General features: G+C 73.4%; 53 protein-coding genes and 1 riboswitch (2 of these 54 cut by a window edge). Of the genes, 32 read left to right on the forward strand and 21 right to left on the reverse strand.

The genetic code is table 11. The features are described 5' to 3' along the window. From E5082_RS21065 to E5082_RS21085, 5 genes are all read left to right on the forward strand, one after another. Positions 1-616 carry the final stretch of a sensor histidine kinase gene (locus tag E5082_RS21065; RefSeq protein ID WP_135792780.1) on the forward strand. Its footprint begins 1589 nt before the window's first position, so the window shows 616 of its 2205 coding nt (coding positions 1590-2205); its start codon lies off the left edge, out of view; the stop codon is at positions 614-616. Then, positions 606-1043 carry a roadblock/LC7 domain-containing protein gene (locus tag E5082_RS21070; RefSeq protein ID WP_135792781.1) on the forward strand — a complete coding sequence of 146 codons (438 nt, stop codon included), beginning with the start codon at positions 606-608 and terminating at the stop codon, positions 1041-1043. Before E5082_RS21065 ends, E5082_RS21070 begins: the two co-directional genes overlap by 11 nt. Positions 1044-1049: 6 nt before the next feature. Beyond that, positions 1050-1430, forward strand: a complete 381-nt coding sequence (locus tag E5082_RS21075; protein ID WP_229918942.1) for a DUF742 domain-containing protein — start codon at positions 1050-1052, stop codon at positions 1428-1430. Between the two features lie 406 nt (positions 1431-1836). Beyond that, positions 1837-2631 carry a carbon-nitrogen hydrolase family protein gene (locus E5082_RS21080; protein WP_135792782.1) on the forward strand — a complete coding sequence of 265 codons (795 nt, stop codon included), beginning with the start codon at positions 1837-1839 and terminating at the stop codon, positions 2629-2631. 50 nt (positions 2632-2681) lie between these two features. After that, on the forward strand, positions 2682-4379 hold the full coding sequence (locus tag E5082_RS21085; RefSeq protein WP_135792783.1) for a flavin monoamine oxidase family protein: 1698 nt from the start codon (positions 2682-2684) through the stop codon (positions 4377-4379). Positions 4380-4414: 35 nt separating this feature from the next. Here the strand turns inward: E5082_RS21085 and E5082_RS21090 are convergent, their stop codons facing one another. The 3 genes from E5082_RS21090 to E5082_RS21100 all read right to left on the reverse strand — a co-directional run bounded on the left by E5082_RS21090 (position 4415) and on the right by E5082_RS21100 (position 7644). Beyond that, positions 4415-5347, reverse strand: a complete 933-nt coding sequence (locus E5082_RS21090) for an LLM class F420-dependent oxidoreductase (RefSeq protein WP_135792784.1) — start codon at positions 5345-5347, stop codon at positions 4415-4417. 112 nt (positions 5348-5459) lie between these two features. Further along, positions 5460-6146: a DUF5995 family protein gene (locus E5082_RS21095; RefSeq protein ID WP_135792785.1), complete on the reverse strand. Its 687-nt coding sequence runs from the start codon at positions 6144-6146 to the stop codon at positions 5460-5462. A 91-nt stretch (positions 6147-6237) separates the two neighbouring features. Beyond that, the gene (locus E5082_RS21100) at positions 6238-7644 is read right to left on the reverse strand and encodes a uracil-xanthine permease family protein (RefSeq protein ID WP_135792786.1); all 1407 of its coding nucleotides are present in this window, start codon (positions 7642-7644) and stop codon (positions 6238-6240) included. A 221-nt stretch (positions 7645-7865) separates the two neighbouring features. On the opposite strand from E5082_RS21100, the gene E5082_RS21105 reads away from it, so the two are divergent. Continuing rightward, positions 7866-8324, forward strand: coding sequence for an acyl-CoA thioesterase (locus E5082_RS21105; RefSeq protein ID WP_135792787.1), 459 nt, complete (start codon positions 7866-7868; stop codon positions 8322-8324). On the opposite strand, the gene E5082_RS21110 is transcribed toward E5082_RS21105, so the two are convergent. Continuing rightward, on the reverse strand, positions 8284-9498 hold the full coding sequence (locus E5082_RS21110; protein ID WP_135792788.1) for an MFS transporter: 1215 nt from the start codon (positions 9496-9498) through the stop codon (positions 8284-8286). The genes E5082_RS21105 and E5082_RS21110 overlap by 41 nt on opposite strands. 122 nt (positions 9499-9620) lie before the next feature. On the opposite strand from E5082_RS21110, the gene E5082_RS21115 reads away from it, so the two are divergent. After that, on the forward strand, positions 9621-10808 hold the full coding sequence (locus E5082_RS21115) for an ROK family transcriptional regulator (RefSeq protein ID WP_135792789.1): 1188 nt from the start codon (positions 9621-9623) through the stop codon (positions 10806-10808). A gap of 6 nt (positions 10809-10814) precedes the next feature. On the opposite strand, the gene E5082_RS21120 is transcribed toward E5082_RS21115, so the two are convergent. Beyond that, positions 10815-11027 (reverse strand): hypothetical protein, encoded by a 213-nt coding sequence (locus E5082_RS21120; RefSeq protein WP_135792790.1) that lies wholly within the window; start codon positions 11025-11027, stop codon positions 10815-10817. A gap of 126 nt (positions 11028-11153) precedes the next feature. Continuing rightward, complete coding sequence (locus E5082_RS21125) at positions 11154-11894, reverse strand: SDR family oxidoreductase (protein ID WP_135792791.1); 741 nt, start codon at positions 11892-11894, stop codon at positions 11154-11156. Between the two features lie 315 nt (positions 11895-12209). Continuing rightward, positions 12210-12340, forward strand: a riboswitch (FMN riboswitch). A 154-nt stretch (positions 12341-12494) separates the two neighbouring features. Between E5082_RS21125 and E5082_RS21130 the strand changes: the two genes are divergently transcribed. The 9 genes from E5082_RS21130 to E5082_RS21170 all read left to right on the forward strand — a co-directional run bounded on the left by E5082_RS21130 (position 12495) and on the right by E5082_RS21170 (position 20018). Next, positions 12495-13100, forward strand: coding sequence for a riboflavin synthase (locus E5082_RS21130; protein ID WP_135792792.1), 606 nt, complete (start codon positions 12495-12497; stop codon positions 13098-13100). Then, positions 13097-13738 (forward strand): nicotinamide mononucleotide transporter family protein, encoded by a 642-nt coding sequence (locus tag E5082_RS21135; RefSeq protein WP_135792793.1) that lies wholly within the window; start codon positions 13097-13099, stop codon positions 13736-13738. The genes E5082_RS21130 and E5082_RS21135 overlap by 4 nt, the downstream gene beginning before the upstream one ends. Further along, entirely contained in the window at positions 13735-15057 is a 1323-nt protein-coding gene (locus E5082_RS21140; RefSeq protein WP_135792794.1) for a bifunctional 3,4-dihydroxy-2-butanone-4-phosphate synthase/GTP cyclohydrolase II, read from the forward strand. The genes E5082_RS21135 and E5082_RS21140 overlap by 4 nt, the downstream gene beginning before the upstream one ends. Positions 15058-15088: 31 nt before the next feature. Further along, positions 15089-15574, forward strand: coding sequence for a 6,7-dimethyl-8-ribityllumazine synthase (ribH, locus tag E5082_RS21145; protein ID WP_135792795.1), 486 nt, complete (start codon positions 15089-15091; stop codon positions 15572-15574). Between the two features lie 34 nt (positions 15575-15608). Further along, positions 15609-15881, forward strand: a complete 273-nt coding sequence (locus E5082_RS21150) for a phosphoribosyl-ATP diphosphatase (protein WP_020117406.1) — start codon at positions 15609-15611, stop codon at positions 15879-15881. Positions 15882-15941: 60 nt separating this feature from the next. Next, positions 15942-16790 carry an ATP phosphoribosyltransferase gene (gene hisG, locus E5082_RS21155; RefSeq protein WP_135792796.1) on the forward strand — a complete coding sequence of 283 codons (849 nt, stop codon included), beginning with the start codon at positions 15942-15944 and terminating at the stop codon, positions 16788-16790. Positions 16791-16805: 15 nt separating this feature from the next. After that, positions 16806-17276 (forward strand): PH domain-containing protein, encoded by a 471-nt coding sequence (locus E5082_RS21160; RefSeq protein WP_135792797.1) that lies wholly within the window; start codon positions 16806-16808, stop codon positions 17274-17276. A gap of 292 nt (positions 17277-17568) precedes the next feature. After that, positions 17569-18903, forward strand: a complete 1335-nt coding sequence (locus E5082_RS21165; RefSeq protein WP_135792798.1) for a hemolysin family protein — start codon at positions 17569-17571, stop codon at positions 18901-18903. Continuing rightward, complete coding sequence (locus tag E5082_RS21170) at positions 18900-20018, forward strand: hemolysin family protein (RefSeq protein WP_135792799.1); 1119 nt, start codon at positions 18900-18902, stop codon at positions 20016-20018. Before E5082_RS21165 ends, E5082_RS21170 begins: the two co-directional genes overlap by 4 nt. A gap of 184 nt (positions 20019-20202) precedes the next feature. Here E5082_RS21170 and E5082_RS21180 read toward each other — a convergent pair whose 3' ends face one another. Both E5082_RS21180 and E5082_RS21185 read right to left on the reverse strand, forming a co-directional pair. Then, positions 20203-22065, reverse strand: coding sequence for an AAA family ATPase (locus E5082_RS21180; RefSeq protein WP_135792868.1), 1863 nt, complete (start codon positions 22063-22065; stop codon positions 20203-20205). Positions 22066-22521: 456 nt separating this feature from the next. Next, positions 22522-22992 (reverse strand): uridine kinase family protein, encoded by a 471-nt coding sequence (locus tag E5082_RS21185; RefSeq protein WP_373310081.1) that lies wholly within the window; start codon positions 22990-22992, stop codon positions 22522-22524. 392 nt (positions 22993-23384) lie between these two features. Here E5082_RS21185 and E5082_RS21190 point away from each other — a divergent pair, with 392 nt between their 5' ends. The 5 genes from E5082_RS21190 to E5082_RS21210 all read left to right on the forward strand — a co-directional run bounded on the left by E5082_RS21190 (position 23385) and on the right by E5082_RS21210 (position 29733). Next, the gene (locus E5082_RS21190; protein ID WP_135792800.1) at positions 23385-24341 is read left to right on the forward strand and encodes a hypothetical protein; all 957 of its coding nucleotides are present in this window, start codon (positions 23385-23387) and stop codon (positions 24339-24341) included. Between the two features lie 43 nt (positions 24342-24384). After that, on the forward strand, positions 24385-25926 hold the full coding sequence (locus E5082_RS21195) for an amino acid permease (protein ID WP_135792801.1): 1542 nt from the start codon (positions 24385-24387) through the stop codon (positions 25924-25926). 263 nt (positions 25927-26189) lie between these two features. After that, on the forward strand, positions 26190-27560 hold the full coding sequence (locus E5082_RS21200) for a peptidase C39 family protein (RefSeq protein WP_135792802.1): 1371 nt from the start codon (positions 26190-26192) through the stop codon (positions 27558-27560). A gap of 94 nt (positions 27561-27654) precedes the next feature. Next, a complete protein-coding gene (locus E5082_RS21205; RefSeq protein ID WP_373310080.1) occupies positions 27655-28308 on the forward strand; it encodes a TetR/AcrR family transcriptional regulator in 654 nt (217 codons plus the stop codon). A 252-nt stretch (positions 28309-28560) separates the two neighbouring features. After that, a complete protein-coding gene (locus E5082_RS21210) occupies positions 28561-29733 on the forward strand; it encodes an acyl-CoA dehydrogenase (protein ID WP_135792804.1) in 1173 nt (390 codons plus the stop codon). Here E5082_RS21210 and E5082_RS21215 read toward each other — a convergent pair. Together E5082_RS21215 and E5082_RS21220 are read right to left on the reverse strand one after the other, a co-directional pair. After that, a complete protein-coding gene (locus tag E5082_RS21215) occupies positions 29696-29935 on the reverse strand; it encodes a hypothetical protein (RefSeq protein WP_135792805.1) in 240 nt (79 codons plus the stop codon). The two genes, E5082_RS21210 and E5082_RS21215, sit on opposite strands and share 38 nt — an antisense overlap. A 77-nt stretch (positions 29936-30012) precedes the next feature. Beyond that, positions 30013-30456 (reverse strand): hypothetical protein, encoded by a 444-nt coding sequence (locus E5082_RS21220; RefSeq protein WP_135792806.1) that lies wholly within the window; start codon positions 30454-30456, stop codon positions 30013-30015. 245 nt (positions 30457-30701) lie between these two features. Here E5082_RS21220 and E5082_RS21225 point away from each other — a divergent pair, with 245 nt between their 5' ends. From E5082_RS21225 to fxsA, 4 genes are all read left to right on the forward strand, one after another. Next, entirely contained in the window at positions 30702-31145 is a 444-nt protein-coding gene (locus E5082_RS21225; protein ID WP_135792807.1) for an Lrp/AsnC family transcriptional regulator, read from the forward strand. 60 nt (positions 31146-31205) lie between these two features. Then, positions 31206-32810: an amidohydrolase gene (locus tag E5082_RS21230; protein ID WP_135792808.1), complete on the forward strand. Its 1605-nt coding sequence runs from the start codon at positions 31206-31208 to the stop codon at positions 32808-32810. A gap of 556 nt (positions 32811-33366) precedes the next feature. Further along, positions 33367-34155 carry a polyprenol monophosphomannose synthase gene (locus tag E5082_RS21235; RefSeq protein WP_229918941.1) on the forward strand — a complete coding sequence of 263 codons (789 nt, stop codon included), beginning with the start codon at positions 33367-33369 and terminating at the stop codon, positions 34153-34155. Between the two features lie 86 nt (positions 34156-34241). Further along, complete coding sequence (gene fxsA / locus E5082_RS21240; protein ID WP_135792809.1) at positions 34242-34808, forward strand: FxsA family membrane protein; 567 nt, start codon at positions 34242-34244, stop codon at positions 34806-34808. A gap of 101 nt (positions 34809-34909) precedes the next feature. Here fxsA and E5082_RS21245 read toward each other — a convergent pair whose 3' ends face one another. The 4 genes from E5082_RS21245 to yczE all read right to left on the reverse strand — a co-directional run bounded on the left by E5082_RS21245 (position 34910) and on the right by yczE (position 38379). Further along, on the reverse strand, positions 34910-35284 hold the full coding sequence (locus E5082_RS21245; protein ID WP_003977404.1) for an RNA polymerase-binding protein RbpA: 375 nt from the start codon (positions 35282-35284) through the stop codon (positions 34910-34912). Between the two features lie 267 nt (positions 35285-35551). Next, complete coding sequence (locus E5082_RS21250; protein ID WP_135792810.1) at positions 35552-36898, reverse strand: MFS transporter; 1347 nt, start codon at positions 36896-36898, stop codon at positions 35552-35554. A gap of 63 nt (positions 36899-36961) precedes the next feature. Further along, positions 36962-37729, reverse strand: a complete 768-nt coding sequence (locus E5082_RS21255; protein ID WP_135792811.1) for a glycerophosphodiester phosphodiesterase family protein — start codon at positions 37727-37729, stop codon at positions 36962-36964. Further along, complete coding sequence (gene yczE, locus E5082_RS21260; RefSeq protein WP_135792812.1) at positions 37726-38379, reverse strand: membrane protein YczE; 654 nt, start codon at positions 38377-38379, stop codon at positions 37726-37728. Before yczE ends, E5082_RS21255 begins: the two co-directional genes overlap by 4 nt. 103 nt (positions 38380-38482) lie before the next feature. On the opposite strand from yczE, the gene E5082_RS21265 reads away from it, so the two are divergent. Then, positions 38483-39988 carry an SCO1417 family PLP biosynthesis transcription factor gene (locus E5082_RS21265; protein WP_135792813.1) on the forward strand — a complete coding sequence of 502 codons (1506 nt, stop codon included), beginning with the start codon at positions 38483-38485 and terminating at the stop codon, positions 39986-39988. Positions 39989-40058: 70 nt separating this feature from the next. On the opposite strand, the gene E5082_RS21270 is transcribed toward E5082_RS21265, so the two are convergent. After that, entirely contained in the window at positions 40059-41666 is a 1608-nt protein-coding gene (locus tag E5082_RS21270; RefSeq protein ID WP_135792814.1) for an ATP-binding cassette domain-containing protein, read from the reverse strand. A gap of 89 nt (positions 41667-41755) precedes the next feature. Next, positions 41756-41950: a hypothetical protein gene (locus E5082_RS21275; protein WP_030810431.1), complete on the reverse strand. Its 195-nt coding sequence runs from the start codon at positions 41948-41950 to the stop codon at positions 41756-41758. Between the two features lie 220 nt (positions 41951-42170). Here E5082_RS21275 and E5082_RS21280 point away from each other — a divergent pair, with 220 nt between their 5' ends. Together E5082_RS21280 and E5082_RS21290 are read left to right on the forward strand one after the other, a co-directional pair. Continuing rightward, positions 42171-42563: an ankyrin repeat domain-containing protein gene (locus tag E5082_RS21280; RefSeq protein ID WP_135792815.1), complete on the forward strand. Its 393-nt coding sequence runs from the start codon at positions 42171-42173 to the stop codon at positions 42561-42563. 306 nt (positions 42564-42869) lie between these two features. Next, complete coding sequence (locus tag E5082_RS21290; protein WP_135792816.1) at positions 42870-44288, forward strand: HEAT repeat domain-containing protein; 1419 nt, start codon at positions 42870-42872, stop codon at positions 44286-44288. Between the two features lie 38 nt (positions 44289-44326). On the opposite strand, the gene E5082_RS21295 is transcribed toward E5082_RS21290, so the two are convergent. Genes E5082_RS21295 through E5082_RS21315 form a run of 5 tightly spaced genes read right to left on the reverse strand, consistent with a single transcriptional unit; the run spans position 44327 to position 48740 of the window. Continuing rightward, positions 44327-45193, reverse strand: coding sequence for a 5-oxoprolinase subunit C family protein (locus E5082_RS21295; RefSeq protein WP_135792817.1), 867 nt, complete (start codon positions 45191-45193; stop codon positions 44327-44329). Beyond that, positions 45190-45807: a 5-oxoprolinase subunit B family protein gene (locus E5082_RS21300; RefSeq protein ID WP_135792818.1), complete on the reverse strand. Its 618-nt coding sequence runs from the start codon at positions 45805-45807 to the stop codon at positions 45190-45192. The genes E5082_RS21295 and E5082_RS21300 overlap by 4 nt, the downstream gene beginning before the upstream one ends. Next, entirely contained in the window at positions 45804-46571 is a 768-nt protein-coding gene (locus tag E5082_RS21305) for a LamB/YcsF family protein (protein WP_135792819.1), read from the reverse strand. The genes E5082_RS21300 and E5082_RS21305 overlap by 4 nt, the downstream gene beginning before the upstream one ends. A gap of 28 nt (positions 46572-46599) precedes the next feature. Beyond that, positions 46600-47439 carry a putative hydro-lyase gene (locus E5082_RS21310; RefSeq protein ID WP_135792820.1) on the reverse strand — a complete coding sequence of 280 codons (840 nt, stop codon included), beginning with the start codon at positions 47437-47439 and terminating at the stop codon, positions 46600-46602. Beyond that, a complete protein-coding gene (locus tag E5082_RS21315) occupies positions 47436-48740 on the reverse strand; it encodes an MFS transporter (protein WP_135792821.1) in 1305 nt (434 codons plus the stop codon). The genes E5082_RS21310 and E5082_RS21315 overlap by 4 nt, the downstream gene beginning before the upstream one ends. A gap of 166 nt (positions 48741-48906) precedes the next feature. Here E5082_RS21315 and E5082_RS21320 point away from each other — a divergent pair, with 166 nt between their 5' ends. The 4 genes from E5082_RS21320 to E5082_RS21335 all read left to right on the forward strand — a co-directional run. After that, positions 48907-49599: a GntR family transcriptional regulator gene (locus E5082_RS21320; protein WP_135792822.1), complete on the forward strand. Its 693-nt coding sequence runs from the start codon at positions 48907-48909 to the stop codon at positions 49597-49599. Positions 49600-49695: 96 nt separating this feature from the next. After that, the gene (locus tag E5082_RS21325; protein WP_135792823.1) at positions 49696-51225 is read left to right on the forward strand and encodes a hypothetical protein; all 1530 of its coding nucleotides are present in this window, start codon (positions 49696-49698) and stop codon (positions 51223-51225) included. A gap of 124 nt (positions 51226-51349) precedes the next feature. Further along, positions 51350-52222 carry a hypothetical protein gene (locus tag E5082_RS21330; protein ID WP_135792824.1) on the forward strand — a complete coding sequence of 291 codons (873 nt, stop codon included), beginning with the start codon at positions 51350-51352 and terminating at the stop codon, positions 52220-52222. Between the two features lie 39 nt (positions 52223-52261). Then, on the forward strand, positions 52262-56498 hold the 5' portion of the coding sequence (locus E5082_RS21335) for a hypothetical protein (RefSeq protein ID WP_135792825.1). The gene runs 413 nt beyond the window's last position; the window shows 4237 of its 4650 coding nt (coding positions 1-4237); its start codon is at positions 52262-52264; its stop codon lies beyond the right edge, outside the window.

Raw genomic sequence — 56498 nt, forward strand, 5'->3', positions numbered from 1 at the left:
GCTGGCCGAACTCCTGGAGAACGCCACCCTGTTCTCGCCCCCGCACACCGAGGTCACCCTGCGCACCGGGCACGAGGACGGCCGGCTCGTCCTGCGCGTCGACGACCGGGGCCTGGGCCTCGACGCCGGACAGCGCGAAGAGGCCGCACGCACCCTGCGCGACCCCGACGCCTTCGACCCCACCCGGCACGACCGGCTCGGCCTGTACGTGGTCGGCCGCCTCGCCGCCCGGCACGGCATCGAGGTCAGCCTCGGGGAATCCCCCTACGGGGGCACGACCGCCACGGTGCTGATCCCGGCCGGGATGCTGGCGGCCGTCGAACCCGCACCGGCCCGCCCGGCCCCGGCACCCCCGAGTCCCCGCAGACCGGTGCGCACGCCGGTCCCGGTGACTCCGGGCACCGCCGCGTTGCCCACCCGCACCCGGCAGGCATCCCTCGCCCCCGAACTCCGCCCCGACCCGCCGCCCGCCGACGACACCCCGCTCGGCGCGGCCGACCCCGAGGAGATGCGAGCCCTGTTCGCCGCCTTCCAGCGGGGCCTGAGCGACGGCCGCAAGGGCATTCCCGCCGATGTCAACGCCGACGAAGGGACGGACACCGACGATGTACGGTGACGATCTGAACCCGGAGAACCCGGCCGTGCCCGAGGGCGCGCCCGGTACCGACCTGGGCTGGCTGCTCGACGACCTCGTCTCGCGCACCGAACACGTCCGCCAGGCCGTGCTCCTGACCGCCGACGGACTGCCGCTCAGCAGCTCCGACGGCATGCGCCGCCGGGACATCGAGCACCTGTCCGCCGTCTGCTCGGGCCTGCAGGGGCTCGCCGACTCGGCGGGGGAGCGGTTCGCGGCCGGCGAGGTCCGGCAGAGCATGGTCATGCTGGAGGACGCCTACCTCTTCATCACCCCCGCCGGACACGGCAGCCGGCTCGCCGTGCTGTGCGAGGCCCGCACCGACGTGGGGCAGCTGGCCCACGAGATGGCTCTCCTCGTCCGCCGCCTCGGCCGTCATCTGGACGCCGCGGCCCGCTCGGCGCCGTGACCGGCGGTGGGCGAGGAGTACTGGTACGAGGAGGACACCGGGGCGATGGTCCGCCCCTACACCGTCACCCGGGGCCGCACCCGGCCCTCGGCGCGGCACGCCATCGACCTGATGTCACGGGTCACGGCACTGGAACCCGGCCCGGACGGTCCCGGTGTCGACCACGCTCGCGCGGCGCTGCTCGGCCATGTGCGGCGCGGCCCGCGCCCGGTCGTCGAGCTGGCGGCCGACGCCGACCTGCCGCTCACCGTGGTCCGCGTCCTCCTCGGTGACCTGGCCGAACAGGGTCTGATCCGCATCGACGCGCCCCGCCGCCTCCAGGTCCACGACGGTGCCGCCGACCCCGAGCTGCTGCGGGAGATCGTGCGGCGGCTGCGCGAGCTGTAGGGGGTGTCGTCTGGATCAGCTCGACGACGCGGGGCCTGGCACGCCCATCTGCCGCGTTGTCGTCCCTCGCCGACTCCCCCACGCTCGGCTGCGCTCGCGCGGGGGCACCCCCATCGCGTCGACTCCCTCCTCCGCCTTGCAGCTGCACGCACCAGACCCCGCTCGGGTCGGTCAGGAGGCGCCGTATCCATCCGCCGACCTGATCCAGACGACACCCCCTGGCCGCTCTCTACGCGCGTGCGCCCGTGGCCCGCGCAATGATTCGCCGTTCCGGGGCTTGTCGACGCAACGAACCGCGCACCGGCGCGCAACGGGTGCTTCTTGTCCGGGTGAGCGCGCCGCCCGTACCGTCTTACTGGCTTCCCGATGCCCCCCGAATCCCCCTTTTTCCCGGTGAGGAACACCCATGCGCACCGCCCTGCTCCAGAGCTCCGGCCGCCCCGGTTCCGTCGCCGAGAACCTCAAGGTCCTCGACGAGGCCGCGGGCCGCGCCGCCGAGGCGGGCGCCGGGCTGCTGGCCGCACCGGAGATGTTCCTGACCGGGTACGCGATCGGCGGCGAGATCCCGCACCTCGCGGAGCCCGCCGACGGCGACTCGGCCGACGCCGTCGCCGACATCGCCACCCGGCACGGCCTGGCCATCGCCTACGGCTACCCCGAGCGCGACGGCGACACGGTGTACAACTCCGCGCAGATCATCTCGGCCGAGGGCGCCCGGCTCGCGGGCTACCGCAAGACCCACCTCTTCGGCTGCTTCGAGCGCGACCACTTCACGCCGGGCGAGCGGCAGGTCGTCCAGACCGAGCTGAACGGTCTCACCGTGGGCCTGCTGATCTGCTACGACGTCGAGTTCCCGGAGAACGTCCGCGCCCACGCGCTGGCCGGCACCGACCTGCTGATCGTGCCGACCGCGCAGATGCACCCGTACCAGTTCGTGCCGGAGTCGATGATCCCGGTGCGCGCCTTCGAGAACCAGATGTACGTGGCCTACGTCAACCGGGTCGGCCAGGAAGGGGAGTTCGAGTTCGTCGGGCTCACCACGCTGGCCGGGCCCGACGGGGTGGCCCGCGTCCGCGCCGGGCGCGCCTCGGCCGAGCTGGTGTTCGCCGACGCCGACCCCGTCTTCCTGGCCGCCTCCCGCGAGGCCAACCCGTACCTGAAGGACCGCCGCCCCGGTCTGTACGGCTCGCTCACCGCCTGAACCTCCCCCACAGTTCGTCGCAGTACTTCCGCGCAAGGAGTCCGTACCCCATGACGTCCACGGTGCCCAACGCCGTCGAGCACGCCGACGAGCAGCAGCCGCCGATCACCATGTTCGGCCCGGACTTCCCCTACGCCTACGACGACTTCCTCGCCCATCCGGCGGGGCTCGGCCAGATACCGGCGACGGAGCACGGCACGGAGGTCGCCGTCATCGGCGGCGGCCTGTCCGGGATCGTCGCCGCGTACGAGCTGATGAAGATGGGCCTCAAGCCCGTCGTCTACGAGGCCGACCAGCTCGGCGGCCGGCTGCGGACCGTCGGGTTCGAGGGCTGCGACGAGTCGCTGACCGCCGAGATGGGCGCGATGCGCTTCCCGCCGTCCTCCACGGCCCTCCAGCACTACATCGACCTCGTCGGCCTGCGAACCCGGCCCTTCCCGAACCCGCTGGCGGAGGGCACGCCGTCCACCGTCGTGGACCTCAAGGGCGAGTCGCACTACGCGGAGACCGTCGAGGACCTGCCGCAGGTCTACCGGGACGTCGCCGCCGCGTGGGGCAAGTGCCTGGAGGAGGGCGCCGACTTCTCCGACATGAACCGCGCCATGCGCGAGCGTGACGTGCCGCGCATCCGCGAGATCTGGGCGAAGCTGGTCGAGAAGCTCGACAACCAGACCTTCTACGGCTTCCTCTGCGACTCCGAGGCGTTCAAGTCCTTCCGGCACCGCGAGATCTTCGGCCAGGTCGGCTTCGGCACCGGTGGCTGGGACACCGACTTCCCCAACTCCATCCTGGAGATCCTGCGCGTCGTCTACACCGAGGCCGACGACCACCACCGGGGCATCGTCGGCGGCTCCCAGCAGCTCCCGCTGCGCCTGTGGGAGCGCGAGCCGGAGAAGATCGTCCACTGGCCCTACGGCACCTCGCTGGCCTCCCTGCACCTGAACGGCGAGCCCCGCCCGGCCGTGACCCGGCTGAACCGCACCTCCGGCAACCGGATCACGGTCACGGACGCCAATGGAGACATCCGGACCTACCAGGCGGCCATCTTCACCGCCCAGTCATGGATGCTGCTCTCCAAGATCGCCTGTGACGACTCGCTCTTCCCGATCGACCACTGGACCGCGATCGAGCGCACCCACTACATGGAGTCCTCCAAGCTCTTCGTGCCGGTCGACCGACCGTTCTGGCTGGACAAGGACGAGGAGACCGGCCGGGACGTCATGTCGATGACGCTCACCGACCGTATGACGCGCGGCACCTATCTGCTGGACGACGGCCCGGACAAGCCCGCCGTCATCTGCCTCTCCTACACCTGGTGCGACGACAGCCTGAAGTGGCTGCCGCTGTCCGCGAACGAGCGGATGGAGGTCATGCTGAAGTCGCTCGGCGAGATCTACCCGAAGGTCGACATCCGGAAGCACATCATCGGCAACCCGGTGACCGTCTCCTGGGAGAACGAGCCCTACTTCATGGGCGCGTTCAAGGCCAACCTGCCCGGCCACTACCGCTACCAGCGCCGCCTGTTCACGCACTTCATGCAGGACCGGCTGCCCGAGGACAAGCGGGGCGTCTTCCTCGCCGGTGACGACATCTCCTGGACGGCCGGCTGGGCCGAGGGCGCGGTCCAGACCGCGCTGAACGCGGTCTGGGGCGTCATGCGGCACTTCGGCGGCGAGACCGACCCGACCAACCCCGGCCCCGGCGACGTGTACGACGAGATCGCGCCCGTCGAGCTGCCCGAGGACTGAGCCGGACGGCTCGGGCGGGCGCGGGTGGCCGGGGTTCAGACCCCGGCCGCCCGCGCCTTCTCGTACAGCTCGGCGGCGGTGTCCTTCAGCTCGGCCGCGTCCCGTGCCTCGCTCTGGACGTCCAGGAGTATCTCCGCGTCCGGGACGATGCCGGTGTGCGCCGCGATGTCCGCCGCGATCTGATCGGTGTCGCCCTCGAACAAGGGGCGGTCCGCGGCGGTGTTCGGCTTCGCGGCCACGCGCGCGTTGACCCTGATGACCGTGCGGACGGGCTCGGTGCGCCCGGTTTCCTCGGCCAGCTCCCGCAGGTCGCGCCACTGGGCGGCGAGCTGCTCGGGACCGTAGGCGCCCGGCAGCCAGCCGTCGGCCCGCTCCACCAGCCGCCGCATCGCCCGCCGGTTGCTCGCGGCCAGCAGGACCGGGATCGGCCGCACCGGCTTCGGGCCGACGATCGCGGAGGCGATGTCGGTGGTCTTGCCGTGATGGACGACCGGATCGGGGCCCCATACGGCCCGGCACACGGCGATCACCTCGTCCAGCGCCGTGCCGCGCTCCTCGAAGGGGAGCACGCCCGAGGCCGCGTACTCGTCCAGGGACCAGCCGGTGCCGAAGCCCGCGACGACCCGCCCGCCGCTCACCGTGTCCAGCGTGGCCAGCGACTTGGCGAGCTGGAACGGCAGGTGCAGCGGGGCCACCAGCACGCTGGAGCCCAGCTCGGCGCGCGAGGTCGCGGTGGCGGCCAGGGTGAGGGTGACCAGCGGGTCGGCCACGCCCCGGTACCCCTCGGGCCAGGGCAGACCCGGTATGCCGTACAGGCCCTGGGTGGCGGGCTCCGGGACCAGGGCCCGCTCGAAGACCCACAGGCTGTCGTAACCGATCTCCTCGGCGGCGCGTGCCACGTCGGGCACGTCCCTGCCTAGGTCGTACTGGCGCATCTGGGGAAGGCCGAGGCCGAGCCTGGTCGTCATACCGGTGCTCCTTCGCGTCGGGACGCCTCTTCAACGCGCGGCCCTCGCCCGGCTGTTCCGTAAGTCACCCGATGGGGTGACTTCAGGCCACCTCGGTACCCCTCGGTCCACCTCAGTCGCCGAGTGGGGTGAGCAGCATCCGCCCCGCGAAGCCGACCGCCGCGTCCAGCCGGGCCGTGAACTCCTCGGCCAGGTCACCGCAGCGGCGCAGCGCCCACAGCACCCGCGCCGCCGACCAGGTGGCGTCGCGGGCCCGCTCCAGGCTCCACGCGCCCAGCAGATGCGTGATCGGGTCGGCGATCTGGAGCAGGTCGGGACCCGGCATCAGGTCCTCGCGGATGCGCTCCTCCAACTCGGCCAGCAGCTCGCCCACCCGGTCGAACTCGTCCTCCAGGTCGGCCGGCGCACACCCCAGCGCCCGGCAGGTGTCGACCACGGCGAGCGCCAGGTCGTGCCCGATGTGCGCGTTGATACCGGCCAGCGCGAACTGCAGCGGCCGTACGCCGGGATGGCGGCGGAGCTGGAACAGCGGGCGCCAGCAGGCGGGCGGTCGACGGTCGTCCTCGACCGCGTCCACGGCCGTGAGGTACCGCTCCGCGAACCGGACGTCCAGCGCGGCCGCCGCGCGCGCGTCCGGGAACTCCCCGGCGTCCAGCCGGCGGTCCACCTCCTCGGTGACGGTGAGGTAGACCCGGTTGAACACGGCGACCCCGTCCCGCTCGGGCAGCGCCGCGTCGAACGCGCGCATCCGGGTCAGGACGGCGTCGACGGGGGTGGTGGAGTATCGCGGCAGCGCCATGGGGGAAGGGTGGCAGCCGCGCACCGGCCGGGGGGCCGACCGGCCCGGTGCTTCGCCGGAACGAGCGAACGCCGGGCCGGTACGGCCGCCACTACGGCTTGCCGGACCCGTCGGCCGGGCCCTCGGCCGGCTTGTCGTACGCCGAGGTGCCCTCGTCCAGCAGCGGCTGCTGGGTCTTCAGATGGGCCGGCGCGAAGGCGCGCAGGGCGTGGTAGCCGGTGATGACGACCAGGGTGCCCAGCGCGATGCCGCTCAGCGAGAAGGTGTCGGTGAACTTCATGGTGACGTTGCCGACGCCGATGATGATGCCCGCGGCCGCCGGGACCAGGTTCAGCGGATTGCGCAGGTCCACCTTGCCGTGCAGCCAGATCTGGGCGCCGAGCAGGCCGATCATGCCGTACAGGATGACGGTGATGCCGCCGAGGACACCGCCGGGGATCGCGGCCACCACCGCGCCGAACTTGGGGCAGACGCCGAACAGCAGGGCGAAGCAGGCGGCGGCCCAGTAGGCGGCTGTGGAGTATACGCGGGTCGCGGCCATCACGCCGATGTTCTCGGAGTAGGTGGTGTTCGGCGGGCCGCCCACCGCGGTGGACAGCACCGAGGCGACGCCGTCCGCCGAGATCGCGGTGCCGAGCTTGTCGTCCAGCGACTCGCCCGTCATCTCGCCGACCGCCTTGACGTGGCCCGCGTTCTCCGCGACCAGCGCGATCACCACGGGCAGCGCGACCAGGATCGCCGACCACTGGAACGTCGGCCCGTGGAAGGAGGGCAGCCCGATCCAGTCCGCCTTGGAGACGCCGGAGAGGTCTAGGCGCCAGTGGTCGGTGACCTTGCCGCTCGCGTCCGCCGAGTGGATCTTGCCGAGGGTCAGGTCGAAGATCCATGAGATCAGATAGCCGAAGACCAGGCCCAGGAAGATGGCGATGCGTGACCAGAAACCCCGCAGGCAGACCACGGCGAGCCCGGTGAACAGCATCACCAGCAGCGCCGTCCACTGGTCCTGCGGCCAGTACGTCGTCGCGGTCACCGGCGCCAGGTTGAAACCGATCAGCATGACCACGGCGCCCGTGACGATCGGCGGCATCGCGGCGTGGATGATCCGCGCCCCGAACCGCTGCACCGCGAGACCCACCAGGAACAGCACCACACCGACCACGAGGATCGCGCCGGTCACGGTCGCGCTGGTGCCGCCGTCCGCGCGGATCACCGCGGCGACGCCCACGAACGACAGCGAGCAGCCCAGGTAGCTGGGGACCCGGCCGCGCGTGGCGAGCAGGAAGATCACCGTCGCCACACCCGACATCATGATCGCCAGGTTGGGGTCCAGGCCCATGAGCACGGGGGCGACGAAGGAGGCGCCGAACATCGCCACGACGTGCTGGGCGCCCAGGCCCACCGTGCGCGGCCAGGTCAGCCGTTCGTCGGGGCGTACCACCGCTCCGGGTGCGGGTGACTTTCCATCACCGTGCATTCGCCAACGCACGCCGAGGTCCATGGTGGGGTTTCGCTTTCTCTGTACTGAAGACGGTCCGCACCATTGTCAGGGGTGCCGAGGCGCGCTTCGTCCCCGCGGTACCTCTCGCGGGCCGGGCACGGGCGTCGGGGGACCCGGTCCTGACCAGGGGAGTTCCCTCCAGGGGGCCCTGAGCGGTCGCTTAGTATGGCGGGGTCCGGGGGCGCGCGGCGCCCCGCCCGCCGTGCCCAGGAGCCCCGCCCGTGACCGCCGAAGCCCCGACCGCCCCCACCGTCCCGTACGGTCAACTCGTCCCCGTCGCCGTGCACTTCGACGACCTGGACGCGCTCGGGCTGCTGCACAACGCCCGCTACCCGCTGCTGGTGGAGCGCGCCTGGACCGAGCTGTGGAACGCCCGCGGGGTCCGCTTCGACGGCGACTGGGCGGCGGCCGGCGACGCCTGCAACGCGGTCCGCGAACTCGTCATCGGTTATGAGGCGCCCGTCACCCGCCCCGGCACCTATGCCGTCCACCTCTGGCTGGAGCGGCTGGGCACCACCGCCCTCACCTACGGCTTCCGGCTCTGCTCGGCCGACGGCGCCACCACCTACGCGCGCGGCACCCGGGTTCTCGTCCGGCTGGACGCGGACACGCTGCGGCCCGCGCCCTGGAGCGAGGGGTTCAGGCAGGCGGGCCGGGAACTGCTGCGGCCTGCCGGCTGACCTCGCCGCCGCCCCCGCGCTCGGCGGTGCGCAGGACCCCCGCGAACCCGGCCAGGGCGCAGGCCAGCACGGTCACCACGACGAACGACACGGTCAGGCTGGTCGCCTGCGCCACCCCGCCGATCAGACTCGGCGCGATCAGCCCCGAGGTGTAGGTGATCGTGGCCACGCCCGCGATGGCCTGGCTCGGGTTGGGCCCCGAGTGCCCGGCCGCCGCGAAGCACAGCGGGACGACCACCGCGATGCCGAGCCCCATCAGCGCGAAGCCGGTCATGGCCAGCGGGGGCCGGTCCGCGAGGACCACCAGCAGGCCGCCCACCCCGGCGAGCAGGCCGCCCGCCCGGACCGTGCGCACCGCGCCGAAGCGGTTCACCACCGCGTCCCCGGCGATCCGGGCGATGGCCATGGTCAGCATGAACCCGGTCGTGGTCGCCGCCGCGAGACCCGGCGAGCCGTCCAGTCGGTCCCGCAGGAACACCGCGGACCAGTCCAGGCTCGCACCCTCCGCGAACACCGCGCAGAAGCCGACCGCACCGATCAGCAGGGCCGACCGGGGCGGCAGCGCGAACCTCGGCGGCGGCTCCTCGTCCTCGGCGGGCTGTACGTCCAGCACCCAGGCGCAGGCCAGCTGGCCCAGCAGAGTGAGCACGGCGGCGGCCAGCAGATGGTGCAGCCGGGCGTCCGAGCCGAGATGCGCGGCCAGCGTGCCCGCCGCCGAGCCGATCAGCGCGCCCGTGCTCCACATGCCGTGCAGCCCCGACATGATCGACTTGCCGAGCAGCCGCTCGATCTCCACGCCCAGCGCGTTCATCACCACGTCCGCCATGCCGGAGGCGGCGCCGTAGGCGAACATCCCCAGGCACAGCGTGAGCAGGTTCGGCGCCAGCGAGGGCAGCACCAGGGAGAGCGTCCACAGCGCGAGCAGCCCCCGCAGGGCCGTACGGCTGCCGAAGCGGTGGCTGACCCGGCCCGCCAGCGGCATCGCACAGGAGGCGCCGAGCGCGGTGAACGCCAGCGCGAAGCCGAGCTGGCCCGCGCTCAGCCCGGCGTGGTCCTGGATCCAGGGCACGCGGGTGGCGAAGGAACCCGTCACCGCGCCGTGCACGGCGAACACGGCCGCCACGGCGTACCGGGCGCGCCTGACCTCCCCGGCCGGCCGGCTCACGTCATCCATCTTCACGTCCCTCCCCAGGGAGTCGCCCGCTGTACCGTCCTCGGCACTCGCGCAAACTATCAGGGACCCTGCCTGATAGATAGAGTGCTTTCCGGCAGTCCGCTTCTGGGAGGATTCCCGTCATGCCCGCATCACCGAGCACCGCACGGGCCATCAACGACCGGCTCGCCCTGCGGCTGTTGCAGCAGGAGGGCCCGCTGACGGCGGGACAGCTCAAGCAGCTCACCGGACTGTCCCGGCCCACCGTGAGCGACCTCGTCGAACGCCTCACCGTCTCCGGTCTGATCCGGGTGGTGGGGGAGTCGGGGGAGCAGCGCCGGGGTCCCAACGCCCGGCTGTACGGCATCGCCGCCGACCGCGCCCATCTGGCCGCCCTCGACGTCCGCACCGGGGGAGTCCTGGTGCTCGTCTCCGACCTGGTCGGGCGGGTGCTCGCGGAGGTGGCCGTGCCCATCGACGCCGGGAGCGGCACCGGATCCGCCGTCGAGCAGGCGGTCGCGGCCGTGGAGGAGGCGGCGCGGAAGGCCGGCCCGGACGCCTGGGCGGGGCTGCACACCGTCGGCATCGGTGCGCCCGGCCTGGTCGACCCCGCCACGGGTGACCTGCGCGACTCCAGCGGGCTGCCCGCGTGGCACCGCAGTCTGGTCGCCGCGCTCCAGCGGCGGTTGCCGAAGGCGCGGGTCACCCTCGAGAACGAGACCAACCTCGCGGCCCTCGCCGAGCAGCGCGAGGGCGCCGCCCGTGACCGGGACACCTTCGTGCTGCTGTGGCTCGGGCACGGGGTCGGCGCCGCCGTCGTCCTCGACGGCCGGCTCCGCCGGGGTGCCTCCGGCGGTACCGGCGAGATCGGCTTCCTGCCCGTGCCCGGCACCGGCTCGCTGCCCTCCGCCACCGACTGCGACGGCGGCTTCCACGCCCTGGCGGGCGCCGCCGCGATCGGCGCCCTGGCCCGCGAACACGGCCTCCCGGCCGAAGTCCCGCTGGACGGTCCGGGCGCGGCCCGGCTGGTCGCCCGGGCGGTGACTGCCGGGAACGAACCCGCCAGCCGCTTCCTCGACGCCCTGGCCGACCGCCTCGCCATCGGCACCGCCGCCGTCACCGCGGTCCTCGACCCCGGCTGCGTGGTGCTCGGGGGCGAGGTCGGCCAGGCCGGCGGCGAGCCCCTCGCGGCACGCGTCGCCGCCCGCCTGAAGCGCCTGTCCCCCCTGCCCACCGAGGTCCGGGCCGGCATCCTGGGCGGCACCGCGGTCCTGCGCGGCGCCCTGCTGACGGCCCGTGACCGGGCGCAGGACGAGCTGTTCGCGCCGTAGAAGGGCTCAGTCGCGGTCCCGCAGGGCGCTCACGCCGTTGATGTCGTTGAAGTGGTGGTAGACGTGGGCCTGGCGCCGGGCGTCGCGCAGCCCCCGAGTCGCCGCGGCCTCGATCCGCCGGGCCTCGGGGCTGCTGGGCGAGCGGCGCCGGTCGCGGCGGACCAGTACGGTGACCGACCAGGCCAGGACCAGCACCACGCCCACCAACGCGACCACCACGCGGACCACCCCCTCCGTCGGCGGGCCCGGATCGCCCGCATACGACAACGTAGCCAGCGGGCCGCAGCCACCGAAGAGCCGGTCACGGCACCCCTGGCCGCGCCACATTTCCGGCGTCCGGCAACCTCAGCCGAACCGGCGCGCCAAGTACTCCTCGAACGTCCCCTTGCCCACCGCCCGTTCCGGTGCCAGGTGGCCGCCCGCGCGGAAGGCGCCGTACGTCCGGCCGAACAGGGGGACCTCCAGCAGGCGGCGGTTCCTGCCCGTGGCGTCGAGGTAGGCACGGGCCAGGGAGGGGACGGAGCGGATTTCGGGGCCGCCCATGTCGGGGACGCGGCCCGACGGGGTCGTCAGGGCCAACTCCGCCAGGCGGGCGGCTGCTTCGGAGACCTCCACCGGCTGGTCGGACAGGGCGGCCGGGAGGAGGGCCAGCGGGGGCGCGGTGAGCGTGCCGAGGAAGGTGGCCATCAGGTCGTGGAACTGGGTCGCGCGCAGTACGGTCCAGCCGAGCCCGGACTCCTCGATCCGGCGCTCCACCGCCAGCTTGGCGCGGTAGTAGGGCAGCGGCACCCGGTCCACGCCGACGATGGAGATGTACACCAGGTGCGCCACCCCGGCCCGCCGCGCGGCCGGGATCAGATGGCCCGCTGCCTTCTCGTCGCCGCCGTTCGGCGAGCTGGCGCAGTGCACCACGGTCTCCACGCCCGCCAGGGCCGCGTCCAGCGCGGGCCCGCCCTTGCGCAGATCGACCGCGTACGGCTCGCTGTGCCGGCTGAGCACCCGTACGTCGTGGCCGTCCGCCCGCAGCTTCTCCGTCACCAGCCGGCCGAGTGTGCCGGTGCCGCCCGTCACCAGGATCGTGGTCATGCCGCTCGCCTTCCCGAAGGTCCCGGGCGGCCCCTTCGGCACGCCCCACGACCAGGACGGCCACGCCCCGGCGGATGTGACATCGGCTGGGGTGACCCGGCGGCGGGCAAGGGCCTTCGTCACCGCCGCCGGGTCCGGTCGCACCATAAAAGGACTAGACCACTCCGGTCAATAGGTCCGGACCAAGCTCAACTCCCTTGTGATGTGAGGGTGTTGTGCTGGGCATTCACCCGCACGGGCTGCCTGTGAGGCAGCCCACACCGGTCCCCTGTATGGCCGACCGGCGGGCGTGGCAGACTTGCGGTGTACCAGAAGCAGCGCACTCCGGGGTCGGTGAAAGTCCGAACCGGCGGTTACAGTCCGCGACCCGGCCGCTTCCAGCGGCCGGTTGACCAGGTGAAATTCCTGGACCGACGGTTAAAGTCCGGATGGGAGGCAGTGCGCGGCGGGCGGGCATCACCATGCACGCCGCCGTATCAGGTCTCGTCCCTCGGGACGGGTCCCTCTCGGCGTCGTGACCCGGTGCATCCCCCTCGTCCATGCCGTCGTCATCGACCGGCCCCCGGAGTCCGTGCCCGAAGAGGCAGGAGGACCGGGGACGTGTTCACCGGAATCGTGGAAGAGCTGGGCGAGGTCACCGCCGTCGAGAACCTCGGCGACGCCTCCCGTTTCCGGCTCCGTGGCCCCGTCGTCACCGAAGGCGCGCGGCACGGCGACTCCATCGCCGTCAACGGCGTCTGTCTCACCGTGGTCGACCACGAGGGTGACGAGTTCACCGCCGACGTGATGGCGGAGACCCTCAAGCGCTCCAGCCTCGGCGCCCTCGCCGTCGGCTCCCGCGTCAACCTCGAACGCCCCACGGCTGTCGGCGCCCGCCTCGGCGGCCACATCGTGCAGGGCCACGTCGACGGCTCCGGTGAGGTGCTCGCCCGTACCCCGTCCGAGCACTGGGAGATCGTGAAGATCTCGCTCCCCGCCAACCTCTCCCGCTATGTCGTGGAGAAGGGCTCCATCACGGTCGACGGCATCAGCCTCACCGTGGTCGAAGCGGGCCCCGACTACTTCACCGTCAGCCTCATCCCCACCACGCTCGCCCTGACCACGCTCGGGCACAAGCAGCCCGGCGACCCGGTCAACCTCGAGGTCGACGTCATCGCCAAGTACGTCGAGCGGCTGCTCGCGGCCGGACAGGAGGCAGGCGCGTGAACTCGCTCAACACCGAGGCGTTCACCCTCTTCGGCCAGCACATCCTCTGGTCGGACATGATCGGCAACCTCTTCGGGCTGGCCGCCCTCGCGCTCGGCTGGCGCCGCTCCCTGTGGACCTGGCCGGTCCAGCTCGTCTCCGGCCTCATCCTCTTCGCCGCCTTCTACGGCCACCTCGCCGGCAGCGCGGGCAAGCAGGTCGTCGTCATGGCCGTCGCCGTCTACGGCTTCTGGCAGTGGAGCCGCAGCCGCGGCAAGGCCGCCGACGGCCACATCGCCCCCCGCTTCGCCACCTGGCGCGAACGCGCCGCCATGATCGCGGCGGCCGCCGCCGGCACCGTCGCCGTCGCGCTGCTCTTCACCGCGTACCCGTCCCTGTCCTGGGACCCCTGGCCGGACGCGTACATCTTCGTCGGCACCATCGTCGCCATGTACGCCCAGGCCAAGGGCATGGTCGAGTTCTGGATCGCCTGGCTGCTCGTCGACGTCGTCGGCGTCCCGCTCAACTTCGCCAACGGCTACGCCTTCTCCGGCTTCGTCTACGTGATCTACGGCGCGCTCGTCCTGTGGGGCATGCGCGACTGGTGGCTGCGCTCCCGCAGGAACGCGCGGCCCGTCCTGGAAGGAACGCCCGCATGACCTCGGCACCCCCGCTGCACCCCGGTGACAGCATCGAAGAGCTCCGCCTCGACCCCGTCGAGCAGGCCATCGCCGACATCGCCGCGGGCCGGCCCGTGGTGGTCGTGGACGACGAGGACCGCGAGAACGAGGGCGACCTCGTCATCGCCGCCGAGAAGGTCACCCCCGAGATCGTCGCCTTCATGATGAGCGAGTGCCGGGGCCTGATCTGCGCCCCCATGGAGGGCGCCGAACTCGACCGGCTGCGGCTGCCGCAGATGGTCGAGGACAACACCGAGTCGATGAAGACCGCCTTCACCGTCTCCGTGGACGCCTCGCCCGCGCACGGCGTGACCACCGGCATCTCCGCCACCGACCGCGCCACCACCCTGAAGCTGCTGGCGAGCGGCACCGCCCAGCCCACCGACCTGGTCCGCCCCGGCCACATCTTCCCGCTGCGCGCCCGCGAGGGCGGCGTCCTGGTCCGCGACGGCCACACCGAGGCCGCCGTGGACCTCGCCCGCCTCGCCGGACTGCGCCCCGCCGGAGCCATCGTGGAGATCGCCGGGGAGGACGGCCGCATGCTGCGGCTGCCCGAGCTGATCCCGTTCGCCCGCAAGCACGGGCTGACGATCATCTCCATCGCGGACCTCGTCACCCACCTCCGCGCCCCCGAGGCCGAGCAGGCCGTGACAGCGCCTCTTGTGGTCGCGCCCACCGTCCGCCGCGAGGCCGAGACGAGCCTGCCCACCCGGCACGGCACCTTCACCGCCTACGGCTACCGGGCCCCCGACGGCGTCGAGCACGTCGCGCTCGTCCACGGCGACATCGGTGACGGCACCGGCGTGCTCGCCCGCGTCCACTCCGAGTGCCTCACCGGCGACGTCTTCGCCTCCCTGCGCTGCGACTGCGGCCCCCAGCTCGACGCCGCCCTCGCCCGCATCCACGCCGAGGGGAGGGGCGTCGTCGTCTACCTGCGCGGCCACGAGGGACGCGGCATCGGCCTGCTGTCCAAGCTGCGCGCCTACGAACTCCAGGAGCGCGGCCGGGACACCCTCGACGCAAACCTCGAACTCGGCCTGCCCGCCGACGCCCGCGACTACGCGGCCGGCGCCCAGATCCTGGCCGACCTCGGCGTGCGCGACGTCCGGCTGATGACCAACAACCCCGACAAGACCGAAGCGCTCACCCGGCACGGCATCCAGGTCACCGGCCGCGAGCCGATGCCGGTCCACGCCGACGAGCACAACGTCCGGTACCTGCGCACCAAGCGCGACCGGATGGGCCATGACCTGCCCTGGCTGGACACCCCCGCCGTGTCCACCTGCGGCAACCAGTAAGCGAACAGAGCGAACAGCGCGAAGGAGCAACGTGAGCGGCAAGGGTGCACCGGAACTGTCCGTACGCAATGTCAGCGACCTCAGGGTCGCCGTCATCGCGGCGCAGTGGCACGACAAGGTGATGGACGGTCTGGTGAACGGCGCCCTGCGCGCCCTGCACGACCTGGGGATCGACGAGCCGACCCTGATCAGGGTCCCGGGCAGCTTCGAACTCCCCGTCGCCGCCAAGGTCCTGGCCGACCGCGGCTACCACGCCGTGGTCGCCCTCGGTGTCGTCATCCGCGGCGGCACCCCCCACTTCGACTACGTGTGCCAGGGCGTCACCCAGGGCCTCACCCAGGTCTCGGTGCAGACCGGCGTCCCCGTCGGCTTCGGCGTCCTCACCTGTGACACCGAGGAGCAGGCACTGGACCGCGCCGGCCTCGAGGGCTCCAGCGAGGACAAGGGCCACGAGGCGGTCACCGCGGCCGTGGCCACGGCTGCCACGCTCCGTTCGGTCTCCGAACCCTGGCACTGAGACCCCGCCCGGACCGCGTAGGCTGAGGACCACCATGTCCAATAAGACGTTCGAGGAGCTCTTCACCGAGCTCCAGCACAAGGCAGCCAACGGCGACCCCGCCACCTCCCGCACCGCCGAACTGGTCGGCAAGGGCGTCCATGCCATCGGCAAGAAGGTCGTCGAGGAGGCCGCCGAGGTCTGGATGGCCGCCGAGTACGAGGGCAAGGAAGCCGCTGCCGAGGAGATCTCGCAGTTGCTCTACCACGTCCAGGTGATGATGGTCGCCCGCGGCATCTCGCTGGACGACGTCTACGCCCATCTGTGATCCGTCGCCCCGTACGCCAAACCCGCCGTACCACCCCGTCACACGAAGGAAGCCGACCTCATGCTGCGCATCGCCGTCCCCAACAAGGGTTCCCTGTCCGGACCTGCGGGGGACATGCTGCATGAGGCCGGCTACCGGCAGCGGCGGGAGTCCAAGGAACTGCGCACCGTGGACCCGGTGAACGAGGTCGAGTTCTTCTACCTCCGCCCCCGGGACATCGCGATCTACGTCTCCTCCGGGCAGCTCGACATCGGCATCACCGGCCGGGACCTGCTGATCGACTCCGGCGCCGGCGCCGAGGAGATCCTCCCGCTCGGCTTCGCCCGCTCCACCTTCCACTTCGCCGCCCGCCCCGGCACCTTCGCCGGCACGGCCGACCTCAAGGGCCGCACGGTCGCCACCTCCTACGAGGGCATCGTCGCGCGTCACCTCGCGGACAACGCCATCGACGCCTCCGTCGTCCACCTCGACGGTGCGGTGGAGACCGCGATCGAGCTGGGCGTGGCCGAGATCATCGCGGACGTGGTGGAGACCGGCACCTCGCTGCGCAACGCCGGGCTCGAGGTCTTCGGCGAGCCCATCATGAAGTCCGAGGCCGTCGTCATCCGCCGCACCGGCGCCGAGACCGACGAGCCCAAGGTCCAGCAGTTCCTCCGCCGCCTCCAGGGCGTCCTGGTCGCGCGGACCTACGTGATGATGGACTACGACTGCCGCGTGGAGCAGCTCGAGAAGGCCGTCGCGCTCACGCCGGGCCTGGAGTCCCCGACCGTCTCCCCGCTGCACAACGAGGGCTGGGTCGCCGTGCGCGCCATGGTGCCCACCAAGGACGCCCAGCGGATCATGGACGACCTGTACGCCATCGGGGCCCGGGCCATCCTGACCACGGCCATCCACGCCTGCCGTCTCTGAGGAACCGCGAGTCAGATGCCCGAGCTCTCCCAGCCACCCGCCCAGCCCGCCCTCCCGGTCACCTTCCGGCCGGAACGCACCCGCGTGATCCTGCTCACCGCCGGACTGGCGATCTTCGTGGTCGTCGCCGCCGTGGCCTTCCTGCTGGACATGGGGCCGGGGGAGCGTCTCAGCTTCATCGTCACCGGTGCCCTGATGGCCTGGGTGCTGGCCCGGCTGGCGCGGGTGAAGGTCGTCGCCGACGAGTCCGGTGTCACGGTCGTCAACATCGCCGGCAGCCGCAAGCTGGCCTGGGCCGAGATCGTCGGGGTCAACCTGCGTCCGGGTGACCCCTGGGTGTTCCTCGACCTCAGCGACGGCACCAGCCTGGCCGCGCTCGGCATCCAGCCCGGCGTCGCCAAGCAGCGCGCCATCGCCGACGCGCGGAGCCTGCGCACTCTGGTGGAGCAGCAGGCGCCGCGGGATCCCGAGTTCCCCCGGAGCTGAGGTTCCGCCGGGCCGAGCGCGCCTCAGGGGCCCCTCGGGGACCCGGACGGGGGGCCGTTCAGGGGCGGTCACCCTTGCCGCACCTGCCCCGGTCTTGACTAATCTGTTGGCGGAGGCGTTTTCCGACGCGCCTCCGCCTCCGTCGTGCCACGCCCGGCGCACGGAGGTTTTCCCTGCTATCCGAGGAGTGACCCTCTCCGGCGATGGACGGATCGTCCTGTAGTACCTGCGCCGCCCCCTGCCGACATACCGCGGACCACCCGGCCCGCGTGCACGCGGAGGCGGCGGCATCATGAGCATCCCCCTGCTGCTCCTGGGAGCGGCCTTCGTGCTGATCCTGGCCAACGGCTTCTTCGTGGCCGCCGAGTTCGGCCTCGTCACCGTCGAGCGCCAGGACGCCGAGCGGGCCGCGGCCGAGGGCGACAAGCGCGCCCGTACGGTCGTGGAGTCGCTGAAGGAACTCTCCTTCCAGCTCTCCGGCACCCAGCTCGGCATCACCATCACCTCGCTCGTCGTCGGCATGCTCGCCGAACCGGCCCTCGCGGACCTGCTCGACGGCCCCCTCGGCGCGCTCGGCGTCCCCGAGGGCGCGGCCTCCGGCGTCGCGGTGGTGGTCGGCATGCTGCTGGCCAGCGCCATCCAGATGGTCGTCGGTGAGCTGGTCCCCAAGAACTGGGCGGTCTCCAAGCCGCTCCAGGTCGCGCGGTTCGTCGCGGGCCCGCAGCACGTGTTCTCGCGGCTGTTCCGGCCGGTGATCTCCGTGCTGAACACCGTCGCCAACCGGCTGGTGCGCGCCCTCGGCGTCGAACCCACCGACGAGCTGGCCTCCGCCCGCACCCCCGGCGAACTGGTCTCCCTGGCGCGGCACTCCGCCCGGGCCGGTGCCCTGGAGCAGGACACGGCCGACCTGTTCGTCCGCACCCTGTCCCTCGGCGACCTGACCGCCCAGCACGTCATGACCCCGCGGGTGAAGGTCAGCGCGCTCCAGGACTCGGCCACCGCCGAGGACGTCGTCAACCTCACCCGCGCCACGGGCCTGTCCCGTTTCCCCGTCTACCGGGAGAAGATCGACGAGATCGTGGGCATGGTCCACCTCAAGGACGCCCTGGCGGTCCCGGCCGCCGAGCGCCTGCGCACCCCGGTCGCCCGGATCGCCGGCAAGGCGCTGCTGGTCCCCGAGACCCTGCCGGTGCGCCCCCTGCTGACCCGGCTGCGCAGCGAGCAGCCCATCGCGGTCGTCGTCGACGAGTACGGCGGCACCGCGGGCGTGGTCACGCTGGAGGACATCGTCGAGGAACTGGTCGGCGAGGTCCGCGACGAGCACGACCGCCAGGTGGTGCCCGAAGTCGCCCCCGCCCCGCCCGAGGACGGCCGCCCCGCGTGGGACGTGGACGGCGGCTGCCGCGTCGACGTCCTCACCCGCATCGGCCTGGACGCCCCCGAGGGGCCCTACGAGACCGTCGCCGGGCTCGTGGCCGACCTGCTCGGCCGTATCCCGGCCCCCGGTGACCGGGCCGAACTGCCCGGCTGGCGGCTCTCCGTGCGCCAGGTCCGCCACTACCGCGCCGAGCGGGTCCGCCTGGTCCGGACGGCGCCCGTCGCCCAGCAGACGGAGGCCGCCCGATGAGCGTCGTCCAACTCCTCTTCGCCGCGCTGCTCGTGCTCGCCAACGGATTCTTCGTCGGCGCCGAGTTCGCGCTCGTCTCCGTCCGGCGCAGCCAGATCGAGCCGGTCGGCACCGCGCGCGCCCGCCAGGTGCTGCACGGTCTGGAGCGGCTGCCGCAGATGATGGCGGCCGCCCAGTTCGGCATCACCGTCTGCTCGCTGACCCTGGGCGCGGTGGCCGAGCCGACCGTCGCCCATCTGCTGGAGCCGGTGTTCGAGGCGGTCCATCTCCCGGAGGGTGTGATCCACCCGCTGGGCTATGTGATCGCGCTGGCCGCGGTGGTCTTCTTCCACCTGGTCATCGGTGAGATGGTGCCGAAGAACCTGGCCATGGCCGCCCCCGAGAAGGCCGCGCTGTGGCTCGGCCCCGGCCTGGTGTACTTCGCCCGGATCTGCAAGCCCGTCACGGTGGCGCTCGGCGCCTGCGCGCAGGGCATCCTGCGGCTCTTCCGGGTCGAGCCAAAGGACGAAGTGGAGGCCGTCGTCACCAGCGAGCAGCTCAACCGCCTGCTGGAGGACTCGAGCCAGGCCGGGCTGCTGGACCCGGAGGCGCAGGAGCGTCTCGAGGACGCGCTGGAACTGGGCTCCCGCCCGGTCACCGACGTCCTCCTCAAGCGCGAGACCCTCGTGACGGTGCCGCCCTCGGTCACGCCGGGGGAGATCGTCGAGCTGACCGCGCGCACCGGCTACTCCCGCTTCCCGGTGGCCGCGGGCACCGGCGCCTTCATGGGGTACGTGCATGTGAAGGACGTCCTCGACCTGGAGGACTCCGACCGCGCCGTGCCGCAGCACGTGTGGCGGCCGATGGCCACGATGCGGGCGGAACTCCCGCTGGACGACGCGCTGACCGTCATGCGCCGGGCCGCCACGCATCTGGCCCAGGTGGCGGACGCCTCGGGCCGCGTGCTGGGCCTGGTCGCGCTGGAGGACGCGCTGGAGCTGCTGGTGGGCGAGGTCCACGACCCGGCCCACCCGGACACCCCTCGGACCGCGCCGAGGACGGAACCGGTGCCCGTGCGCCCGGCCCCGGCCCGGCCGCGCAAGAGCGGGGACCCGGAGCAGGCCCTGGCCACCTAGGGCCTCTCGTTTGGATCTTGCCGGGCTCGCGGGGTCTGGCACCGCGCCTCGCGGCGTTGTCGTCGGTTGCCATGGCTCCGCCATGTCGCCCTCCTCCGCCTTGCGATGCACGGCACCAGACCCCGCTCCCTGATCCGGCCTGATCCAAACGAAAGACCCTAGGGGATGTCCGCCGCGGGGCCCGTCACATCGCCGACGGGTCCTGCGGCGCCCGCCCCGACAACACCTCGCCGTACGCCTGCATGAGGTCCGGCAGGCGCAGGGTGGCCAGGTCCTCGCGGGAGAGGACGCCCGGACAGGTGGACAGCCGCAGATCCCGGTACGCGCAGCTCTTCTCGTACAGGGTGCGCAGGAACCTGCCGTTGCCCAGCTCGTCGATCCAGCCCTGGTCGACCACGTGCCCGGCGATGGAACGCAGCTCCTCCACCGCCTCCTCGTCCCACGCGTCCCCGTTCTCCGCCGCCAGCACCCGGCCGATCTCGGTGAGTTCCTGGGGGCGGTACGAGGGGAAGTCCACGCGGGTGGTGAAGCGGGACGACAGACCGGGGTTGGCGGCCAGCAGCCGGTCCATGCCCTCGGGATATCCGGCGAGGATCACCACCAGGTGGTCCCGGTTGTCCTCGGCCCGCTTCAGCAGCACCTGGAGCGCCTCGTCGCCGTACGCGTCGCCCTTGCCGTAACCGGAGTTGGAGAGCGCGTACGCCTCGTCCACGAAGAGCACTCCGCCGATGGCCGAGTCGATCAGCTCGTTGGCCTTCACCGCGGTCTGGCCCAGGTACTCGCCGACCAGGTCGGCCCGCTGCGCCTCCACCAGGTGGTCGCCGCCGAGCAGGCCGAGGGCGTAGAAGACCCGGCCGAGGATGCGGGCCACCGTGGTCTTGCCGGTGCCGGAGGGGCCGGAGAAGACGAAGTGCCGTTTCGGCGGCTGGACCGGGAGTCCCTGCCCGGCGCGCAGCCGGGCCATGTTCAGCTGCGCCGAGAGCGCCTTCACCTGGCGCTTGACGGGCTCCAGGCCCACCATGCGCTCCAGCTCCGCCAGCGCCTCCTCCAATAAGCCCGGATCGGTCGGTCCGGCCGGCAGGTTGGAGGAGGAGAGCCCGCTCTTGAGGCGGACCGCGCGGTCGGGCGCCGAGGACAGCGGGCCGGTGGGCAGGTCGGGCTCGGTGAACCTGAGGTCGCGGCCCTCGGTGCCGAAGAGGGGGTCGAGGGTGTCGGGACCGTCCATCGTGTCCTGGCCGGCACCGGACAGGGTGACCGCCGCGAAGTCGGCGGGGTCGTCGTACCCGTCGCCCTCGGCGATGGCGGCGAGCCGGGCGGAGGTGTCCATGAAGGCCGGGTCGACCCGGTGCACGGCCCGGTACAGCGGGAGCGCGGCGGCGGTGCGGCCGGTGCCCTCGTGGGCGCGGGCCAGCCAGTAGCGCAGCTCCTTGCGCTGCGGCTGCTCGCTGCGGCAGCGCATCAGGGCGGCCGAGAGCAGCGGCTCGGCCTGCCCGTACGTCTCCAGCCGGACGCGGGCCATGCCGCCGAACAGGCCCGCCTCTATGCCGAGCAGCGGGTCGTCCAGCAGCGGGTCGGTGTGACGGACCAACTGGTCCCAGTCCTTGACCAGGTAGGCGCGGCAGGCGTGCAGGAACCGCACCTGCGGGTCGGTGTCCACGGGCGGCAGCCCGGCCAGCGCCCGGTCCAGCTCCGGCACATGGCGGCCGTCCAGCCAGTGCGAGGCGTGCGCCAGCAGCAGGTCGCGGGGGCTCTCCAGCACCGGCTGCACCCACCAGCCCAGCCAGTACCAGGAGTTGAGGGAGCGGCGGTGCCGGGCGCGCTGCTCGCCGAAGCGGTCGCGGTGCCGGAACATCCTCAGCAGCGCGGTGGTCGTGTCGACCCTGAGCGCGTGCAGCCCGAGCCAGGCGTCGGCCATCCCCGGGTCCATCCGCGCCGCGGCGCGGAACTCCTCCTCGGCCTGCGGGTAGGCGCCCATCGTGTAGGCGTCCACGCCTCGCACCCAGGCGAGGTCGGCCGGGGCCTCGGGGCCCTGCGTGCCGAAGTCCATCACGTCCCCCACGAACCGTGCCCCCCGTTGGTTGCCCCGCCGGGCAGGCGCTCGGCGGTCGCCGCGGTCGAACCGCTGTACCGCGGACCGGAGTTGCCGGTGCGCGAGGCTGCTGCCAGAAGGTCGCACCGAGGGCATCGTACCCGCGGGGGCACCGGCTGCCGAAGGGTGCCGCAGAGGGCGTTTGACGAGGTGGGAGCATGCGGGGCGCACGGGGCGCGGTCACCGAGGGTGATCGGATCGGTGCGTTCGGCGCCCCGGAACCCGGCTGAGGGCAGAACGAAGCCCCCGATCACGGGGGAACAATCGGGGGCTTCGTGTCCTCGGGACGGCCCGCGAAGGGCCGTGTGTGGAGAAAGTAAGACCTGTACGGGGGCGGGGTCAAGCCGACCTGGAGCCCTGGATGAACTTACGGGGCGACCGTCTTCACAAGTTCAGCACACAGCGGACGACTCGTCACTTTGAGTGAGAATCCGGGCCGGGTGGGCCCGGCCGGAGGGGGCTCGCGGGCCCTGGCAGCACCTCGTACCCCTCCGGTGTCGCGCGCACCGTCAGGTCCGCATGGGGGTGCGAGGGGTCACCGGCGAAGTGCGCGCGCTCCGCCTCGGTCCAGCCGTCCCAGAACTCCCGCTGGGCCTCGCCGTCCCGGCGGCGGCCGCGCGCCCAGGACTCCGGCGCGGGAAGCTCCATCCACAACAGGGCCGCCAGATGCGGGCGCAGCTCACGGCGCCCCGCGCCGACGCCCTCGACCAGGAGCACGGGAGCGGGCGGCAGGAGGCGGGGCGGGCCGAAGGCGCGCAGGGTCCAGTCGTAGGGGGCGTACCGCGCGCTCTCACCCCGGCCCAGCGGCTCGATCACCTGGGCGGTCAGCCGGGCGGTCCAGGAGAACAGCTCGTCGTGGGTGGCGATGTCGTCCAGGTGCAGCACCGGAGCCCCGTCGAGCGCGGCGGCCAGGTGTCCGGCGAAGGTGGACTTCCCGGAGCCCGCGTGCCCGTCGACGCCGATCAGCCGGACCGGCCCCAGGGACGGGGGAAGGGCGCGCAGCCGGCGGGCGAGGTCGTGAATGGTGATTCCCGAGGTGTGGTGCGGTGTGGGGGAGTTCTGCCGGAAACAGTCTAGTAGGGGGTGAAGGCGAGGTGCCCGACGGGCCGAAAAACGCGACTTCCCGAGGCACCCGCTGACCAAGGGTCAATCGGTGGAGATTTTCCCCCGAAATCCGCCGACCGATATGTGAAATTCGGCGTTCCAGGTGTGTCGCGCGGTGAGTAAGGTGCGTCCTGCACAACTGCGACGCGTTGTATCGGGACGGACAGGGGAGCATGGCCGCGGAGTTATTCGAGGGGCAGTACGTCTGGCACCCGGCGGCCGACGACCGCGTCCTGGCGAGCGTATGCGTCGATGTGCGGGCGGGGCGTCACCGCTACGCCTGTGAGGCCCTGGCCGAGACCCGTTCCGACTTCGCCCTGCGCGCCCACCGCTCGCTGGTGCTGGCCTCGGAGGCGGCCGGCACCGACCTGGTGGAGCGCTGGCTCGCCGAGGAACCCTCGCCCGAGGCCGCGCTGATGTGGGCCCGGGTGGCCGTGCAGCGCGCGATGCGGGCCGCCGACGCGCGCGACGAACGCGCCGAGGCGCTGGAGCGGATAGCGCTGGCCGCCTGCGAACGCGCCGCCGCCATCGCCCCCGACGACCCCACGCCCTGGGTCGCCAAGCTGACCATGGCCCGGCTGCACCAACTGCGCGAACCCGCCCCGCAGGGCCTGCTCACCGCGCCGCCCGGACCCTGGCGGCTGTTCGCCCACATCCTGTCCCTGGACCCCTGGCACCGCGAGGCCCACCACCGCTTCCTCTCCTTCTTCTTCACCCGGCACGGCGGCACGGTCAACGCCGCCTGGGACGTGGCCGCCTTCCTCAGTCAGCGCGCCCCCGCCGACTCCGCGCTCCGGCTGCTGCCGCTGGTCGCGCTGGTGGAGAGCTACAACCCGACCCAGTTGCTCGCCGACCGGGTCTGGGAGCAGCCGCAGTGGCGTTCCACCGCGCTGGCCGCCTACCGCAACTGGCTTCCCACGGTGGCCGGTTCGCGCTTCACCCCGGTGCTCGACCTGGCCTACCTCGCGCACGCGCTGGTGATGGGCCAGAGCGAGTTCGAGGCACGGGCGGTCTTCGCGGCGATGGGCCCGTACGCCTCGCGCATGCCCTGGAGCGCCTTCGGCGACCCCGCCGAGCAGCTCTCCCGCGCCCGGCGCGCCTGCGGGCTGCCCGTCCCCGGAGCCGCCTGAGACCGCACCTCACGCGTCCACCCCCCAACAGAAAGGCAGATCAGTGTCGGAACGGATATCGCCGCCAGGGGCCAAAGCTCCGGCGGCCGAGGAACCGGTCGTGCTCGACGACGACGCGACCCTGCACGCGATGGGTTATCCGCGCAAACTCACGCGCCGTTTCAAAGCGTTCGACAATTTCGCGATCTCCTTCACCATCATCAATGTCCTCTCGGGTATTTTCTCGTCCTTCGGATTCGGTCTGGGTGCGGGCGGTCCCCGTATTCTCGTGTTCGGCTGGATCGGCGTCTCCGTGATGGTGCTGTTCATCGGCGCCGCCATGGCGGAGGTCGCCTCCGCCTATCCGACGAGTGGGGCGCTGTATTTCTCCGCCGGTAAACTCGCCAAGCGGCACAAGGGCGCCTGGTCCTGGTTCACCGGCTGGCTGAACTTCGTGGGGCAGATCGGCGGCACCGCCGCCACCGGATACGCGGCCGCCACCTTCATCCAGGCGTTCGTCGCCCTGCAGTGGTCCTCCTACGAGCCCACCGCCCACCAGACGGTGCTGATCACCGCGCTGATCATCGTGCTCCAGGGCCTGGCCAACACCTACACCGTCCAGCTCGTCGCGGTGCTGAACCGGATTTCGGTGTGGTGGCTGCTGATCGGACTCGTGGTGATCGTGGGCGCACTCATCGTGATTCCCGATCACCACCAGTCGGCGTCCTTCGTCACGCATTTCGAGAACAACACCGGCTTCACCAACGGTCTTTACGGCGGCATGCTGGGCCTGCTGGTCACGAGCTGGACCTTCACCGGCTTCGACGGCAGCTTCCACATGTCGGAGGAAACCGTCCAGGCGACCGTCAACGCCCCCAAGGGCATCACCCGCGCCATCGGCTATTCGGCGCTCACCGGCCTGATCCTGATGCTCGCGCTGGTCTACAGCATTAGCGACTACACCAAGGTGGCCGGCTCGGACGCCCCTCCCGTCCAGATTCTCATCGACGGGCTCGGCGTCGGCACCGCCAAGGTCATGCTGCTGATCGTCATCGGCGCCATGCTCTTCTGCGGGCTGGCCAACCTCACCAGCAACACCCGGCAGATCTTCGCCTTCTCGCGCGACGGCGCCATGCCCGGCTCCCGCTGGTGGCACTCCGTCTCGCCTCGCACCCGGACGCCCGTCAAGGCGGTCTGGCTCGCCGTGGCCTGCTCGCTCGCCCTGGTGGTCCCCGGCTGGTGGTCCCACACGGCCTTCACGGCCATCGTCAGCGTCAACGTGGTCGGACTGTTCCTCGCCTACGCGGTGCCGATCTTCCTGCGGCTGCGGCTCGGCGACGACTTCCAGCCCGGCCCCTGGCACCTGGGCCGCTGGGGCCGGCCGATCGGCTGGGTCGCGGTGATCTGGATTCTGCTCAGCAGCGTCCTGTTCATGCTCCCGCAGGCGTCCCCGATCACCGTGGACTCGTTCAACTACGCGCCGATCGCGCTCGCGGCCGTGCTGCTCATCGCCACGGTGTGGTGGTTCACCACCGCCCGCCGCCGCTTCCAGGGCCCGGTCAGCTACGGCCGCCCCGACGAGGTCGCGGCGATGGACCTGGTCTGAGCCCTCGGGCGAGCGGAAGGTGACATGAGCCTGCCACGGCACGGCCCCGGTGTGCGGCGTCCCGCCCACACCGGGGCCGTGCCGTGCCGGGGCCCCGGTCGCCGCCATTGGCCAAGACCAATATTCATGGGCGCGGCATGCGTCGAAGTGCTGGCAGGGGCATGTCGGCTGCTCCATAGTTGGCGCACAACCGTGCACCCGAGTTGGCGCACGCCCGTGCACCTGAACCGTCCCGACCCGGACACCTGGGGGTAGTCGCGCCCATGAGCAGAGCCCAGCAGCCGTCCCGCCGCACCGTTCTCGCCGCAGCAGTCGCCGTCGCGGTGGCCGCCGGGACGGTGCCCGCGGCCGCCGCCACCGCAACCGCGGCCGCCGACGCCGACGACTCGGGCCGCGCGCCCGCCCGTCCCGTCGACAACCGCGCCTGGACCACGTATCCCGACTGGCGCGGCGGCACCGGAAGCGGCGTCCGGACCCTGGCGGGCCGGCGCCCCGGCATCGCCATCGCCGTGCCCGAGGGCCGCACCGATTACACCGACCCGCACACCGGCACCACCGCCACCTGGGAGTACGCCACCTGGACCTCCCCGGTCCACCGGCTCCGGGTGCCCGCCACCGAGCTGATCGCGTCCTGGAACGCCGACACCCCGGCCGGCACCTGGCTCCAGATCGAGCTGCAAGCCGCCTACTCCGACGGCACCACCGCCCCCTGGTACGTGATGGGCCGCTGGGCCGCGGGCGACGAGGACATCAAGCGGACCTCGGTGGACGACCAGAGCGACGGCAAGAGCTCGGTGTGGACCGACACCTTCGCCATCGACGACGCGAGCACCGGCCTGCGCGCGGTGGCGTACCGGCTGCGCCTCACCCTGTACCGGACGCCGGGCACCCGGCGCACCCCGACCGTGTGGCGGGTGGGCGCGATGGGCTCCGACATCCCCGACCGCTTCACCGTCCCGGCCTCCACGCCCGGCCTCGCCCGCGAACTGGCCGTACCGCGCTACTCGCAGGAGATCCACAAGGGCCAGTACCCCGAGTACGACAACGGCGGCGAGGCGTGGTGCAGTCCGACCTCCTCGCAGATGATCATCGAGTACTGGGGCGGCCGGCTCACCCCCGAGCAGCTCGCCTGGGTCGACCCGTCCTACGCCGACCCGCAGGTCGACCACGCGGCCCGTTACACCTACGACCACCAGTACACCGGCTGCGGCAACTGGCCGTTCAACGCGGCCTACGCGGCCACCTTCCCCGGTATCCAGGGCGTGGTGACCCGGCTGGCCTCGCTCACCGACCTGGAGACCCTGATCGCGGCGGGCATCCCGGCCATCACCTCCCAGTCCTTCCTCAAGACCGAGCTGACCGGCGCCGGTTACGGCACCTCCGGCCACCTGATGACGGTCATCGGCTTCACCGCCGACGGCGATGTCATCGCCAACGACCCGGCCTCGCCCAGCGACCCCGAGGTGCGCCGGGTCTACGCCCGGCGCGAGTGGGAGAACATCTGGCTGCGCACCAAGCGGTACGACGCGAACGGCAAGGTCAAGAGCGGTACGGGCGGCGTCTGTTACCTGTACTTCCCGGCCCGCCCGACCCAGCGCCAGCTCCGCGCGCTCGCCGCGGTGGGCGTGCGCTGACGCGGCACGGGGGCGGCCGGGCGCCGGTCCGGCCGCCCCCTCTGCCATACTGCGCGGGTCCCGCCGGACGTGGAGACCAGGGCAGAATGTGAGCGTGCGTCAGCAGCAGGCGGCCGTCCCCGTCCGGGCGCGCGGCACCGACCGCTCCGCGGCCCGCCGCGCCGAACTCCTCGCCATCGGGCGCACCCTGTTCGCGAACACCCCCTACGACGCGCTGTCCATGGACGACATCGCCCGCCAGGCCCATGTCGCCAAGGGCCTGATCTACTACTACTTCCGTTCCAAACGCGGCTACTACCTGGCGATCGTCGAGGACTCCGTCGCCGAGCTGGTCGCCTTCGCCGCCGGCGGCGCCGAACTGCCCGCCGTGGACCGCCTCCAGCGCACCATCGACGGCTACCTCCGCTTCGCCGAGCACCACCAGGCCGCGTACCGCACCATCGTCAGCGGCGGTGTCGGCTTCGACCACGAGGTGCACGCCATCCGGGACGGGGTGCGCGAGGCGATCGTCGCCACCATCGCCGACGGCGCGTACGGCAGGACCGACATCGGCCCGCTGGCCCGTACCGGCCTGTTCTCCTGGGTGTGCAGCGTCGAGGGCACCACGCTCGACTGGATCGGCCGCCCGGAGCTGACCCGCGCCGCCCTGGGCGAGCTGCTGGTCAAGACCCTCGGCGGCACCCTGCGCGCCATCGAGGAGCTGGACCCCTCCTGCCCGGCCCCGCCGCCGGCCCGCCGCGACGGCTGAGATTCCCCCGTACGGCCCTGCCCGCACCCCCGCCGAAGGGGGTGCGGGCGGCTCCGGCTGGATTCTTGAAGTAAGCGGTCGTTAACTGGTGACGGGAGGTCCCCGATCGGGCATACTCACGGCACAAGCCGCTGGTCAGCCGCCTCCGAGACCCGGAAGCGGGGCCTCGGCGCCACCGGAGCGATCGCGCGGAGCCGCCCCACCCAAGGCGCACATCCGCCGATGTGCCCGCACAGGGAGGAGTCCGACGCCATGTCCGACCGCGAAACGCAGCCGGTGGAGCGTCAACTGCCCACGGACGAGGCGAGGGATCTGCTCGCCCTGGTCCGGGACATCGCACAGCGCGAGATCGCGCCGAAGGCGGCCGAGGAGGAGGACGCCGGACGCTTCCCCCGCGAGGTCTTCACCCTGCTGTCGGAAGCGGGCCTGCTGGGCCTGCCCTACGACCCCGAGCACGGCGGCGGCGAGCAGCCCTACGAGGTCTACCTCCAGGTGCTGGAGGAGCTGGCCGCGGCCCGGCTCACCGTCGGTCTCGGCGTCAGCGTCCACACCCTCGCCTCGTACGCGCTCGCCACCCACGGCACCAAGCAGCAGCAGGTCGAGCACCTGCCCGCCATGCTCGGCGGCGGCCTGCTCGGCGCCTACTGCCTCTCCGAGCCGTCCTCGGGCTCCGACGCGGCCTCCCTGCGCACCAGGGCCGTCCGGGACGGCGGCGACTGGGTGCTCAGCGGCACCAAGGCGTGGATCACCCACGGCGGCATCGCGGACTTCTACACCGTGATGGCCCGCACCGGCGCCGACGGCCCACGCGGCATCACCGCGTTCCTGGTGCCCGGCGACGCCGAGGGCCTGAGCGCGGCCCTGCCGGAGAAGAAGATGGGCCTCAAGGGCAGCCCCACCGCCCAGGTTCACCTGGACGCTGTACGCGTTCCGGACGAGCGGCGCATCGGCGAGGAGGGCCAGGGCTTCGGCATCGCCCTCTCGGCGCTCGACTCGGGCCGGCTCGGCATAGCGGCCTGTGCGATCGGCGTCGCCCAGGCGGCCCTGGACCAGGCGGTGGCGTACGCGACCGAGCGCCGGCAGTTCGGGCACCCCATCGCGGACTTCCAGGGACTGCGCTTCCTGCTGGCGGACATGGCCACCCAGATCGAGGCGGGCCGGGCGCTGTACCTGGCGGCGGCCCGGCTGAAGGACGCGGGCAGGCCGTTCGCCAAGCAGGCCGCCATGGCCAAGCTGCACTGCACCGACACCGCGATGCGGGTCACCGTCGACGCCGTGCAGGTCCTCGGTGGGTACGGCTACACCGCCGACTTCCCCGCCGAGCGCTACATGCGCGAGGCCAAGGTGCTCCAGATCGTCGAGGGCACCAACCAGATCCAGCGGATGGTCATCGCTCGTCATCTGGCGGGGCCGGAGAGTCGCTGAACTGCCCCCTGCGCACCGTCGGGGCCGCCAGTTCGGCCCACTCCGGGTCGTGGCGCCCCGGCAGTGTGCGGCCCCGGTCGGCCCAGACCCGCATCAGCTCGGTGTAGATGGGCGGGTCCGGGTGCGGGGGTGCGGCCGCGTCCGCCGACCGGGGCACGTAGACGCGGCGCTGACGCCCGGTGGCCGTCTGGGTGGGAGTCATGCCTGGCCAACGCGAGCGCGGCCCGGCAGGTCACCGGCGGGCGGAATCGAGCGTCAGTTCAGCGTCGTCCGCACCGCTCAGGCGGCGGCCTTGCCGCGCGTGAACGGCACCTGCATCGGGCGCGAACCCGGGCCGCCCACGTGCGAGAACGGCTGGGTCCGCCAGTCCAGACCCTGCGGGAGTGTCAGCAGCAGCGCGGTGTCCTGCTCCTGCGGCGCGAAGGACTCGTCGGCGGGGCGGGCGTCCGCCGCCGCGCGGCCCGTACCGGCACAGGCCGTCAGGCCGAAGGGGTTCCACGGCGAGGCGCACAGCGCGTGCTCCGGCAGGGACTCCTCGTCCGCCAGCAGCGCGATGGCCTGCGCGCAGTCCGGGCAGATCACCCGGTACATCTCGAAGGTGTCGTAGTCGGCGTCGAGGCCGTAGGCGTCACCGGAGTCCGGTTCGACGCCCTCCGGCTCGGGCTCGACGACGAGCTGCTGCCGCTTCGCGGCAGAACGAACGGGGCGCTTGACACTCTGCATGGGATTCTCCCCCTAAGGCTGGGCCGTGAAGGCGCTGCGGCCTCGACCACAGCAAGCACTTCCCGCAGGTTCTCGGCGGTAACCGTGAGAACCTCACGCAGCGCGCTCACATGGTGTGGCGTTCGTCACAGGCTAACGGTGGATATCCGCCCAGATGCCGCGTGCCGCGCCCTCGGAGCCCGCCGAAGTCGTCCCTCGGTTCCCCCACGCGCACGCGCGCGGGACCGCACGGTAGGTTCTGGCGCATGGAGGAGCTGGACCGTCAGATCGTGCAGTTGCTCGTCAAGGACGGGCGGATGAGCTACACGGACCTGGGCAGGGCCACGGGCCTGTCCACGTCGGCCGTGCACCAGCGCGTGCGCCGGCTCGAACAGCGGGGCGTCATCCGCGGCTACGCCGCCGTCGTCGACCCCGAGGCCGTCGGGCTGCCGATGACCGCGTTCATCTCCGTCAAGCCGTTCGACCCCAGCGCCCCCGACGACATCGCCGAGCGGCTCGCGGGCGTCCCCGAGATCGAGGCGTGCCACAGCGTCGCCGGGGACGAGAACTACATCCTCAAGGTGCGGGTGGCCACCCCGCACGAACTGGAGGAACTCCTCGCCCGGCTGCGCTCCCTGGCCGGCGTCTCCACCCGCACCACGGTCGTGCTCTCCACGCCGTACGAGGCCCGCCCGCCGAAGATCTCCTGAGTCCCCCCGACACGCGCCCCGGTTCCGGGTGCCCGGCGGGGACGGGGGAGACTGGTGGGCATGAGTGAGCAGCACGCCGGCCCCAAGACCGTCCTCCTGCGCCGGGGCGAGGTCCACAGCCCCGCCGACCCCTTCGCCACCGCGATGGTGGTGGAGCGCGGCCAGGTCGCCTGGGTGGGCTCGGAGGGCGCCGCCGACGCCTTCGCCGACGGGGTGGACGAGGTGATCGACCTCGACGGCGCCCTGGTCACCCCCGCCTTCACCGACGCCCATGTGCACACCACCGCCACCGGGCTCGCCCTGACCGGCCTCGACCTCTCCGGCGCGCCCTCCCTGGAGGCGGCCCTCGCCCTGGTCCGGGAGTTCGCCGCCGCCCGCCCCGCCGACCGGGTCCTCCTGGGCCACGGCTGGGACGCCGCCCGCTGGCCCGGCGGGCGTCCGCCGACGCGCGCGGAGCTGGACGCGGCCACCGGAGGCCGTCCGCTCTACCTCTCCCGCGCCGACGTCCACTCGGCCGTCGTCAGCACCGCCCTGCTGGACCTCGTCCCGGCCGCGGTGAGCCGCGCCGACGCCCCGCTCACCGCCGACGACCACCACGCCGTCCGGGAGGCCGCCCTCGGCGCGCTCGCCCCGGCCCAGCGCGCCGAGGCCCAGCGCGCCGCGCTCGCGCACGCGGCCTCCCTCGGCATCGGCTCGGTGCACGAGTGCGGCGGCCCGCAGATCTCCTCCGAGGACGACTTCACCGGCCTGCTCCGGCTCGCCGGCGAGCTGCCCGGCCCCCGCGTCGTCGGCTACTGGGCCGAGCGGGACGTCGACAAGGCCCGCGAACTGGGCGCGGCCGGCGCGGCCGGCGACCTCTTCGTGGACGGGGCGCTCGGCTCCCACACCGCCTGCCTGCACCAGCCGTACACCGACGCCGCTCACACCGGCACCGCCTACCTGGACGCCGACGCGGTCGCCGAGCACGTCGTCGCCTGCACCGAGGCCGGGCTGCAGGCCGGCTTCCACGCCATCGGCGACGCCGCAGTCACCGCCGTGGTCGAGGGCGTGCGCACCGCCGCCGAGAAGGTCGGCCTGGCCCGCGTACGGGCCGCCCGGCACCGGGTCGAGCACGCCGAGATGCTCACCCCCGACACCGTCGCCGCCTTCGCCGAGCTGGGCCTGATCGCCTCCGTCCAGCCGGCGTTCGACGCCGTCTGGGGCGGCGAGGACGGCATGTACGTCCGCCGCCTGGGCGCCGAGCGGGCCCGCACCCTCAACCCGTACGCGGCCCTGCTGCGCGCCGGGGTGCCGCTCGCCTTCGGCTCCGACAGCCCGGTCACCCCGCTCGACCCCTGGGGCACCGTCCGTGCCGCCGCCTTCCACCGCACGCCGGAGCACCGGGTGTCGGTGCGGGCCGCGTTCACCGCGCACACGCGCGGCGGCTGGCGCGCCATCGGACGGGACGACGCGGGCGTCCTGGTGCCGGGCGCCCCCGCCGACTACGCGGTCTGGCACACCGGTGACCTCATCGTGCAGGCCCCCGACGACCGGGTGGCCCGCTGGTCCACCGACCCCCGCTCCGGCACCCCCGGCCTGCCCGACCTCACCCCCGGCACCGGGCTCCCGGTCTGCCTGCGGACGGTGGTCGGGGGGCGGACGGTGTTCGTACGGCCGGGCGAGTGATCTCCCGGCCCTGCGGTGGAGCCGAACGGGTGGCGCCGCCCGGTAGCCCGACCTGCGTATCCGCGCCCTTTTCCGCGCCCTCCCCGGCACAGCCGCTGGCCAGGGGGCTGTTGACAGCCGACGGCGCGGGGCCGGTAGGTTCGGCCGAGTCCACCAACGGACGTTCGACCGGGGAGTGTTCGCATACTCGTCGCGGCGCCACTGGGTCAGGACGGTGTGCCGTACCGGGGCATCGTCGACGGCAGCCAGGCGCAGTGCTCGCGCCGACGAGGGAGCGCTCCGGCCGGTCGGCAAGGTGTGACCCGGATGGGGCCCGCGCGCTCAGTAGACAACGGCTCTCGGTCGATCCGCAGCCAGCGGGTCCCAGGTCGGCCCGAAGGGCGGCGCGGGCCCCCATCCGCCGCGTGAAAGCCGCGGCGAGGCGCCGGAAACCCGCCGAAAAGCGCGCTCCTGCCCCGCTCACCGGCTTCCGACACCGCCCAGGCCCTGTGCCGCCGCGTCATCGCAGGCCGTGACCACTATGGTGGACGCCTGCGCACGACATGAAGGGGCAGCAGTGAACGACGGCGACGGGACCCTCTCGGCCAAGGCCGGAGGGCGGCAGTTCGGTCCGCTCGGCACGGCCTTGGTGATCATTCCGACCTACAACGAGGCGGAGAACATCAAGACCATCGTGGGCCGGGTACGCAAGGCTGTCCCCGAGGCGCACGTCCTCGTGGCGGACGACAACAGCCCCGACGGCACCGGCAAGCTGGCCGACGAGCTGGCCGCCACGGACGACCACGTGCAGGTGCTGCACCGCAAGGGCAAGGAGGGCCTGGGCGCCGCCTACCTCGCGGGCTTCCGCTGGGGCCTGGAGCACGGCTACGGCGTGCTGGTCGAGATGGACGCCGACGGCTCCCACCAGCCCGAGGAACTGCCCCGCCTGCTGACCGCCCTCAAGGGCGCCGACCTGGTCCTCGGCTCGCGCTGGGTGCCCGGCGGCCGGGTGGTGAACTGGCCCCGGTCCCGTGAGGTCATCTCCCGCGGCGGCAGCCTGTACTCCCGGCTCGCCCTCGACCTGCCGCTGCGCGACATCACCGGCGGCTACCGCGCCTTCCGTGCCGAGACGCTCCAGGGGCTCGGTCTGGAGGAGGTCGCCTCGCAGGGCTACTGCTTCCAGGTCGACCTCGCCCGCCGCGCGGTGAAGGCCGGGTACCACGTCGTGGAGGTCCCGATCACCTTCGTGGAGCGCGAGTTCGGCGACTCCAAGATGAGCCGGGACATCCTCGTGGAGGCCCTGTGGCGGGTCACCGCGTGGGGCGTGGGCGACCGCGTCGGCAAGATCAAGGCCAAGGGCAAGTAGGGGCGAGGCGGCGCCGTACGGGCCCGGCCCGCGGGGATGATCCACCCCTTATGCGGCACTGAGCCGGGCCCAGGCACACTGGAAGCATGACGACTGGCGCATCCACCCCTCCGCGGACCGGGCAGACCGGGCGGCCCAAGCGCTCGGCGCCGCGCAGATATCTGCCGCTCGCCCTCGCCGCGTGGCTGGTGCTGGAGATCTGGCTGCTCATCCTCGTCGCGGACGCCGCCGGGGGCCTCGCCGTGTTCCTGATCCTGGCCGCGAGCTTCGTCGCGGGCGCGGTCGTGGTGAAGCGGGCCGGCCGCCGCGCCTTCCGTAACCTGGACGAGGCCCTGCGGCGCGGTACGGCGCCCTCCTCGGGCGGCGGCAGCAACGGCCTGCTGATGCTCGCCGGACTCCTGCTGATGCTCCCCGGCATGCTCTCCGACGTGGCCGGACTGTTCCTGCTGCTGCCCCCGGTGCAGAACCTGGTCCGCCGCCGCACCGAGCACGTGGTGAGCCGCAAGCTGCGCGGGGCCACGCCGGGTTCCTTCGGCGACGCCTTCCAGCAGGCCCGCATCCACCGCCCGGACGGCAAGGTGGTGCAGGGCGAGGTCGTCCGGGAGCGCCGCGACGACTCCACCGACGAACCCCGGCCGCCGCTGACCCGCTGAGCGGGCGGGTCCGGACAGCACAGAACCGCGGGCGCCGTACATCGTGACGATGTACGGCGCCCGCGGTTCTCTGTGCGCCAGGTCGGCGCAGCCCCTTGGGGCTACGCGGACTTGCGGCTGTCGCGCGGGTGTACCGCGATGTTCATCGCGCCCGACCGCAGGACCGCCAGACGCTCCTCGAGGACCTCTTCGAGTTCCTCGCGGGTGCGTCGTTCCATCAGCATGTCCCAATGGGTACGCGCGGGCTTGGCCTTCTTCTCCTCAGGGCCGTCGCCGTCGACCAGGAGTGCCTGGGCCCCGCAGACCTTGCACTCCCACTCCGGCGGAATCTCCGCCTCGACCGAGAAGGGCATCTCGAAGCGATGCCCCTTCTCGCATGCGTACTCCACGGCCTGGCGCGGGGCCAGGTCGATGCCGCGGTCCGTCTCGTAGCTGGTCACCACGAGGCGCGTACCGCGAAGAGCTCGCTCACTCATGAATCGTGCCTCCCGGGCTTGATGCCCACAGGACAGGTGTCGCTGTCGTCGTCATCCGGTCAACGTCCGGTCGGCGGTAAAGATTCCCGTTCCGAGTCCCGTTCCGGGTCGTGCGTCGCCGTCGTAGCCGCCCCTTGTTGTACCCACACGCGCCCGGTTTGTCACATCTGCTCGCAGATATGACCTACCGTTTCGCTGTCTTTGACGCGCAGTAACGGTACGCCTGGCAGGCCAAACGCGTACACTACCGCCCTTTCGTGTTGAACGCTAAATCCTTTCGGGGACCGGGTTCCCCGCCTCGCCGATCGCACGCCGGACCGGTACCCGCGCCAGCAGGACGAAGCCGATCACGAAGAAGGCCACCAGGGAGACGATCGCGGAGCGGTAGCTTCCGGTGAGCTGGTAGGTCACCCCGAACAGCAGCGGGCCGAGCCAGCTCATGCCCCGGTCGCTCATCTCGTACGCGGAGAAGTACTCCGCCTCCTTGCCCGGCGGGATCAGGTGGGAGAACAGCGAGCGGGACAGGGCCTGGCTGCCGCCGAGCACCAGGCCGATCGCGGCCGCCAGCACATAGAAGAACACCGGCGCCCCGGCGGGCAGGAAGTACCCGGCGGCCAGGGTGCACGTCCAGGCCACCAGCGAGCCGAGGATCGTGCGCTGGGCGCCGTAGGACCTTGCCAGCCGGCCCATCGCCAGGGCGCCCGCGACCGCGAGCACCTGCACCAGCAGGACCGCGCCGATCAGCGTGGACTGCTCCAGACCCAGCTCCTCCGAGCCGTACACCGAGGCCTGGGTGATCACCGTCTGGATGCCGTCGTTGTAGACGAGGTAGGCCAGCAGGAAGGCGAGGGTGCGGGGGTGGCGGCGCATGTCCTTCACCGTGGCCGCCAGTTGCCGCAGCCCGGTAGGGGCGGCGGCCGCCACGCGCGCGTGCCGGTCGCGCAGCCGGCGCAGCGGGATCAGCGCGAAGGCGCCCCACCACAGCCCGGCCGAGGCCAGGCACACCCGCACGGCCGCCGGCTCGGAGAGCCCGAAGGAGCCGTGGGCCAGGTACAGCACCAGGTTGACGACCAGCATCAGGGAGCCGGCCGCGTAGCCGAAGGCCCAGCCGCGCGAGGAGACCCGGTCGCGTTCGGCGGGCGGGGCGATCTGCGGCAGGTAGGAGTTGTAGAGCATCATCCCGACCGACTGCGCCGCGTTGGCCACCACCAGCAGCAGCCCGCCGAGCAGATACCGGTCGCCGTCCAGGAAGAACATGCCCGTGGTCGCGGCCGCCCCGGTGTACGCGGCCGCGGCCAGCAGCGGCTTCTTGCGGCCCGTGCGGTCGGCCAGGCTCCCCACCAGGGGCATCACCAGCACCGCGACGATCACCGACAGGGACACCGTGTAGGCGAAGAACGAGCCCGCGCGCACCGGCAGCCCGAGCGGGTGCACATAGCCGTCGGCGTCGGCCGCGTGCCGGGCCACGGCGGTCAGATACGGGCCGAGGAACACGGTGAGGACGCTCGTGGAGTAGACCGAGCACGCCCAGTCGTACCAGTACCAGCCGCGCTGCTCGCGCCGTGAACCCGCCATCTCCTCGGGCGCCCCCGCCCGCACGGTGCCGATACCCACCCCGCGCCCTCGCTTCCCCGCCGCAGTGCCGTGCCAAGGCGGGGGAGGTGTCGCGGGGCCCGGTCAGACCCAGACGCCGCGGTCCTCCATGACCTCGCGCAACGTGTCGATGTGATCGGTCATGATGCCATCGACCCCCAGCTCCAGGAGCCGGTGCATCCGCTCGGGTTCGTTGACCGTCCACACGTGCACCTGGAGCCCTCGCGCGTGCGCCGCGCGTACGAAGCGCCCGTCGGCCACCGGAACCCCCGACTGGGCCTCCGGCACCTGCGCCGCCACGGCCGAGCCGCGCACCGGGACGGGCAGCCCCCAGGAGCGCAGCCGCAGCCCCAGCACGCCCAGGGTGCCGAACGAGGTGGCCAGTCTCGGCCCCGCTAGCCGCTGCGCCCGGCGCACCCGCGCCTCGGAGAAGGAGCCCAGGCAGACGCGGGCCCAGGCGTCCGTCCGCCCGACCAGCTCCAGGAAGGGCAGCAGGGCCGCGTCCGCCTTCACGTCCACGTTCCAGCGGACCTCGGGGAACGTCTCCAGCAGCTCCGCGAAGAGCGGTACGGGCTCCCGCCCGCCCACGCGGGCCTGCCGGACCTCCGCCCACGGCAGGTCGGCGACGCGGCCGGTACCGTCGGTGACCCGGTCCAGGGAGTCGTCGTGGAAGGCGACCAGCGTGCCGTCCGCGGTGAGGTGGACGTCGGTCTCGATGTAGCGGTAGCCCAGCGCGACCGCCCGGCGGAACTGCGCGACCGTGTTCTCCACCCCCTCCGCCGCCCCGCCCCGGTGGGCGAACGGGATGGGGCCGGGGTGGTCCAGGTACGGGTGGCGTATGGGCTCGGTCACCGGCGCAGTATCGCGCGCTCCGGCTCGTGGCCGGCAACCACCCTGCTCGGTACGGGCACCGGGCGCAGCGCGAAGACCCGCAGGAAGAACTGGGCGAGCGGGCCGATCGCCAGCGCGTACAGCACGGTGCCGACGCCGACCGTGCCGCCGAGGGCGAAGCCGGTCGCCACCACGGTGACCTCCACACAGGTGCGGATCAGCCGGATCGAGCGGCCGGTCCGCCGGTGCAGGCCGGTCATCAGGCCGTCGCGCGGGCCGGGGCCGAAGTCCGCCGCGATGTAGAGGCCGGTCGCCGCGCCGTTGAGCACGACCCCGAGGACCAGCAGCGCGATCCGCGCGGCCAGACCGTGCGCGCCGGGCAGTACGGACAGGGTGGCGTCCATGGCGAAGCCGATCACCAGCACATTGGAGACCGTGCCCAGGCCGGGCCGCTGGCGCAACGGAATCCACAGCAGCAGGAGGACCGCGCCGAGCAGGGTCAGCACCACGCCCATGCTCAGGCCGGTACGGGCGGCGAGCCCCTGGTGCAGCACGTTCCACGGCTCCAGGCCGAGGCCCGAGCGGACGAGCAGCGCCGAACTCGCCCCGTACAGCGCGAGACCGCCGTAGAGCTGGAACAGCCGGCGGGAGAGACGGCCCGGAGTGGACATGGAATACCCCCCTGGGGTGGTGGCAGTGGCCTTGCCCGTGTCACTCTGTGGCTTGGGACGGAAGGCTATCCATGGCCAATCCGGGGAAGGTGGACTGATCTTCATGGCGCGTTGGACCTCTGCGGTGGGTGCCGCTCAGCTCGCCCGGCTCCTCAACTCCCAGCAGGAACGGCCGGGTGGCCCCGGCACGCGTCGTCCGCCCGCCTATCGGGCGCTGGCCGACGGCATCCGGCTGCTCGTCCTGGAGGGCCGCGTCCCCGTGGCCGCGCGGCTGCCGGCCGAGCGCGAGCTGGCCCTCGCCCTCTCCGTCAGCCGCACCACGGTCGCCGCCGCGTACGAGACGCTGCGCACCGAGGGGTTCCTGGAGTCCCGGCGCGGTGCGGGCAGCTGGACGGCCGTCCCGGCGGGCAACCCGCTGCCCGCGCGCGGCCTGGAACCCCTGCCGCCCGAGGCGCTCGGCTCCATGATCGACCTGGGCTGCGCGGCCCTCCCGGCACCCGAGCCCTGGCTCACCCGTGCCGTCTCCGGCGCCCTGGAGGACCTCCCGCCCTACGCCCACACCCACGGCGACTACCCGGCCGGAGTGCCCGCTCTGCGCGCGGTGATCGCCGAGCGGTACACCGCCCGGGGCATCCCGACCATGCCCGAGCAGATCATGGTGACCACCGGCGCGATGGGCGCCATCGACGCCATCTGCCACCTCTTCGCGGGCCGGGGCGAGCGGATCGCCGTCGAGTCGCCGTCCTACGCCAACATCCTCCAGCTCATGCGGGAGGCGGGCGCCCGGCTCGTCCCGGTCGCCATGGCCGAGGGGCTCGGCGGCTGGGACCTCGACGGCTGGCGCCAGGTGCTCCGCGAGGCCGCGCCCCGGCTGGCCTATGTCGTCGCCGACTTCCACAACCCGACCGGTGCGCTGGCCGACGATGACCAGCGGCGCCGGCTCGTGGACGCGGCCCGTGCGGCCGGGACCGTGCTGGTCGCCGACGAGACGATGACCGAGCTGTGGTTCGAGGAGGAGCTGGGCCGCAACATGCCCCGCCGGATGTGCGGCTTCGACCCGGCCGGTTCGACCGTCATCACCGTCGGCTCGGCCAGCAAGGCGTTCTGGGCCGGGATGCGCATCGGCTGGGTGCGGGCCGCCCCGGACGTCATCCGCGGCCTGGTCGCCGCGCGCGCCTACGCCGACCTCGGCACCCCGGTCCTCGAACAGCTCGCCGTGCACTGGCTGTTCACCAGCGGCGGCTGGGAGCAGGCCGTGGCCCTCCGCCGCTCCCAGGCCCGCGACAACCGCGACGACCTGCTCGCCGCCCTCCGGCGCGAGCTGCCCGACTGGGAGTACGAGGTGCCGGCCGGCGGTCTCACCCTCTGGGTCCGGGCCGGCGGCCTCTCCGGCTCGCGCCTCGCCGAAGTGGGCGAGCGGGTCGGCGTCCGTGTCCCCTCCGGGCCCCGCTTCGGCGTCGACGGCGCCTTCGAGGGATACCTGCGGCTGCCGTTCACGGTGGGCGGCGCGGTGGCCGACGAGGCGGCGGCCCGCCTGGCCTCGGCCGCGCGGCTGGTGGAGTCGGGGGTCACCGGGGGCGGGGAGGCGTCGGGCGCGTTCGTGGCGTGAGCCTGCGGGGCCGTGCACAGCAGCGTGCCCGCTCCGAGGGGTTGGAGCGGGCACGTCCGCCGTGCGCGGGTCAGGCTCGGTCCGCCGGGACGGCGTCCGCGGGTTCGGCCGGGGAGACGACCTCCATCGAGCGGGTCGGCTCCGGCTCCGCCGGTGCGATGCGCCCGGGCAGCAGGGACAGTACCGCCTGGCGCTCCGGTTCCGGGGCCGCCTCGTCGTAGGGGTCCGGGGTGGCCGGGACCTGGAGGCGGTGGACCGGGCCGGAGCCGAGGCGGGCGTAGCCGCGGCCGGGCGGAGTCCGGTCCGGCGGGGTGGTGGGCGGCGGGGCGCCCAGGAAGGCGGCCACCTGCTGGGGGGAGGCGGGGCCCAGGACCACCCGGGCGCGGGTGTGCTGGCCGATCGCCTCGCTCAGGGTGTCCGCGCTGTCGAACTGCTCGGCCACCACCACCGTCACGCCGGCCGCCCGCCCGTGCCGCAGCGGGACCTGAAGCAGGGCCTGCGGGTCGGTGCGGTGCTCCGCCTCCGCGAGGTGGGTGAAGACGGTCGGGCGGTCCAGGAGGACCCACAGGGGACGCGTGGTGTCCTGCGGCGGCGGAGCGCCCGCCTGCCGGGCCTCGTTGACCGCGAGGAGCCGCCGCTCGGTCTCCTGCGCAGCCCACTCGAGACCGGCCACCGCCCCGGCCGGCGCGCATTCCACGGCCAGTACGCCCTCCCGGCCGATCAGGCACGAGTACTCGCCGGTGCCGCCGCCGTCCACGATCATCACGTCGCCGTGCCGCAGCGCCTGGAGGGCGATGGAGCGCACCAGCGTGGACGTGCCGCTGCCGGGCTGGCCCATGATCAGCAGATGCGGCTCCGGCGAGCGGCTGCCGGTGCGCCAGACCACGGGGGGCACGTCGCACCGCTCCTCGCCGTAGGAGAGCGGGAGGGTGCGCTGGACCTCGTCGGGGTCGGTGAAGCCGAGCACCGTCTCGCCCGGCGCGGTGACGAAGTGCTGGGCGGTGATGCCGGCGGGCAGGGCGGCGAGGACGCTCAGCGTGAGCCGGTTGCCCTCCTCCTCCCAGGTGAAGCGGTACTCCCGGCCGCGGCCCGCCTTGGCGGTCAGCAGCCGCTCGACCCGCGCGCGGGACCCGGGATCGCCGTCCGGGAAGTACGCCGGGTAGCGGATGACGACGCGCTCCAGCCGGCCGCCCTCGTCGAACTCGTGCTCCGTGAAGACCGCGTCCCACGCGCCGCCGTGCGCGTACAGCGGGGCCGGGTCGCCGGCGGTGGAGAAGCACGGCACCAGCGCCTCGTAGAGCGACTGGAGCCGTTCGGCCCGCGCGGGGTCGGGGCCCTCGGGCGCGGCCGGGCCGTGGTCGCGTCCGTACCAGGCCGCCGTGACCATCAGGGACACGGCGGCCAGCAGCGGGCCGTACGGCATGAGCGCGACGGCCATGACCACGGCGGCCGCCAGGAACAGCAGCGGGCCCCGCTTGTCCTTGGGGGTGGCGGCGACCTTGGCCCGGCCGGCCAGGGCCAGCCGGCGCAGGCCGCGCGAGATGGTGATCAGCGGGTGGAGGACGTCCGTGGCGCTGTCGGCCGCCGTCCGGGCCAGCTCCCGGCTCCGGGCGAGCTGGGTGCGGGCGAGCTGCGCGCTGTCCTTGCTCAGAATGCGGGGGAGTGGGCGCCGGGCCACTGCTGTCTCCTGGAGGTGGGTACGGGCGTGGGGTGACTCCCCCTCGGACGGGACCCGCCGGTCCGCGTGGCCTCGGGGGAGGGGCGCGGTCAGAACTTGATGCCGCCGAGGAGGCTCGCCAGGCTCTCGCCGCCCGCCTTGATGCTGGGCGCGATGGCCGTGCTCGCCAGGTAGAAGCCGAACAGCGCCGAGACGACGGCGTGCGAGCCCTTGAGCCCGTCCTTGCGGAAGAACAGGAAGACGATGATGCCGAGCAGGACCACGCCGGACATGGAGAGGATCATTTGGGACCTCCTGGTGTCGAAGGGGGGACAGTCACCATGAGTACTTCCAGAATCACAGAATGTATCCATACGATAAAAGGTGCAACTGGGTGAAATTCGGGTTTTTTCCCACGGGTGGTGGAGCCGCCGGTCACCCGGCCGGGCAGAGCCCCCACGTCGGCGCGCGAGCCAGTACGCTGGCGATTCACCCGAACGGAAGTCATGAGAGGCGGTCCGGCCGATGAGCGAAGCCCCCGACCCGCAGGTCGTGGAGCTGGCGACCAAGATCTTCGACCTGGCCCGGCAGGGCCGGACCGAGGAACTGGTCGCCTACGTTGACGCGGGCGTCCCGGTCGGTCTCACCAACGACCGCGGCGACTGCCTGGTCATGCTCGCCGCGTACCACGGGCACGCCGACGCGGTCCGGGCGCTGCTCCAGCGCGGCGCCGACGCCGACCGGGTCAACGACCGGGGACAGACCCCGCTCGCCGGAGCCGTGTTCAAGGGTGAGACCGCGGTCATCCAGGCGCTCCTCGACGGCGGCGCCGACCCGGCCGCGGGCACGCCCTCGGCGATCGACACCGCGCGCATGTTCGGCAAGATCGAACTGCTGGAACTGTTCGGCGCGCACTGACACTTCGGCAACCGGCCCCTTCGGGGGGCGGAGATCAACGGGGGGAGGCGGAGGGGGACCGCCGTAAATACGGTCGCGGCGGCACAAACCGCGGGTCATCATGACGACGTGATTCACGGACGTGATGGCCGGGCGGGAGATGCCGCACCACGCGGGCCGTGAAGCGGCCCGCAAGGGGCCCCGACGAGAGGCAGAGAGAAATGGGCAGCAGCAAGCAAGAGACGGCGGGCACTCCGACGTTGTGTCACGCGGCCAGGTGATGAGTGGTCCCCGGTTGCGTCGACGCTTGATGTGAGGCTGTTTCCCATGTTCGATCCGGTCATAGCGCCCAGCGGTACCCTGCTCGGCCTGCTCCAGCGGGGCCGGGGCGACGGCACCCTGCACGCGCTCACCGCCCCCCGCGCCGAGGCGCTCCAGGCCCTCGACCACTGCGTCCTCCACGACCCCCGCCACGACTGGCAGGTGGAGAACCGCTCCCTCTACTACGCCCGCCTCTACCTCGACCTGAACGGCGGCCTGGACGCCATCGAGGCCCACCTCCTCGACCCCGGGGACGCCCTCGATGCCGACGAGTCCCGCACCGGGCTCGCCCTCGCCGTCCTCGGCCACCTCGCCTCCTACGGCAGGCTCGACGCGCTCGCCCTGCTGCGCCGGTACGCCGCCCAGGGCGCCAACTGGGCCTGGGCGCTGGACGAGCTGGCCCTGCGCGACGACGACGCGGGCCTGCGCGCCCTCGCCGTCCCCGTGCTGGCCCGCTTCGGCACCGACCCGGCCGGCGAGGCCGAACTGGCCGCCGCCGTACGCGACGCCTTCGAGCCACGGCCCTGGCGGCTGTGGGCCGACGACCCGCGCCAGTCCGTCTCCGCCCGGGTACGGGCCGCCAGCGAGGCCGGCAGCTTCGACCGCTGGCAGCAGCAGATGCGCCCCACCGGGCCCCGCCCCGGCTGGAGCGTGGACGCCGTCTTCGAATGGGCCCAGCAGGGCCTCGAGCGCGGCGCCGCCCTCCATGTCCCCGCCGCCCGCTGCCTGGTCGCCGTCGCCGCGCCCGAGGACCGGCCGGAGATCCTGGCCGCCGCCCGGTCCGGCACCGACGGCGCCCGCTGCACGGCGCTGCGCTATCTCGCCGACAGCGGGGCGCCCGAGACGCTCGACCTGGTCGAGGCCGCCGTCGCGGACGGGCCCGGTGTCGTGGTGGACGCCGCCCTCGACGCCTTCGAGCGGATGCGCACCCCGGCCGCCGTCGACCGCGCCCGCCGCTGGGCCCAGCGGCCCGACGTGCTCGGCGCCGCCGCCGGACGCGTGCTCGCCTGCCGGGGCGGCGCGAAGGACAGCGACCTCGTCCTCGGCGCCCTGCGCGAGGCCGTACGGGGCGAAGGCCCCGACGCGCCGACCCTGTGGACCCTGGTGGACGGCGCCGGACGCCTGGGCATCGCCTGCGCGGCGCCCGTACTGCGCCACATCTACCGGGAGACGGCCTCCTCCCATCTGCGCGGCCGCGCGGCCCGCGCTCTCGCGGCCACCGACCCCTCCTTCGCCGCCGGGTTCGCGGTCGAGTGCCTGTGGGACTGCGAGGAGACCACCCGCGAACTGGCCGCCCGGCACGCCGAGACCGGCGACGCCCGTGTCGTCGAACGCCTCCGCCGCCTGGCCGCCGACCCCGCGGAGGAGGACGAGGTGCAGACGGCGGTCCGCAGCCGCTTCGAACAGGACCCGCAGACGCTGTGAGCTGACGGGGGCCCCGCCGGATCAACGGCGGGCCCCCTTCATCGGCGCACGAGTACGAAGCGCAGGGGCGTGCCCGGCCTCGCCTGGGCCGCGCCCGGCAGGTCCGCCGGGTGGACCACCGCCGGGACGGGGTAGCCGCCGGTCGTGGGGTGGTCGGCCAGGAAGATCAGGGGCAGACCGTCCGGCGGGACCTGGATCGCCCCCAGCACCATCGCCTCGCTGGGCAGTTCACCCGAGCGGGCGCGTTCCAGCGTGGGCCCCTCCGTGCGCAGCCCGATGCGGTTGCCGGCCGCGGAGACACGATACGTACGGGTCGTAAGGTCCCGGAGGGCCTGCGGGGTGAACCAGTCCTCGCGCGGACCCAGCGTCACCCGGAGCACCAGCTCGGCCGGGGGCGCCGGCTGCGGGGCGGTGTCCAGGCGGGCCGGGGCGGCCGTCGGCGGGCCCACTGGGAGCACCCTGCCGTCGGCGAGCGGCGGTGGGCCCAGGCCCGACAGCAGGTCCGTGGCCCGGCTGCCGAGCACCGGCTCCACCGCGACCCCGCCCGCGACCGCCAGGTAGGACCGCACACCCGCCACCGCCGCCCCCACCTCCAGCACCTCGCCGGAGGACACTCGGACCGGTGCGCCCCAGGGCGCCGGGCGGCCGCCCACCCTCACCGGGCAGGGCGCCCCGCCCACCGCGACGGTGACCGCCGAACGGGCCCGCAGGGCACAGCCGTCGAGCGTCGTCTCCAGTACGGCCGCGTCCGGGGAGTTGCCGACCAGCCGGTTGACGAGCGCGGCGGCGGGCGGGTCGAGGGCGCCGGAGCGGGGGACGCCCAGGTGAGCATGGCCGGGCCGCCCCCGGTCCTGCACGGTCGTCAGCGCGCCCGCCCGCACCACCACCAGCGCACGGTCCGTCACGCGGCCCCCACGGGCGTGAAGCGGACCCGCGTGCCCGGCGCCAGCAGGGCGGCCGGTTCCCGCGCGGTGTCCCACAGCACGGCGTCCGTACGGCCGATCAACTGCCAGCCGCCCGGCGACGCACGCGGGTAGACGCCGGTGTACGGCCCGGCCAGCGCGACCGACCCGGCCGGGACCGCCGTACGCGGGGTGGCTCTGCGGGGCACGTACCGGTGCTCCGGCAGGCCGGTGAGGTAGCCGAAGCCGGGGGCGAAGCCGCAGAAGGCCACGGTGAACTCGATGCCGGCGTGGATCTCGGCGACCTCGCGCGCCGACACGCCCCAGTGGGCGGCGACCTCGGCGAGGTCGGGTCCGTCGTAGCGGACGGGGAGTTCGACCGGGACGGAGGTGGCCTCGGGAGCGGGCGGCGGCTCGGCGGCGGTCAGTTCGGCGGCCCGGCGTACCGGGTCGTCCACGCCGTCGAGCAGGACCGTACGGGCCGCCGGGACGATCTCGCGGGCGGACAGCGAGCCCGCCGCCCGCCGCCGCAGCAGTTCCGCGTGCAGGGCGCGCGCCTGCCCGGCGGAGGCGACCTCCACCAGCAGGGCGTGCGCGCCCACCGGGAGCGCCCTCACGCGAACGCCTCCACCGGTACGCCCGCCGACGCCAGCCGGGTGCGGACCCGCCGGGCCAGCCCGACCGCGCCGGGGGTGTCGCCGTGCAGGCAGAGGGAGCGGGCCCGTACCCGGACGCGGGCGCCGGAGAGCGCGGTCACCTCCCCGGAGCGGGCGAGGTCCAGCGAGCGTGCCACCACCGCAGCCGGGTCGCTGACCACGGCACCCTCCCGGTCGCGCGGCACGAGGGTGCCCTCGTCGGTGTAGGCGCGGTCCGCGAACGCCTCCGGGACCGCGCGGAGGCCCGCCTTCCCGGCCGCCTCCAGCAGACGTGAGCCGGGCAGGCCCAGCACCGGCAGCCGGGCGCCGGCCAGGAGCACCCCGTCGACCACCGCGCGGGCCTGCTCCTCGTCCCGTACGACGCGGTTGTAGAGCGCGCCGTGCGGCTTGACGTAGGCCACGCGGGCGCCGGCGGCCCGTGCGAACACCTCCAACGCGCCGATCTGGTAGGCGACTTCGGCCGCCAGCTCGGCGGACGGCACGTCCATCGCGCGCCGGCCGAAACCGGCGAGGTCGCGGTAGGAGACCTGGGCGCCGATCGTCACCCCGCGCGCGGCGGCCAGTTCACACACCCGGCGCATGGTCGCCGCGTCCCCGGCGTGGAAGCCGCAGGCCACATTGGCACTGGTGACGACGGACAGCAGCCCCTCGTCATCGGTCAGTTGCCAGCGGCCGAAGCCCTCGCCCAGGTCGGCGTTGAGATCGACCGGTCCGGTCACGGTCATCGGGTACGAACCTCCTCGGGTACGCGGATCAGCCGACGCCGACCACGCGGTACTGCTCGTCGCGCGCGTCGGTCAGGAACATCTGCCCCGGCGCGTGCGTGAGGGCGAACGGCGGCCGGGACGCCATCACCGCCGCCTGCGGGGTCACCCCGCACGCCCAGAACACCGGTATGTCGTCGGGCGCCAGGTCCACCGGATCACCGAAGTCGGGCCGGGTCAGGTCCGCTATGCCCAGGGCGGCCGGGTCGCCGCAGTGCACCGGGCCGCCGTGCACGGCCGGGAGCAGCCCGCTCTCCCGGATCGCGGCCCGCAGATGCTCCGGCGGCACCGGGCGCATCGACACCACCATCGGCCCGCGCAGCCGCCCCGCGGGACGGCACTGCCGGCCGGTCACGTACATCGGCACGTTGCGGCCCTGCTCGACGTGGCGGATCGGCACGCCCGCCCCGGCCAGCGCCCACTCGAAGGTGAAGCTGCACCCCAGCAGGAACGCGACGAGGTCGTCCCGCCAGTACTCGCGCGCGTCGGACGGCTCGGCCACCAGCTCGCCGTCCCGCCACACGCGGTAGCGCGGGAGATCGGTGCGCAGATCGGCGCCGGGCGCGAGGACGGTGGTGACCGCGCCCGCGTCCGTCACGTCCAGCACCGGGCAGGGGCGGGGGTTGCGCTGGCAGAACAGCAGCATGTCGTAGGCCCAGTCGGCGGGCACCGCGATCAGGTTGGCCTGCGTGTGGCCCGCGGCGACACCCGCCGTGGGGCCGGTCAGGCCCGCCCGGAAGCGGGCCCGCGCGGTGCGGGGGCTCCAGTCGCGGGCGCCGGACTCGGCCAGGGCCACGGGACGGTCGCCGGTCAGGTCGGGGCGGGTCATGCCAGCTCCCGTCCACGCGTCTCCGGCAGCCCGAACAGCGCCAGCGCCGCCAGCCCGTAGCCCGCCGCGCCGAACGCCAGCGCACCGCCGACGCCCCAGCTGTCGGCCAGGAAGCCCACCAGCGTCGGGAAGACCGCGCCGACCGCGCGCCCGGTGTTGTAGGTGAAGCCCTGTCCGGTACCGCGCACCGGCGTCGGGTACAGCTCGCTCAGATAGGAGCCGAAGCCGCTGAAGATGGCCGACATGCAGAAGCCGAGCGGAAAGCCCAGGATCAGGAGCAGGGTGCCCGCGCCGGGCGGGATGTTCGCGTACGCCAGCACACAGACCGCCGACAGCAGGGCGAACAGCCAGATCGCGCGGCGCCGGCCCAGCCGGTCGGTGAGGTGGCCGCCGGTCAGATAACCGAGGAAGGCCCCGGAGATCAGCAGCGCGAGATAGCCCCCGGTGCCGACGACGGAGAGGCCGCGCTCGGTCTTCAGGTACGTCGGCACCCACGTGGCCAGCGTGTAATAGCCGCCCTGCACACCGGTGGAGAGCAGGCTCGCGAAGAAGGTGGTGCGCAGCAGGCCGGGCTCCTTCGCCGTGCCTGGCCGGAAGATGGCCGTGAACGAGCCGCGCTCCGGGCTGTGTTCCCGGGCCGCCGCGGCCTGCGGCGCGTCGTGCACCCGGCGGCGCAGCCACACCACCAGCAGGGCGGGGAGCGCGCCGGTCCAGAACAGCACCCGCCAGGCCAGGTCCTCGCCGACGAAGGAGAACACCAGCGTGTAGACGATCGCGGCCAGACCCCAGCCGACCGCCCAGGAACTCTGCACCACGCCGAGGGTGCGCCCCCGGTGCCGCGCGCTCGCGTACTCGGCGACCAGGATGGCCCCGACCGCCCACTCACCGCCGAAACCGAGGCCCTGGAGGGCGCGGAAGAGGAGCAGCGTCTCGTAGGTGGGGGCGAAGCCGCAGGCGACCGTGAACACCGCGTAGGTGACGACGGTGATCATCAGGGCCCGCACGCGGCCGATCCGGTCCGCGACCATGCCCGCCAGGGCCCCGCCGACGGCGGACACCACCAGCGTGACCGTGGTGAACAGCCCGGTCTGGCCGCTGTCGAGGTTGAAGTACGCGGCCAGCGCGACCATGGTCAGCGGCAGCGTGAAGTAGTCGTAGGAGTCGAGGGCATAGCCCCCGAAGGCCCCGGCGAAGGCGCGGCGTCCGCGCGGGCCGAGGGCGCGGAACCAGCCCAACGGCCCTTCCTCGTGGGCGGCTCGGTCCGGGACGGCGGTCAGCTGGGGCGGGGGAGTCGTGCTCATGGGCGGCACCTCGCAGAAGCGTGAGGGGGTGCGGGTCGGTGAGCAGTGCGGGTCGTGCGGTGCCGGCCTCGTGGGGGAGGGCCGTGCGGAGCACCGTAGAGGATCGTTCAACGATCCTTCAATGGGTACGTTGTCTCGTCCCCGGCTCTGCGGTTGAATTCCGGGCATGGCAGAGCAGTTGGGTCAACTGGCCGACGACCGCGCCCTCCTGGGCCGTACCAGCACCGCCGAACGCGTCTCCGACATCCTCCGGAGCCGGATCGCGGAGGGCTATTTCCCGCCGGGCACCCGGCTGTCGGAGGACAGCATCGGCGGCGCCCTCGGGGTGTCCCGCAACACCCTGCGCGAGGCGTTCCGGCTGCTCACCCATGAACGGCTGCTGGTGCACGAACTCAACCGGGGCGTCTTCGTCCGGGTGCTGAGCGTCGCGGACGTGGAGGACATCTACCGCACCCGCGCCCTAGTCGAGTGCGCCGTCGTACGCGGCCTCGGCGAGCCCCCGTACGCCCTCGACAGGCTCGCCGGGGCGGTCGCCGAGGGGGAGTCGGCGGCGCGGGAAAGTGACTGGAAAGCGCTGGGGACGGCCAACTTCCACTTCCACCGGGAACTGGTCGCGCTGGCCCGCAGCGAGCGCACCGACGAACTGATGCGCAGCGTCTTCGCCGAACTCCGGCTCGCCTTCCACCACGTGGACCACCCGCGCCGCCTCCACGAGCCCTACCTCGCCCGCAACCGCCAGATCCTCGACGCCCTCCGCGCCGGCGACCGGGCCGGGGCGGAGGAACTGCTGTCGACCTATCTCGCGGACTCCCTCGAACGAGTGCTGGAGGTCTACCGCCGCCGGGTCGACGAGCAGTGAGACGCCTTTCGGTCAGGGGGGTCTCGCGCCGCTGTGACGGCCGTCGCTTCCACACCGTTTGGGTGGTTGTCGGACCGAGGACCTAATCTGTGCACCGTGACTTCGCCTGCACCGACGGACAGCGTTCCGCCCCAGCTCAGCGCGGCACCGCGCCCCGCGCCGGGCCCGGCCGCCGACGAGGGGCTGGCGCGGCGGCTGCGCGCGCTCGCCTGCACGGCCCCGCTGCACGACCTGGACGCCCGCAAGGCCAACCTGGCCGGTGAGTACTCGACGTACGGCATGGCCGAGGTGGCGCTCGCCGCCATCGACCTCGTCACGCTCAACATGGACTTCGACACCGGCGCCGACCACGAGCAGATCGTCGCCCGGCTCGTCCCGCGCATCGCCGCCCAGGCCCCCCACCGCACCACCGCCGAGCACGAGCGGGTGGCCCGCTGGGTGCTGGAGAACCTGATCAACGTCGGCAGCGCCGACCGCGGCTTCCGCGCGGTGTACGGCACCTTCGCCTCCGACGGCAGCTATGTCCGCCGCGACTACGACTTCAAGCTCATCGAAGAGGTTCCGGGACCCGGCGGGACGGTGTACCTGCGGACCACCGACGAAGCCGTCAACGTCCTCGTCGGCGCCCTCGACACCGATGTCACCAGCGCCCAGATCGCCGCCGAGGTCAAGCTGGAGGTGCTGATCAACCGGGGCCGGCTGGCCGACGCCCAGCTCGCCGCCGAGCAGGCCCGCTACCGCACCGTGCAGTACTCCGAGACCCTGCGCCGCGCCCTGGACGCCACCCGGCGCAACGTCCGCGCGGTCGACTGGCTCAACTCCGTGCCCGACATGATCGCCGAGGCGCTGGACCACGTGGCCGACCGCTACCGCCACGAGAACGCGATCCTCACCAACATCCGCAAGGCCCGCGACGAGACGGAGGAGCCGGAGCACAAGCGGCGCGCGGCCGAGCTGGTCGACATCGTCAAGGACTGCATCCGCCGCCACACCCAGCTCCAGTCGCGGCTGCTGGAGGCGGGGCCGCTGTTCCGTGCGGAGCAGGACCGGCAGGCGTTCGCCACGCCCACGGGGACCTCCGGCATGGACCTGTACGGGCATCTGGTCGCGCCTGTCCTGCCGTTGCCGCTTCAGCAGGCGATCCGGGTCACCGACGCGTTCTTCGGCAGCGGGGTGGGGTTGCGTACGCCGGTGTCGGTGCGGGTGGGGGATCTGGTCGACATCCTGCTGACGCCACCGGTCGAGCGGGAGCATCTGGGGGCGGAGATGCCGGAGCCGGATCTGATCGCCACACCGGACGACAGCCGGTTCTCGGAGGAGCAGGTGGCTGCGGCCCGCGCTCTGCTGGATCTGCCGGCGGACGCTCCCCGGAGGCTGTCGGGGCTGCTCGCGGAGGCTCGGGCCGCTGAGGGGTTCGAGCTGGCCTATCTGGTGGCGCTGATGGCCATTCACGCGGCCAGTCCCGCTGTCGGTACCGCCTACCGGCAGGGGGAGGCGAAGCTGTTGTTCGCCGTGGACGACGGTACTGAGCTGGATGATCCGGACTTCGGTGGGGCCGATCTCATCGTGGGGACCGCCTTGTTGGACGCCGTGGGGATGGCCAGCGACCGGGCGGTGGCCGGGTGAGCGGCTTTCCGTTGGCTGTGGTCGGTCGCGTCCACGCGGCGGAGCCGCATGAGCGGACACAGCCCCGCGCCCCTGAGGAAGTCACCTGTACCCCTGTTCTCAAGATGCCCGAGGAGATCCGACCGTGACCGAGTACGTCGAGTGGAGTGACGTCGAAGCGCCGGCGGCGCCGCCGGCCGTCACCCCCGCCGACGCCGCCGACGCGGCGCGGCTGGTGGCGTTCGGGCTGCAGCCGAAGTTGCAGCCCGCGCGGGACCAGGAGTACACGGAGCTGCTGCGGCGGTACCGGGAGGACGGGGCGTTCGCGCGGCTGGCCGATGCCGTGGCGACCGGGCTGGGACTCGTGGTGCTGGAGGTGTCGCCACGGGCCGGGATGGCCGTGACGGCCGCCGAGGACTCGGTGTTCGCGGTGCGGATGGGCGACTACGCCCGCCGTACCGCCGCCGACTCCGCCGACCGGTTCCTGCACGGCCTGGCCCACCTGGCCGTGGCCGCGCTGGCCTTCCCCCGGCCCGAGGACCTGGCCGACGACTCCTACATCGGGCGCGTCACGGTCAACGGCGTGGACGCCTTCGTACGGCAGGCGTGCCGCAGGCTGGAGGAGCGGGCCGAGCGGTCGGGGGAGAACACCGACCCGGTGACCGACGTCCCCGGTCTGGAGGCCGCCTGGCGGATCTGGGCCCGGCGCAGCGCCACGGGCGCCACCAAGGACGCCCGGCGCCCGGCCGCCTCCACCACCGGCATCGTCGCCAAGGCGCTCGGCTTCCTCACCGACTCCGGGTTCCTCCAGCGCACCGGCGACGACCACGGCGGCACCTACCGCACCACCGCCCGCTACCAGTTGCAGGTGCGGGACATGGCGGGCGGCGCGGCGCTCAGCGAACTGCTGGAGCTGGGCGTGGTGACCGAGACCGGCGGCTCCGCCACCCTGCTGCCCGCCGAGGACACCGACGACCTGGACCTGGTGGCCGACGCCGGACTGCCCTTCCACTCCTGACCCGCCCGCACCTTTTCGAAGACCTCACGAGAGTCCGCCATGTACGAGCTGTCCCGCGTCCGCCTCTACTCCATCGGGCCCGCCGGCGCGCGCTACGCCGACACCGTGCTCGACATGCGCGGCGTGGGCGCCCCCGTGCCCGATCCGGCGCCCACGCAGGCGGAGTTCTTCGAGGAGGAGCCGGTCGGCCCGCCGCGCCGCCCCGCGCCCGCCGGTGTGCTCTTCCTGGAGAACGGCGGTGGCAAGTCCGTCCTGCTCAAGCTGATCTTCTCGGTGATGCTGCCCGGCCACCGCAACACCCTGGGCGGCGCCAGCTCCGGCGTGCTGCGCAAGTTCCTGCTCGCCGACGACTGCGGGCACGTCGCGCTGGAGTGGCAGCATGTGCAGACCGGCGAGTGCGTGGTCGTCGGCAAGGTCAGTGAGTGGCGCGGCCGTCAGGTCTCCAACGACCCGCGCAAGTTCGCCGAAGCCTGGTACTCCTTCCGGCCCGGCCCGGGTCTGAGCCTGGACAACCTGCCGGTCGCGGAGTCCACCGCCGTACGGCCGCTGGTGGAGGGCGCCTCCGGGGCGCAGGGGCGCCGGCGCACCATGAAGGGCTTCCGGGACGCCCTCACCGAGGCGGGCAAGAACTACCCGCACCTGGAGGCGCACTGGGAGGAGACCCACGAACGCTGGACCGAGCACCTCGGCGACCTGGGCCTGGACCCCGAACTCTTCCGCTACCAGCGGGAGATGAACGCCGACGAGGGCGAGGCGGCCGGCCTCTTCGCGGTCAAGAAGGACTCCGACTTCACCGACCTGCTGCTGCGCGCCGTCACCGACACCCGTGACACCGACGGCCTGGCCGACCTCGTCGGCGGCTTCGGCAACAAGCTGGGCCGCCGCGCCGAACTCATCGCGGAACGGGACTTCACCGCGGGCTCGGTCGACCTGCTCGGCCGGATCGTCGAGGCGACCGACGCCCGCACCCGCGCGCGGGAGGTGCACACCGGTGCCGAGCGCCGCACCCGCACCCTGGCCCGGCGGCTGTCCGCGCGGGCCGTGCGCGAGCGGGTCCGCGCCACCGACCTCGCCCAGCGGGTCACGGCCGCCGCCGACACCGTCACCCAGTCCGAAGGCGCCCGCGAGCGCAGCGCGCTGATCGCGGCCGAACTCGCCTACCGGCACGCCTCGTTGGCGCTGGCCGCCGCCGAGAAGGCCGCCGCCGCGCAGAAGCGCGAGCTGGCCGACGCCCGCACCCTGCACTCCGCCTGGCAGGCCGCCGAGGTCGTGCTGCGCCACCGCGCCGCCGCCGACCGGGTCGCACGCGTCTCCGCCGCCATCCAGGAGGCCGAGCGGGACGCCGCGCCCGCGCTCGCCGCCCGCGCCAGGGCCGCCGTCGACCTCGTACGCGCCCTGCACGCGGCCGCCGGGAACGCCGAGGCGCTCGCCAACGAGGAGGAGGAGCGCTCCGCCGCGCTCCAGGAGGTCAGCGACGCCGCGTACCGCGACTCCACCTCCGCCGCGACCGACGCCCAGCGCGCCCGCAGCGAGATCGGGCACCTGCGCCAGCGCCTCACCGAGGTCGAGCAGGAGACGGCCGAGGCGGTCCGCGCGGGCTGGCTGGACGACACCGCCCCCGACGCCGACCCCGCGCGGGCCGCGCTCGCCGCCAGCGACGCCGAGAAGACGGCCGTCGCCGCCTGGGACACCGCCCGCGAGGCGGCCCGCGCGGCCGTCGAGCACGCCCGTGAGACGGCCGCCGCCGAGTCCCGCGCCGAACTCACCGCCGCCCGCGCGGCCGACGCGGCCACCGCCGCCGAGCGCGCCCACGAGGCCGAGCGCCGGCTGGCGGAGGCGCTGGCCGCCGAGGAACGCCTCGCGGAACTGCTCGGCCTGCCCGCCGCCGGTGCCGCGCGCTCCGCCATCCCCGCCCCGCGCGACGGCTCCGACGCCTCGGAGCCCGTACGCGACGGCGCCGGCGGGGGGCCGCTCACCGCCGAGGAGCTGGACCGCTTCGCCGACGAGCTGCGCGGCCTTCTGGACGACGCGGTGTCCGCCGCCGAGCGCACCCTGTTCGACCTGCGCACCGCCGCCGCCGACGACACCCGTATCCTCTCCGCGCTCGGCGACGGCGGCCTGCTGCCGCCCGGCCCCGACGTGCTGGCCACCGTGGAGTACCTGGGCGAGCACGGCATCCCGGCCCTGCCCGGCTGGCGCTACCTCGCCCAGGCCGTCGACCCCGCCGACCACGCGCGCGTGCTCGCCACCCGCCCCGAGCTGGTCGACGGTGTGATCATCACCGACCCGGACACCCACGCCCGCGCCCGAGAGGCCCTGGGCGAGGCGGCCCTGCTGCCCCGCTCCGCCGTCGCCGTCGGCACCGCCGCCGCCCTCCTCGCCCCGGCCCCCGCCGCCGAGGCGCGGCCCACCGACGTCTTCCTCGTGCCGCCGAACCCGGCCATGCACGACGAGCACGCCGCCGACGAGGAACGCCAGGCCCTGCGCGCGCGGGCCACCGAGCGCGACGACGAGATCCGGGCGCTCGCCGCCCGCCTCGGCAAGGACCGCGAACTCGCCGCCCGGCTCGCCTCCTGGCGCACCGGCTGCCCGGCCGGCCGGATCGTCGAACTCGCGGCCGCCGCCGAGGAGGCCCGCGCCTTCGCCGACGAGACCGAGGCCGAACTCACCGAGGCCCGCACCGCCCGCGCGGAGGCCGAGGAGACCGCCGCCGAGGCCACGCGGCTGCGCGACGAACGCCAGGAGGCCGCCCAGCGCGCCAGCCGCGTCGCGGACGCCCTCGCCGGACTCGCGCACCGGCTCCGCGAACGCGCCACCTGGCAGGTCAAGCTCCGCGAACTGGCCGACGACGCCGCCGAGTCCGAGGCCCGCACCCAGTCCTGCCTGGAGCGCGCCCGCGCCGCAGACGAGGACCGGCGCGCCACCCAGCGCGGCGCCGACGACGCCCGCCGCACCGCCCGCGCCCTGCGCGCCGAGCGCGCCGAGATCGCGGGCGCCCCCGACGACGTGCCCGAAGCGGAGGACGGCGCCCCGAAGGCGTCCCTGCCAGCGCTGCGGGAGGCGTACCGGGCCGCGTCGCAGGTGTACGAGAAGGTAGGCGTCGGCGCCGACCTGCGCGCCGAACAGGCCCGCGCCGAGAGCGACGAGAGCGCCGCCCGCGCCGACCTGGACCGGCTCAGCAACAAGGTCCGCACCCGCGCCGAACAGCTCCTCGAGTCGCCCGACGGCTCCGACGGCCCCTCCCGGCAGGCGGCCGCCGCCCGCGCCGAGGAACTGGTGCAACTGCTGGAGACCCGCATGTCCACGGCGAGCGAACAGCTCGGCCGGCTGCGCGGCGAGGCCGAGCGGCACGCCCCCGAGGAGGGCGAGGCGCACACCGAGCTGCCCGAGGACCTCCAGCCGCGCGACGCAGAGCACGCCCAGGCCCTGCTGCGCACCGCCACCGCCGAACTCGCCACCCGCACCGCGGCGCTGACCGAGGCCCGCGCCGCGCACGCCGAACTCCAGCACGCGCACCGCACCGCCGAAGACGGCGCGGGCGGCTTCGACGAGGTCGCGGCGATGCTCGGTGACCTGCTGCGCGAACCGGCCGCCGAGGACGAGCGGGAGGACCCCGAGCCCTACCCCGGCACCCTGGAGGAGGCCCGGCAGTCCGCCGCCGAGGCCCGCCGCTCGCTGCGCGGCTGCGCCGCCGACCTCTCCGCTGCCGACACCGCCGTCCGCGAGGCCTGCGACATCCTGGTACGGCACGCCAACTCCACCCGCTACGAGCAGGTCCGCACCCCGGCCCGGCAGCAGATCCGCGAACTGCCCGCCGCCGCGCTGCCCGAGCACGCCCAGAAGTGGGCCGACGCCTTCGCACCCCGGCTGCGCGTCCTCACCGACGAGCTGGCCCAGTTGGAGCGCAACCGCGACTCGATCGTGGACCGGCTCCGGGGCCTGGTGGAGTCCTCCCTCGCCACCCTCCGCTCCGCCCAGCGGCTCTCCCGGCTGCCGGAGGGACTCGGCGAGTGGTCCGGGCAGGAGTTCCTCCGCATCCGCTTCGAGGAGCCCGACCAGGCCACCCTCACCGAGCGGCTCGGCGAGGTCATCGACGAGGCGACCCGCGCCGCCGTCAAGAAGAACTCCGACCTGCGCCGGGACGGCCTGTCCCTGCTGCTGCGCGGAGTGGCGGCCGCGCTCCAGCCCAAGGGCGTCGCGGTGGAGATCCTCAAGCCGGACGCGGTCCTGCGCGCCGAGCGGGTTCCCGTCGGCCAGATGGGCGACGTGTTCTCCG

The sequence above is a fragment of the Streptomyces griseoluteus genome, from assembly GCF_004784465.1.
GTDB classification, from domain to species: Bacteria; Actinomycetota; Actinomycetes; order Streptomycetales; family Streptomycetaceae; genus Streptomyces; species Streptomyces griseoluteus.

Bases quoted from the DNA above. Each gene is read 5' to 3' on its own strand.
- E5082_RS21070 (WP_135792781.1), top strand. From the start codon at position 606: ATGTACGGTGACGATCTGAACCCGGAGAACCCGGCCGTGCCCGAGGGC.
- E5082_RS21080 (WP_135792782.1), top strand. From the start codon at position 1,837: ATGCGCACCGCCCTGCTCCAGAGCTCCGGCCGCCCCGGTTCCGTCGCC.
- E5082_RS21085 (WP_135792783.1), top strand. From the start codon at position 2,682: ATGACGTCCACGGTGCCCAACGCCGTCGAGCACGCCGACGAGCAGCAG.
- E5082_RS21090 (WP_135792784.1), bottom strand. From the start codon at position 5,347: ATGACGACCAGGCTCGGCCTCGGCCTTCCCCAGATGCGCCAGTACGAC.
- E5082_RS21095 (WP_135792785.1), bottom strand. From the start codon at position 6,146: ATGGCGCTGCCGCGATACTCCACCACCCCCGTCGACGCCGTCCTGACC.
- E5082_RS21100 (WP_135792786.1), bottom strand. From the start codon at position 7,644: ATGGACCTCGGCGTGCGTTGGCGAATGCACGGTGATGGAAAGTCACCC.
- E5082_RS21110 (WP_135792788.1), bottom strand. From the start codon at position 9,498: ATGGATGACGTGAGCCGGCCGGCCGGGGAGGTCAGGCGCGCCCGGTAC.
- E5082_RS21115 (WP_135792789.1), top strand. From the start codon at position 9,621: ATGCCCGCATCACCGAGCACCGCACGGGCCATCAACGACCGGCTCGCC.
- E5082_RS21125 (WP_135792791.1), bottom strand. From the start codon at position 11,894: ATGACCACGATCCTGGTGACGGGCGGCACCGGCACACTCGGCCGGCTG.
- E5082_RS21140 (WP_135792794.1), top strand. From the start codon at position 13,735: ATGACCTCGGCACCCCCGCTGCACCCCGGTGACAGCATCGAAGAGCTC.
- E5082_RS21150 (WP_020117406.1), top strand. From the start codon at position 15,609: ATGTCCAATAAGACGTTCGAGGAGCTCTTCACCGAGCTCCAGCACAAG.
- hisG (WP_135792796.1), top strand. From the start codon at position 15,942: ATGCTGCGCATCGCCGTCCCCAACAAGGGTTCCCTGTCCGGACCTGCG.
- E5082_RS21160 (WP_135792797.1), top strand. From the start codon at position 16,806: ATGCCCGAGCTCTCCCAGCCACCCGCCCAGCCCGCCCTCCCGGTCACC.
- E5082_RS21165 (WP_135792798.1), top strand. From the start codon at position 17,569: ATGAGCATCCCCCTGCTGCTCCTGGGAGCGGCCTTCGTGCTGATCCTG.
- E5082_RS21170 (WP_135792799.1), top strand. From the start codon at position 18,900: ATGAGCGTCGTCCAACTCCTCTTCGCCGCGCTGCTCGTGCTCGCCAAC.
- E5082_RS21180 (WP_135792868.1), bottom strand. From the start codon at position 22,065: ATGGACTTCGGCACGCAGGGCCCCGAGGCCCCGGCCGACCTCGCCTGG.
- E5082_RS21190 (WP_135792800.1), top strand. From the start codon at position 23,385: ATGGCCGCGGAGTTATTCGAGGGGCAGTACGTCTGGCACCCGGCGGCC.
- E5082_RS21200 (WP_135792802.1), top strand. From the start codon at position 26,190: ATGAGCAGAGCCCAGCAGCCGTCCCGCCGCACCGTTCTCGCCGCAGCA.
- E5082_RS21210 (WP_135792804.1), top strand. From the start codon at position 28,561: ATGTCCGACCGCGAAACGCAGCCGGTGGAGCGTCAACTGCCCACGGAC.
- E5082_RS21215 (WP_135792805.1), bottom strand. From the start codon at position 29,935: ATGACTCCCACCCAGACGGCCACCGGGCGTCAGCGCCGCGTCTACGTG.
- E5082_RS21220 (WP_135792806.1), bottom strand. From the start codon at position 30,456: ATGCAGAGTGTCAAGCGCCCCGTTCGTTCTGCCGCGAAGCGGCAGCAG.
- E5082_RS21225 (WP_135792807.1), top strand. From the start codon at position 30,702: ATGGAGGAGCTGGACCGTCAGATCGTGCAGTTGCTCGTCAAGGACGGG.
- E5082_RS21230 (WP_135792808.1), top strand. From the start codon at position 31,206: ATGAGTGAGCAGCACGCCGGCCCCAAGACCGTCCTCCTGCGCCGGGGC.
- fxsA (WP_135792809.1), top strand. From the start codon at position 34,242: ATGACGACTGGCGCATCCACCCCTCCGCGGACCGGGCAGACCGGGCGG.
- E5082_RS21245 (WP_003977404.1), bottom strand. From the start codon at position 35,284: ATGAGTGAGCGAGCTCTTCGCGGTACGCGCCTCGTGGTGACCAGCTAC.
- yczE (WP_135792812.1), bottom strand. From the start codon at position 38,379: ATGTCCACTCCGGGCCGTCTCTCCCGCCGGCTGTTCCAGCTCTACGGC.
- E5082_RS21265 (WP_135792813.1), top strand. From the start codon at position 38,483: ATGGCGCGTTGGACCTCTGCGGTGGGTGCCGCTCAGCTCGCCCGGCTC.
- E5082_RS21275 (WP_030810431.1), bottom strand. From the start codon at position 41,950: ATGATCCTCTCCATGTCCGGCGTGGTCCTGCTCGGCATCATCGTCTTC.
- E5082_RS21280 (WP_135792815.1), top strand. From the start codon at position 42,171: ATGAGCGAAGCCCCCGACCCGCAGGTCGTGGAGCTGGCGACCAAGATC.
- E5082_RS21290 (WP_135792816.1), top strand. From the start codon at position 42,870: ATGTTCGATCCGGTCATAGCGCCCAGCGGTACCCTGCTCGGCCTGCTC.
- E5082_RS21305 (WP_135792819.1), bottom strand. From the start codon at position 46,571: ATGACCGTGACCGGACCGGTCGATCTCAACGCCGACCTGGGCGAGGGC.
- E5082_RS21310 (WP_135792820.1), bottom strand. From the start codon at position 47,439: ATGACCCGCCCCGACCTGACCGGCGACCGTCCCGTGGCCCTGGCCGAG.
- E5082_RS21315 (WP_135792821.1), bottom strand. From the start codon at position 48,740: ATGAGCACGACTCCCCCGCCCCAGCTGACCGCCGTCCCGGACCGAGCC.
- E5082_RS21320 (WP_135792822.1), top strand. From the start codon at position 48,907: ATGGCAGAGCAGTTGGGTCAACTGGCCGACGACCGCGCCCTCCTGGGC.